Genomic DNA, 45,788 nt, shown 5'->3' on the forward strand with positions numbered 1-45,788 from the left:
CGCGGTGGCCGCGGTGGTCGCCGCCCTCGTCGTCGTCCCCGCGCTGCGCGGCGCCGTGCGGGGCGAGCCGCGCCGCAGCGGCGGCGCAGCGGCGGCGCTGCTGACGTCCCTGCCGGAGTTCCTGCTGGCCACGGCCCTGCTCGTGGTGGTGGCCGTGCACCTGCGCTGGCTGCCGCCCTACGGCTGGGAGGGGCCGCAGCACGCGGTGCTGCCGGCGCTGGCCCTCGGCCTGCCCGCCGGCGGGCTGCTGGGCCGCCTGCTGTCCGACGCCGTGAGCTCGGCCGCGGCCGAGCCGTGGGCGGCGACGTGGGCGACCGCCGGCACCACGCGGGGGCGCCTGGTCGGCGGCCTGCTGCTGCGCGCCGTGCCCGGTGTGGCGCCGCAGGTGGGCATGGTGCTCGTCGGCCTGGCCGGCGGGGCCGTGGCCGTCGAGCGCGTCTTCGCCGTGCCCGGCATCGGGCGGACGTCGCTGGGGGCGGCCGCCGCCCAGGACGCTCCGCTGCTGCAGGGGTGCGTGCTGGCGCTGCTCGTGGTCGGCACCGCCTGCGGGGCCGGCGCCGCCCTCCTGCGGGGCGCCGTGCTGGGGCGCGCGCTGCGGGTGGCGGGGCTGTCCGTGGCCGAGCCGGGCGCCGCTCGCGGCCGGGGCGCCCGGGCGGTGCCCGTGGTCTGCGCGGTGCTGCTGGTCGGCACCACGGCCGCCGGTCTGCTGCGCGACCCGTACGCGCCCGAGCACGCCCGGCTGGCCGCGCCGACCCTCGCGCTGCCGCTGGGCGCGGACGCCTCCGGGCGCGACCTGCTGGCCCGCGTCGGGCACGGCGCCGCCTCCACCGTCGGCACCGCGGTGCTCGTCTGCGCGCTCGCCGCGGTCATCGGTGTCGCAGCCGGGCTGCTGCCGCGGCTGTCCACGGGCCCCGTCGAGGTCACCAACGCGGCCCCACCGGTGCTCGCGGGGCTCGTCACCGCGGCGGTGCTCGGGCCCAGCAGGGGGCTGACGGGGAGCGCGGCGGTCGCCGTGCTCGTCGTCTCCTGGGCGCCGCTGGCGGCGCACACCGCAGCGCTGGTCACAGAGGCGCGCGCCCAGCCGCACGTGCGGGTGCTGCCGCTGCTCGGCGTCGGCCGGGCCCGCCTGCTCCTCCTGCACGTGCTGCCCGACGTGCTTCCCCCCGTGCTGCGCCACGCGGCGCTGCGCCTGCCGGGGGTCGCGCTGGCGCTGGCGTCGCTGGGCTTCCTGGGGCTGGGGCCGCAGCCGCCCGCGCCCGACTGGGGCCTGGTGCTGGCGGAGGGGATGCCCTACGTGGAGCGCGCGCCTTGGGCGGTGCTCGCTCCGGCTGCCTCCCTCGTGGCGCTGTCCGTGCTGGCCGTGACCCTGTCGTCGCTGGGGGGCTCGTCGACGGGGGTGCCCAGGTGGCGCCGGACCCCCGCCACGAGCCCTGCGCTGAGCAGCGGGAACACCGCCAGCACCAGCCAGGGCAGTGCCCTGGCCGGGCCGGCCGCGTCCGAGGCGTCCACCACGGAGCCCACCAGCCAGCTGCCCAGCAGCACGGCCACGCCGCCGCAGGTGGACACCAGGCCGTAGCGCGCGCCCAGGTCGCGCGCGGGGGAGAGCGCCGCGACCACGTCGCGCCCGACCGGCATGAGGAGCACCTGTCCCGCCGTGACCAGGACCACGAGGGCGGCGGCGCCGGCCAGTGCCGCGACGGGACCGCCCACCTGCCGGGAGGCGGCGCCCGCCAGCACCGCGGCCACCAGCAGGCCGTGGCCGGCCAGCAGCGCAGTGGGCGCCGACCAGCGGTGAGAGGTCCAGCGGAGCACGGGCATCTGCCCCACCACCACGAGCGCCGCCGAGGCCGCGAAGAGCACCCCGACGGCCGCGTCGGCGGTGTCCCGCGGCACGCCCGCGCGGTCCAGCTCCAGCGGCAGGGTCAGGTAGAGCTGGTTGTAGACCACGAGGTAGCCGGCCTGCGCCAGCGCGACGGCCAGGAACACCGGCTCCCGCAGCGCCGCCGCCGCGCCCGCCACCAACGGCGGACGCTGCTCGTCGTCGGCCCGGTCGACCCTGCCGTCGGCATCCCCTGCGCGGCGGGGGAGCAGCCGCCAGTGGCCGAGAAGGACGACGACGAACACCGCAGCCGCCACGAGGCAGGTGGCCCGGAAGCCGACGAGCAGCAGTGCCGAGCCGAGCACCGGGCCGGCCAGCGCGCCGACCTGGCCGGCCACCGAGAACAGGCCGAACGCCTCGCGCCGGTCCAGACCCGCCCCGGGCGCCCCGGCGGCGCGCGCCAGCTCGGACTCGACGGCGGGGGAGAACATCGCCGCGGCCACGCCCGTGAGCAGGGCGCCGGCGATGACGCCGGCGGCGCTCGTCGTCGTCGCGAGGAGCACGAAACCGGCGACGCGCACGGCGCAGCCGGTGAGCACGAGCGGGCGGGGACCGAAGCGGTCGGCCAGGACCCCACCGACCACGAAGAGGCCCTGCTGGCTGGCGGTGCGCAGCCCCAGCACGAGGGCGACGGTGCCGGCGGCGAGCGCGAGGTCGCTCGCGAGGTGCACCGCGAGGAAGGGGAGCACCAGGTAGAAGCCGGTGTTGAAGGCGAGCTGGCTGAGCACCAGCAGGCGCACCAGCGGGCTGGCGCGGCGCAGCAGGCGGACGCTCGACATGAGAACCATCCTCACCCACCGCGTCCCTGTGCACCGCAGCCGGGCGCCCGGCTGCGAGGACGGGGGGCGGGTCAGGAGGGGCCGAAGCGCTCCACGCGGACCGACTCCGCCGGCACGCCGACCTCCAGCAGCAGCTGCTCGGCCGCCGTCGTGAAGGGCGTGGACCCGCAGAGGAACACGTCGGCCTCGCCGGCGAGGGCGCCGAGGCGGTCGGCGTGGGGGAGCAGGTCCTCGGCGCGCAGGCGGCCGGCGGGGCGGCCGCTGCGCCCGGGACCGTCGTCGTCCTCGCGGGACAGCACGACGGTGGTGCAGCCGGCGAAGGCGCCGGTGAGCTCGTCGGCGTAGAACAGCTCCTCGTGGGTGCGCGCCGCCGCGACGAGGTGCACCGGCGCGCTCTCGCGCCCGACGGCGAGCCGAGCCGCCCGCGACCTCAACACGCAGACCAGCGGCACCAGGCCCGACCCCCCGCCGACCAGCAGCGCCGGCCTGTCGCCGCGCCACACGAACCAGCCCCCGAACGGGCCGCGGACCTCGAGGGCGTCGCCGACGGCGACGTGCTCGTGCAGGTACCCCGACACCTCTCCGTCCGGAAGCCTGTCGACGGTCAGCTCGACCACCCCCGGGTCCTCCGGGGGGCTCGCGACGCTGTAGGAGCGCTGCGCGCGGTAGCCGTCGGGCGCGGTGAGGCGCACGAGGTAGTTCTGCCCCGGCAGGTGGGGCTGCCACTCGGCGAGCTGCACGCGGAACGTCGACGCGTGAGGGGTCTCCCGCCGCACCTCGGTGACCGTGCCGGTCTGCCACGAGCGCTTGGCGCCGGTCGGGGGGACGCGGCGGCGCGGGGAGTCGAGCTGCGGGAGCTCGGGGAGCTGCGGCAGCCCGTCAGTCACCGGCGTACCGCTGCTCGGCCCACGGCTCGCCGCGGTCGTGGTACCCGTTGCGCTCCCAGAAGCCCGGCTCGTCGTGGTCGAGCAGGCGCAGGCCCGCGACCCACTTGGTGGACTTCCAGAAGTACAGGTGCGGCACGAGCATGCGCACCGGCCCGCCGTGCTCGGCGGTCAGCGGCTTCCCCTCGTGCTCCCACACCAGCCACGCCTTCCCGCCGGTGACGTCGGCCAGGGGCAGGTTGGTGGTGTAGCCGCTGCTGCTCCACGCCAGCACGTGCGTGGCGCTGGGGAGCACCTCGACCTGGTCGAGCAGGGCGTCGAGGCTGACCCCGGTGAAGCTCGTGCCGAGCTTGCTCCAGGTGGTGACGCAGTGGATGTCGCCCTCGTAGGACGAGCCCGGCAGCGCGTGCACGTCCTCCCACGACCACGTCCGGGGCGCGGCCACCTCGCCGTCCACCCGGAAGCTCCACGTGTCGGTGCTGACGTTGGGCGTCGCCTCCGCGGTCAGCACCGGCCAGGAGCTGCCGACGTCGTACTGGCCCGGGGGCAGGCGGGGGTCGCGCCCGCGCCGCCCGGTGAAGCCCGCGCTGAAGGTGCTCACGCGCCCATCCCAGCAGCACCGGGCGCGCTCGTCGAGCCGTCGCGCGGCCCGTCCGCGGAGCGCCGCAGGCGGTACACGACGTGGTCGCGGGCGTCGAGGGGGTTGTCCGGCGCCATCTCGCCCTCCGCGGCCCTCTCGAACCCGGCCTTCTCCAGCGCCCGCCAGGAGGCGCGGTTGCCCAGCGCCACCGACACGAGCACCTCACCGGCCTCCGGGTGGCGCGCGAAGCCCTCCGCTACGGCGGCACCGATGACCGCGGCGCCGAGGCCGCGGCCCTGCAGGTCGGGCTCGCCGATGAGGTAGTCGATCCCCAGCGCCCCGGCCGGCACCGGCAGCAGGGCCTCCAGCGCCGCGCGGCTGTCGGGCTCGTCGTCGTAGGAGTAGGTCTGCACGAAGGCGAAGGCACGGCCCCCGGCCGTCAGCGCCAGCGCCAGCGAGATCGGGTCGGTCCCGTCGATGCCGGGGCCGTAGTCGCGCTCGAGGTCCTCGGGGGCGTGCGGGTCCGGCCACCAGCGGGCCACGCGCGGCTCGTCGAGCCAGCGGGCGAGCAGGGGGAAGTCCTCGCGGACCAGCGGCCGCAGCGCCACCGCGCCGAGCAGCTCCGCCTGCTCCTCGCGGGAGCGGCGCACCTCGTCGGCCTCCTCGCGGGAGATGCCGAGCAGGTGCAGCACGCTGTCGAGGTAGGGGTTGTTGACCGACGTGTCGGCCTGCTCGCGCACGAGCGGCTTGGCGTTGAAGGCCACGCCCAGGCCCGCGGCGGCGATCATGTCGAGGTCGTTGGCGCCGTCGCCGACGGCCACCGTGCGGTCCAGGTCGAGGCCCTCCGCGCGGGCGAACTCGCGCAGCGCGGTGGCCTTCCCGGCCCTGTCGACGACGTCGCCCAGCACCCGGCCGGTGAGCCTCCCGTCCACCACCTCCAGGCGGTTGGCGCGCACCCGCGCGATGCCCAGGCTCGCGGCCAGCGGCTCCACGACCTCGGCGAACCCGCCCGAGACCAGCGCCATGACGAACCCGAGCCGCTGCAGCACCGAGCACAGCACCTCCGCACCGGGCGTGAGCCGCACCGACGCCCGCACGTCGGCCAGCACCCGCGCGTCCAGACCGGCCAGCGCCTTCACGCGCTCGTGGAGGGACTCGGCGAAGTCCAGCTCGCCGCGCATCGCCCGCTCGGTCACCTCCGCCACCGCGCGCTGGGCGTCCGGGCCGGCGTGCGCGGCGATGAGCTCGATGACCTCGTCCTGGATGAGCGTCGAGTCCACGTCGAGCACCACCAGCCGCCGCCCGTGCCGCACGAGCCCCGCCGGGGAGACCGCCACGTCCACCCCGGCGCTCGCGGCGACGGCGGCCAGGTCGCGCCGCAGCGCAGCCGGCTCGGCGCCGCGCACGTCGAGCTCCAGGCAGGTCACCGGGTGGTCGGGGGTGGCGGTGGCCAGGCTGCGGACGGCGTCGATGGACGCGCCCGCCTGCGCCACGGTGCCCGCGACCAGCGCCAGCTGCTCGGGCCGCAGCGGCGCGGCCAGCACCGTGACGTGCGAGCGCGGGTGGCTGGCGACGACGACGCCCGCGGCCTCGTCCTCCCCGCTTCCGCCGGGCGCGGTGGTCACGGCCAGGTCGAAGGGGGCGGCGGCGGCGCGCAGCGCCCTGCCGAGCTCTCCGGCCACCTCGGCGGCGCGCTCGCCGTCGTCCTCGTCACCGGTGGAAGGGCCGCAGGTGGTGAGCAGCGCGAGCGTCAGGTGGCCGCGGACCACGTGCTGCTCGACGTCGAGCACCTCCAGGCCGCGGCCGGCCAGCGCCCCCAGCACTGCCGCGGTGACGCCGGGCCTGTCCGTGCCGGTGAGGGTCGCGAGCAGGGTGCGGTGGTGCTGCGGGTCGGGCTGGGACACGCCCGAACGCTACCCACCCGCCGTGATCATGGACGGTCGGCCACCTCGCTGGTCGGTGGCCGGCTGCCCATGATCACGGACGCTGGTGGTCAGGCGTTCTTCTCGTCGCGCCAGGCGAGCCAGTCGCGCAGGCGGCCGAAGTCGTAGTCGGGTCCGCCGGCGCCGATGGTGAACAGCGTGGCGCCGCGGCGCAGCAGCTCTTCGCCCTGCTCCGCCGGGTCGGCGGTGCCCTCCACGCCGATGCTGCGCTCGACGTCCACCGGCTGGCGGCCGGCCTCGCGGGCCCACCGGTCGAGGACGCCGCTCTTGCGGGTGAAGGTCTCGGCGTCGCCGAAGGAGTGCCAGGCGTCGGCGTGCTTGCCGACCATGCGCAGCGTCTTCTTCTCACCGCCACCGCCGATGAGCACGGGGATGTGGCGGGTGGGCGCCGGGTTGAGCTTGCTCAGACGGCTCTCGATGCGGGGGAGGGCCTCGCCGAGGGCGTCCAGGCGGCCGCCGGCGGTGCCGAACTCGTAGCCGTACTCGTCGTAGTCCTTCTCGAACCAGCCGGAGCCGATGCCGAGGATGAGCCGGCCCTCGCCGCTCTTCGCGGAGATGTGGTCGACGGTGCGGGCCATGTCGGCCAGCAGCTCGGGGTTGCGGTAGCTGTTGCAGGTGACCAGGGCGCCGATCTCGACGCGCTCGGTGGCCTCCGCCCAGGCCGCGAGCAGGCTCCAGCACTCGAAGTGCAGGCCCTCGGGCTCGCCGTACAGCGGGTAGAAGTGGTCCCAGTTGAAGGCGACGTCCACGCCGGCCTCCTCCACGGCGGCCACGGTGCGGCGGATGCCGGCGTAGTCGGAGTGCTGCGGCTGGACCTGGACGCCGATGCGGACGGGGTAGCGCTCGCGCAGGGCGCTGACGACCTCGGTGTCGATCGGGGTGGGCTCGGGAGTCTGCTCGCTCACACCCGTGACCCTAGGCACGCTCCCGGTGGCCGCACCAGGGCACGAACCCCACCCACCTCACGCACTCGCGCACCCGAGTGCGGCTTCCAGTGGGTCTGGAGCCGCACTCGGGTGCGCGAGTGCGAGGAGAGGGGGTGGGTCAGCTGGCGTCGAGCGGCAGCAGCACGCCCTTCACGGACGGGTCGTTGGCGAGGAACTCCTGGACCTTCGGGTCCTGGAAGGTCTCGACGAGGGCCTTGATGTTGTCCGAGTCCTTCCACGTGGAGCCGATGGTCAGCTGCCCGGCGAACTCGTCCGGCGGGGTCGGCGCGAAGATCTGCTGCTCGAGCGGGATCTTCGCCGCGAGGTAGTACTCGGTGTAGCCGACGGCGGCGTCGAGGTCGGGCAGGGCCCGGCTCTGCGCGCCGAAGTCGAGCAGCGTGAACTCCAGGTCCTTGGGGTTGGACGCGATGTCGTCGACCGTGGCCGAGCCGACGTCCACGCCGTCCTTGAGGGTGATGAGCCCGGCCTGCTGCAGCACGTACAGGCCCTGCGCCTCGTTGGCGGGGTCGGAGTACAGCGAGACCGTGCCGCCCTGGGGGATCTCCTGCGGCGTCTTCCACTTGGCCGACCACAGCCCGAAGCCCCAGCGGAAGACCGGCGTCGCGGCCTCCTCCGTGAAGTCGGGGTTGGCCTCGAGGACCTGCCCCAGCCACAGCTTGTGCTGGTAGATGGTGCCCGCCACCTCGCCGTCGCTCACGGCGCGGTTGATGGTGTTGGAGTCCGCCAGGGCCTTGAAGGCGACCTTGATGCCGTGGTCGGGTGCGACGTCCTCGGCGATGTACTCGATGAGCGCCTGCTCGCGGGCGTTGCCCTCGGCCGTGGCCACGTAGAGCGTGGCGCCCGGCGTGGTGTTGGCGGTCTCGGTGCCGCCGAGGCGGGGGACGACGACGGCGCTGGCCACCGCGAGCACCGCGACGGTGCCGCCGGCGATCCACGGCCACCGCTTGCGCTTGCGGACCTCGAAGCCGTGGCCGTCGGGGCTGCCGGTGCCGCCTGTGCTGGGGCGGGTCTCAGTGGTGGACATCGGAGAGCTCCTTCGAGGACGCGCTGGTGCTGGTCTGGGTGGCGGAGGACGACGACGGCGAGGGCGCCGCGCCGGTGGAGCTGCTGCGCTGGCGCGGGAGGCGGCGGCGCGAGTGCGGGGTGGTGGCGCGCACGGCGGCGTCGCCGAGGGCCTGGACGGCGGCGACCAGGGCGACCAGCACGACGATCGTGGTGATCATCACGTTGTGGTCGAACCGCTGGTAGCCGTAGGTGACGGCCACGTAGCCGATGCCGCCGGCGCCGATGGTGCCCGCGATGGCCGAGTACTCGATCATCGCGATGGTGTTGATGGTCAGGCCGCCGAGGATCGAGGGGACGGCCTCGGAGAGCTTCACGCTGGTGAGCACCTGCAGCGGCGAGGCGCCGGACGCGCGGGCCACCCGGACCAGCGACGGCGGCACCGACCGCAGCGAGTTCTCCACGATGCGGCTGAAGAACGCCGTGCCGGCCAGAGCCATCGGCACCACCGCGGCGGGGATGCCGATGTTGGTGCCGGTGACGAACCGCGTGAACGGCACGAGCGCGGCCATGAGGATGAGGAACGGCAGCGACCGGCCCACGCTCACCACGGCCGACAGCACCTTGTGGAGCACCGGGCGCGGGGTGAGGCCGCCGGGTCCGAGCGCGTCGAGCGCGACCCCCAGGGGCACCCCGAGGACGACGACGATCGCCATCGTCACGCCCACCATGACCAGCGTGTCGCCCAGGGCCGGCAGCACGAGGGCGGGGATCTCCGCCCAGGTCAGGTCGGTGCTGGTCGCCGTCAAGACCGCGCTCATGCGACGACCTCCAGGGTCTGTCCGAGCGTCTGGGCGGCGGCGCGCTGCTCGGCGGCGTCGGAGGCCTCGCGCTGGGCGTGCAGCCCGAGGCCGATGAGGGCGGCCTCGACGTCGTCGTCGTCCAGGTGCGCCGGGGCGCCGACGACGGCGTGGCCCACGGCCACCCCGGCCACGGTGCTCAGCGACGCGCCGAGCAGCTCCAGGTCGGTGCCCAGGGCGCGGGAGGCGCGGACCAGCCAGTCCGCCGGGACGCGGTTGCCGGCGTGGCTGACCACCCACGTCGATCGCAGCGCGCGCGATCCGTCGTCGAGCGAGCCGGCGTGCGCGCGGCGCGGCAGCAGCGCCCGGCCGAGCGGGGACGCCGGGGTGTGGAGGAGGTCCACCAGGGCGCCGTGCTCGACGATGCGGCCGTGGTCGAGCCGGGCGACCGTGTCGGCCACCGCGACGACGGTGTCCATCTCGTGGGTGATGAACAGGACGGCCAGCTGCAGGTCGTCGCGCAGCTCCTTGAGCAGCGCGACGATGCTCGCCGTGGCCTGCGGGTCCAGGCCGGAGGTGGCCTCGTCGGAGAGCAGCACGCTCGGCCGCAGCGCGAGGGCGCGGGCGATGCCCACGCGCTGGCGCTGGCCGCCGGACAGCTCGTGCGGGTAGCGGTGGGCCTTGTCGGCCAGGCCGACGCGCTCCAGCAGCTCAGCGACGCGCGCCCTGCGCTGCGCAGGCACCACGCCGAGGTGCTTCAGCGGCAGCTCGACGTTCTGCGCGGCGGTGCGGCGGGTCAGCAGGCCGTCGGCCTGGAACACGGTGCCGATGCCGCGGCGGGCCTCGCGCAGGTCCTTCTCGGACAGGGAGGTGAGGTCGCGGCCGCCGACGAGCACCGCACCGGACGTGGGGCGCTCGAGGAGCGTGACGCAGGCGGCGAGCGTCGACTTGCCGGCGCCGGACGGGCCGACGACGGCGGTGATCTCGCCGGGGGCGACCGTCAGGTCGAGGGAGTCCAGCACGGTGGTGGCGTGCTGGCCCTCGCCGTAGGTCTTGGTGAGCGACCTGAGCTCGATCACGGCTCGATCACCGTGGCCTCCAGGGGTGTGGGTGGGGTGTTCCGGGCAGGGGGCATCGCCGCTCGACGGTCACGCAGAGTGACTGCGAGCGGTGGCGAGTGGGACGCTGGGGGGAGCAGCGCGGAGAGTGCGACGCGCGGTGCAGCCACCGCTGCCGGCGTCCCGCAGGGGAGGGCGTCGAGCGGTGCGTTCGCCGGGGCCGGGGGTGCCGGCCGGTCAGCGGGCTGCGGTCAGGCGCGTCGCCAGCGACAGTCGTCGCTGGTCATGGCGTGCGTGTGCACGTCGGCTCCTCTGAGTCGTCCTTGCCCGTGCCGGTGGGAACGGACCTGGTCTTCACCCGGAGCACCCCATGACGAGCAGGGTTGCCGGCCAGCGAGCCGGGGCTTGGCGCTGGCGCTCATGACCTGGGCAGGACCGTAGCGGGTCGATCGCCCACGAGTCAACGCTGCGTCACGACGAGCGTGTCAGGATCTTGTGGCCGGTGTGGCAGGCCGGGACCTGCCGCCGCGGCGCCGGTGCCGCTAGCGTCCGCGCGTGCAGAACCACCGCGCCGCCGACCTCGTCGAGCGGGAGGCAGCAGCCCTCGCCGCGCTCCTGGCGCCGGGGGCGCTGCAGGCCCCGGTCCCCGCCTGCCCGGGGTGGAGCCTCGTCGACCTGGCGCGCCACACCGGTGGGGTGCACCGCTGGGCCGCTGCGGCCCTGGCCGCGCCGCCCGACGGCGACCCGGGCGACGAGCCCGGCGGTCCCGAGGACGACAGTGAGGTCCGAGGCTGGTTCACCGCCGGCGCCGCGGCGCTCGTGGCGGCGCTGCGCGCGACGCCGCCGACCCGGCCCTGCTGGACCTTCGCGGTGCCGGAGGCGCCGGCCACCGCGGCCTTCTGGGGCCGTCGGCAGGTGCTCGAGACGGCGCTGCACCGCTGGGACGCGGAGTCCGCGCTGGCAGCCGCGGGACTGGGGGCGGCGCCCGACCCGGCAGCGTGGCTGGAGGACGGCGTCGCCGCCGACGGCGTGGCCGAGGTCGCCGACGTCGTGCTCCCGCGGCAGGTGCGGCTGGGACGCACGCCGCCCCTGCCGGGCGCCCTGGCGCTGCAGAGCACGTCGGGCCGGTGCGTGCTGGGCCAGGGCTCCGAGCCGGCGGCGGAGCTGACCGGACCGGCACCGGCGCTGCTGCTCCTGCTGTGGCGGCGCACCGCGCTCGAGGCCGAGCTGGCCAGCGGCCGTCTGGCGCTGGCGGGCAGCCGCGAGGCCGCCGACCGGCTGCTCTCCGGGGCCCTCACCCCCTGAGGGCGCCCCTTCACCGCACTTCCCGCGGAAAGTGCGCCAAGGACCACCCTCCTTCCCGCACTTCCCGCGGAAAGTGCGGGAAGAGCGCGGACGGGGGGACGTCAGAGGAGGCGCAGGCCGACGTGGGCGGCCAGCACGGGCGCCAGGCCCACCAGCTGCACCGCGTCGACCGTGCAGCCGCGCAACCCGTCCGCACCGCGCAGCTCCTCCAGGGTCGCGCCGCGCAGGTCGACGTCCTCGCAGCGCGCGCCCGACAGGTCGGCGCCGGTCAGGTCCGACCCCGCGAACGACACCCGCCGCAGCGCCGCGCCCCGCAGGTCAGCGCCGCGCAGGTCGCACCCGTCGAGGACCACGTCGGTCAGCGCCGCGTCGCGCAGCAGCGCGCTGTCGAGCCGGCAGCGCCGCAGGACCACCCTGTCGAGCCGCGCACCGCCCAGCCCCAGCGCTGACAGCCGGGCGTCCGCCACCTCGGTGTCGGCCCACTGCGTGCGCGCGCCGTCCGCGGCCACGGCCGACACCCGCTCCCACCGGCTGCCGGTGCACCGCATCCCCGCCAGCAGCGCGCCGTCGAGCACGGCGTCCTCCACGAGGCTCTCCAGCACGAGCAGCCCCTCGAGTCGCGCCTGCGCCAGCTCGGCACCGTCGACCAGGGCGCAGTCCCACCGGCCGGACAGCAGCACCGAGCGGTCCGCCACGTCGAGGTCGGGCAGGACGACGTCGGGAGGACGCGGCGGGGTGGGGCCCGCGCTGCCGCGCCGAGGTGGCCTACTGCCCATGATCACGGGGGTGCGGGGGGAGGGGTGAAGCAGGACGGGGGCTGCTCGCCCTCCAGGAGGAGCCTGACCGCGGCCCGCGCCGCGACCGCACCGACGAGGTTGCCCGTCCCGCAGTAGCCGCCGACGGCGGCGACCCGGCCCCCGGGCCTCTCGTCGACGAGGCCGCACAGCGCCCGGCCCTGCGCCTCCGGCGCGGTGTAGCCGACCGAGGCGCCCCAGCGGTGCCCCACGTCACCGGCGCGCAGGGGCCGACCGAGCAGCCGCTCCGCGACGCGCTCGACGTGGGCCTGCACGGGCGGCGTCGGGTCGGTGGAGGTGGTCCACTCCGCCGCGCGGTCGACGTCGCGGCCGCCGCCCACGAGGAGCCGGAGGCCCGCCGGGCCGTCGTCGAGCTGCGCGTAGTCGTAGCCCCACCGCTCGTACACGCCGCAGGGCACCCGCTCGCGGACGCGCGCCGCGTCGTCGTCGTCGAGGGGGGTGGTCGCGAGCATCTGCAGCCGCGCGGTGCGGACGGTGGGCCGCTCCCCGCCGAGCTGGGGGAGGAGGACGTCGAGGCGCCCGTCCACGGCCACCAGCACCACGTCCGCCCCGACGGCGCCGCGGTCGGTCTCCACGCGACCGGGGCGGACCCGGAGCACGCGGGTCGCCTCGTGCAGGCGCACGCGGGGCCCGTGCTCGCGCTGCAGGTGCGCGAGCACGCCGAGGTGGCGGACCACGGGGTTGGCCTGCGCGTCGTCGGGCAGGAAGAGGCCCTCGCCGAAGGAGCCGGAGCGCTCCTCCACCGCGATCCCGTGCTCGCGCAGTGCAGCGGCCTGCGCGGCGCAGTCGGCGAGCTCGCGGGTCCGCTCGTCGTCGTCGACCCCCACCCCGCCGGCCAGGCGCAGCGAGCCGGCGCGGCGGACGACGCCGGCGGGCAGCACGTCGACGAGGTGGTCGAGCTCGGCGAGCGTGGCGCGGTACAGCCAGGCGGCGGGCCCGGCGCCCCAGTCGGCCACGGCGTCGTGGAAGGCCGGTTCGGCGCCTCCCAGCAGCAGACCGCCGTTGCGGCCGGCCGCTCCGGCGGCCACGCGGCCGGCGTCGACACCGACCACGGTCAGGCCCCGGGACGCCAGCTCCTCGACGGCCGCGAGGCCGGAGCCGCCCAGCCCGACGACGCAGGCGTCGGCGGTGCTGTCACCGCCGAGGGGCGGCAGCCCCGGCCAGGACGCGACGCGGGGGTCGGCGTCCCAGCCGGGGACCGTGAGCGCTGTGGTCAGCTGGCTCAGGGCTCCACCGTCTGGTGCTTGCCGACGATGGTGATGCCGGACTCCGTCACCGTGAAGCCGCGGGCGCGGTCGCGCTCGGGGTCGACGCCGACGGTGGCGCCCTCGGGGACCTCGACGTTCTTGTCGAGGATGGCCCGGCGCACCACCGCGTGGCGGCCGACCTTCACCCCGTCCATGAGGACCGACCTGTCGACCGACGCCCACGAGTGCACGTTGACACCGGCGGCGAGGACCGAGTCCTCGACGAGCGCACCCGACACCACGGACCCCGGGCCGACCACGGAGTTGATGGCGTGGCCGATGCGGCCCTGCCAGCCGTGGACGAACTTGGCCGGCGGCAGCGGCGGCTGCTGGCTGAAGATGGGCCACTCGTAGTTGTAGAGGTTGAACACCGGGTGCACCGAGATGAGGTCCATGTGGGCCTCGTAGTAGCTGTCGAGCGTCCCCACGTCGCGCCAGTAGTCCTTGTCGCGCGGGGTGGAGCCGGGGACGTCGTTGTCCTTGAAGTCGTAGACGCCGGCGCGGCCCTGCTCGACGAACCAGGGGACGATGTCGCCGCCCATGTCGTGGCGGGAGCCCTCGAGGGTGGCGTCCTTGGTGACGGCCTCGGTGAGCGCCTTGGCGTCGAAGACGTAGTTGCCCATCGAGGCGAGCACCTCGCCGGGGGAGTCCGGCAGCCCCTGCGGGTCCTTCGGCTTCTCCAGGAAGGCCCGGATCCTGCGCCGGTCCGAGGGGTCGACGTCGATGACGCCGAACTGGTCGGCGAGGGCGATCGGCTGGCGGATGGCCGCGACCGTCGCCGCCGCACCGGAGGCGATGTGGCTCTCGACCATGGCCGAGAAGTCCATCCGGTAGATGTTGTCGGCCCCGACGACGACGATGATGTCCGGCCGCTCGTCGTTGATGAGGTTGACGTTCTGGTAGATCGCGTCGGCGCTGCCGAGGTACCAGTGCGGGCCGCGGCGCTGCTGCGCGGGGACCGGCGTCACGTAGTTGCCGAGCATCGTCGACATGCGCCACGTCATGGTGATGTGGCGGTCGAGGCTGTGGCTCTTGTACTGGGTGAGCACCACCGACTTGAGGTAGCGCGAGTTCACGAGGTTGGACAGGGCGAAGTCCACCAGCCGGTACGTCCCTCCGAAGGGGACGGCCGGCTTCGCGCGGTCCGCGGTCAGCGGCATGAGCCGCTTCCCCTCGCCGCCGGCCAGGACGATGGCCATCACCTTCGGTGCCATGCGGCAGACCCTAGTGCGCTGGTCACGTGGTGCACACGTGGGTCACCCGAGCCGCGCGTCGGGCGTGCGGGAGGGGGCTGCCCCGGGCGCGCGGCGGGGGCGCCAGGGTCTAGGTTCCGGCCATGCGCGTCGACGTCCTGACCCGTGAGTACCCGCCGGACATCTACGGCGGGGCCGGGGTGCACGTGGCCGAGCTGGTGCGCGTCCTGCGCCAGCTGCACCCCGACGGGCCGGGCGGTCCCGCGCTCGACGTGCGCGTCCGGGCCTGGGCCCTGGCCGAGGGCGAGCGCGACGAGGCGGGGACGACGAGCCACCCCGAGCCGGCCGAGCTGGCCGGCGCCAACGCGGCGCTGCGGGTGCTGGGCGTGGACCTGTCCATGGCGGCCGCCGTCACCGGTGGTGACGGTGCCGCGGGCGGCAGCAGCACCGACCTGGTCCACTCCCACACCTGGTACGCCAACCTCGCCGGGCACGTCTCCGGCCTGCTGGCCGGCGTGCCGCACGTCGTCACCGCGCACTCGCTGGAGCCGCTGCGCCCGTGGAAGGCCGAGCAGCTGGGCGGCGGGTACGCCCTGAGCAGCTGGGCGGAGAAGACCGCCTACGAGGGCGCCGCCGCCGTCATCGCCGTCTCCGCGGGCATGCGCGCCGACATCCTGCGCTGCTACCCCTCCCTGGACCCCGCGCGCGTGCACGTGGTGCACAACGGCATCGACGCCGACGCGTGGAGCCGCGACGACTCGCCCGAGGCCCACGACGCCGTGCGCGCCCTCGGCGTGGACCCCGAGAAGCCGAGCGTCGTCTTCGTCGGGCGCACCACGCGCCAGAAGGGGCTGCCGCACCTGCTGCGCGCCGCCGCCCAGCTGCCGCCCGAGGTGCAGCTGGTGCTGGCCGCCGGTGCGCCGGACACCCCGGAGATCGCCGCCGAGGTCGCCGGCCTCGTCGCAGACCTCAAGGCGACCCGCTCCGGCGTCGTCCTCATCGACAGGATGCTGCCGCGCACGGACGTCATCCGGCTGCTCTCGGCCGCCACGGTCTTCGTGTGCCCGTCGGTGTACGAGCCGCTCGGCATCGTCAACCTCGAGGCGATGGCGTGCGGCGCGGCCGTGGTCGCCAGCGCCACCGGAGGCATCCCCGAGGTCGTCGCCGACGGCGAGACCGGGTGGCTGGTGCCCATCGAGCAGGTGCAGGACGGCACCGGCAGGCCCATCGACCCCGCGACGTTCGAGGCGGACCTCGCCGCGGCGCTCACCGCTGCCACCTCCGACCCCGCCGAGGCCCGCCGCCGCGGCGAGGCGGGGCGCCGGCGGGCGGTCGCCGAGTTCGGCTGGGACGCCATCGGCGAGCGCACGCTCGCCGTCTACCGCGCCGCGCTCGCGGGCTGACCCGCGGCCGGCCTCCGATGCCGCACTCGCGCACGCGAGTGCGGCGTCGGAGGCCCCTGGAGCAGCACTGGGGTGCGCGAGTGCGGAGGGGTGGGCGGGTGGTCAGGGCCGGGGGGCGGTCCCGGACAGCTCGGCCGCGGCGGCGTTGACGGCGACGGCGAGGGCGCGGCGGGCGACCCCGTCCACCTCGCGCAGCGACCGCGACCGCGCGAGCGCCTCGCTGCTGGACACGGCGGCGCCGTCGTCCTCCGTCGCCAGCTCCACGATCGCGCGCACGCGGGCGGCCGACGCCACCACGCGCACGGCGCGGTCGGGGCACCCGGGCGGCAGCTCGCTGGTGGCGAGCGCACCCTCGCGGACGGCGGTGATCCTGTCGGCCGCGTCGTCGCGCCAGCGGGCCACGTCGAGGCCGGCGAGCACGCGCGTGGCCTCCGCGAGCCCGAGGCGCAGGGACCTGTCGGCGTCGGCGAGGGTGGTGCCGTCGGGCGCCTTCGGCGACCACGTGGGGAAGACCCGCCAGGTGACCTCGGCGCCGGGCTCCCACGCGGAGCCGAACCAGGCGACCTCGGGCACCAGGCCGACGCGCCCCACCCCGTCGGTGAGCAGCAGCTCCTCGTCGACGAGCACCGCCTCACCGGCCTCGACGGCCTCGGCGCTGAAGGCCGCGGGGCCGGGCAGCCCGGCCGGGTCGCCGGGGGCGGGCAGCGCCACGCGGAGGCTGCGCGCGCCGGCGGTCGAGAGCCCCGCGAGCAGCTGGCCCAGGGCTGCGGCGGGGTCGCCGGGGACGCCGGCGGCGCCGACCGGGTCGACGCCCTGCCACCCCGGCAGCGGCTCCCCGCCGCTGACGCCGTGGGGCTCGTCGGAGCCGGTGACGGCCCTGGCGGCGGTGCCCGCGTCGGACCTGCCGGACAGGACGGCGGTGCCCCAGGCAGCCAGGCGCGCCGAGCGGGGGAGGTGCAGCACCGGCACACCGTAGGCGCCGACTAGGGTCGACGACGTGGTCGAGGTCCTCGCGATGGAGCAGGTGACGGTGGTCCGGGGTGGCTCGGAGCTCGTCTCGGGGGTCGACTGGCGCATCGGCGAGGGCGAGCGGTGGGTGGTGCTGGGCCCCAACGGCGCCGGCAAGACCACGCTGCTGCAGATCGCCGCGACGCGCATGCACCCCACCCGCGGCACCGTCCGGGTGCTGGGCGAGCAGCTGGGCCGCGTGGACGTCTTCGAGCTGCGCCCGCGCATCGGCCTGGCCTCCGGCAACCTCTCCGAGCAGGTCTCGCGCCAGGAGCAGGTGCGCGACGTGGTCGTCACCGCCGCCTACGGGATGGTGGGGCGCTGGCGCGAGCAGTACGACGCCGCCGACCACGCCCGCGCCTCGGCGCTGCTGTCCGTGATGGGCGTGCACGCCCTGCGCGACCGCAGGTTCGGCACGCTGTCCAGCGGTGAGCGCGGCCGCGTGCTCATCGCCCGCGCGCTCATGACCGACCCCGAGCTGCTGCTCCTGGACGAGCCCGCCGCCGGCCTCGACCTCGGCGCCCGCGAGGACCTCCTGCGCCGCCTGGCCCGGTTCGCCGCGGACCCGGCCGCGCCCACGAGCGTGCTCGTCACCCACCACGTGGAGGAGGTGCCCGTGGGCACCACCCACGCGCTGCTGCTGCGCGGCGGGAAGGTCGTGGCGGCGGGTCCGGTGCACGAGGTGCTGCGCGACGGTCCGCTGTCGACCGCGTTCGGGCTCCCGCTCGCCGTGGAGCGCGTCGGGCAGCGTTTCACGGCCCGCGCGATCGGGTGACCGCCCGGCCCCTCCGGGTGCTCCTCGGGTGCCTCACGGGTGACGCCCCCTCGCAGTGCGTGACCTCCGCCGCCTAGGGTCGGTGCATGGCCGCGCTGTGGTGGGTGATCGGGGCCTTCGTCCTGGCCGGCCTCGAGGTCTTCGCCCTGAACCTCGTCTTCGGCACGCTCGTCGTGGGGGCCCTGGCCGGTGCCCTGGCGGCCCTGCTCGGCGGTGACTTCACCGTGCAGGCCATCACCGCGAGCGTCGTGTCGCTCATCGGGCTGGCCGTGGTGCGGCCCGTGCTGGTCAAGCGCTTCAAGGTGGAGGGCCGCTTCACGGCCACCGGGACCGCGGCCAACGTCGGCCGTCCCGCCCGCGTCCTCGCCGAGGTCACCGAGGTGGGCGGGCGCGTGAAGCTGGCCGGCGAGGAGTGGTCGGCGCGCACCGCCGAACCCGCTGCCCGCTTCCCCGTGGGCGCCACCGTCCACGTGGTCGCCATCGACGGCGCCACCGCCGTCGTCGCGGCACCCGCGGGCTCCCCGGCGGCGCAGGCCCCGCCCGCAGACCCGCCCGCAGACCCGGCCGCCGGCACCCCGCCGTCGGCACCGCGCCAACCGGAGGGCTGACCCGTGGACCCCACAGGCTTCCTGCTGACCGTCGTCCTGGTCCTGCTGCTGATCTTCGTGGTGATCACGGTGGTGCGGGCGGTGAGGATCGTGCCGCAGGCGTCCTCGCTCATCGTCGAGCGCCTCGGCCGCTACTCGCGCACGCTGGAGGCCGGCCTGCACGTGCTGGTGCCCTTCTTCGACAGGGTCCGCGCCCGCGTGGACCTGCGCGAGCAGGTGGTGACGTTCCCGCCGCAGCCGGTGATCACCAGTGACAACCTCGTGGTGAACATCGACACCGTCATCTACTTCCAGCCCACGGACCCGCGCGCGGCGGTCTACGAGATCGCCAACTACATCCAGGGCATCGAGCAGCTCACCGTCACCACCCTGCGCAACGTCATCGGCTCCCTCGACCTGGAGCAGACCCTCACCAGCCGCGACCAGATCAACGGCCAGCTGCGCGGGGTGCTCGACGAGGCCACCGGCCGCTGGGGCATCCGCGTCAACCGCGTCGAGCTCAAGGCGATCGACCCGCCGGCGTCCGTGCAGGACTCCATGGAGCAGCAGATGCGCGCCGAGCGGAACCGCCGCGCGGCCATCCTCACCGCCGAGGGCTCCAAGCAGAGCCAGATCCTCACCGCCGAGGGCGAGAAGCAGTCGGCCGTGCTGCGCGCCGAGGGCGCCGCCCAGGCCGCGATCCTCAAGGCCCAGGGAGACGCCAGGGCCATCACCCAGGTCTTCGACGCCATCCACCGCGGCGACCCGGACCCGAGCCTGCTGGCCTACATGTACCTGCAGACGCTGCCCAAGCTGGCCGAGGGTCAGGGCAACACCACGTGGGTCATCCCCGCCGAGCTCACCGAGGCGCTGCGGGGCATCGGCTCCGCCCTCGGCGGTCGTGACGGCGCCCCGGACGCCGGCTGGGCCGCGCAGGCCCGCCCCCGCCGCGAGCGCCCGGTGGGCGAGCCCGGCGTCGACGTCTTCGGCGACACGCAGCTGGAGGACCCGTCCGTCGCGCTGCGCGCGGCCCGCGAGGAGGCCGAGGGCGCCACGCGCGAGGCCGAGCGCAGCACGCCGGAGACCCGCGGCAGCGCGGCGCCGCAGGGAGCCCGCCAGGCCCCGCCCGCCCCGCAGCCGCAGCAGCCGCCGTCGGCCCCCGAGCCCCCGACCACCGGCCCCGGGGCGGCGTCGTGAACCCGCTCGTCTCGCTCGTGCTGCTCGTGGCCGGCCTCCGCGCCGGTCGGGCCGCCGCCGCGCAGGCCGGCCCCGTGCCGCCCGTCGCGTCGGCCGCGCTCGCCGCGGGCCTGGTGGGGGCGACCGCGTTCGTGGGCCTCCTGGGCGTCGTCGTGGCCTGCTGGGCGTTCGGGCTGGCGGTGCTGCTCTTCCTCTGATCGGCTGTGCCGGTGGCGGATGATCGCGCTCCCGGGACCGTCCGCTGGCTCTTCGCGGACCAGCTCGGACCCCACTTCCTCGACGACCCCCGGCAGCGGGCCGTGCTCGTGGAGTCCACGCGGGTCTTCGCGCGCCGCACCGTGCACCGCCGCAAGGCGCACCTGGTGCTCTCCGCGATGCGCCACCGGGCCGCCGAGCTGGGTGACCGGGGCGTGCACGTGCGCGCCGCCACCTACCGCGAGGGCCTCGCGCTGGCCGCGGAGCAGCTGACCGACGACGAGCGCGCCGCCGGCCTGTCGGTGAGCGACCCCACCTCCTACGCCGCCCGCCGCTTCGTGCGGTCGCTGTCGGGCCGGCACGACGACGACGTCGAGCGCGGCGGGAGCTCGGACCTGCTGCCGCTGCGGGTGCTCCCCGCGCGAGGCTGGGCGGTCACGCAGGACGAGTTCGCCCACTGGGCCGGGCGGCGCGGCGAGCCCGGGCAGAAGCGCCTGCTCATGGAGGACTTCTACCGGGAGGTCCGCCGGCACCACCACCTGCTGCTCGAGGGCGACGGCGAGCCGCTGGGCGGGACCTGGAACTACGACCACGAGAACCGCGAGCCGGCCCCTCGCGACGGCACGCTGCGCGAGGTGGCGGGCGTCCCGGAGCCGTGGTGGCCGAGCGAGGACGACGTCGACGCGCAGGTCCGCGAGGACCTGGACCGGATGGCGCGCGACGAGGGCGTCCAGTTCGTCGGCGAGGACGGGCCGCGCCGCTTCGCCGTGACGCGCCGGGAGGCGCTGCACGTGCTGCGCGACTTCCTCGAGCACCGGCTCGAGGCCTTCGGCACCTACGAGGACGCGATGCTCGCCGACGACCGGTGGATGGCGCACTCCTTCATGTCGGTGCCGCTGAACCTGGGCCTCGTGCACCCGGTGGAGGTGGTCCAGCGCGCCGAGGCGCGCCACCGCGAGCACGGCACGCGCCTGGCCAGCACGGAGGGCTTCGTGCGGCAGGTGGTGGGGTGGCGCGAGTACGTGTGGCACCTGTACTGGCACCTCGGGGAGGACTACGGGCAGCGCAACGAGCTCGGGGCCACCGAGCCGGTGCCGGACTGGTTCAACGACCTCGACGCCGAGGGGGAGGTCCGCGCCGCGTGCCTGTCCGACGTGCTCGGCACGCTGCGCGAGGAGGGCTGGGTCCACCACATCCCTCGCCTCATGGTGCTGGGCGGGTACGCCCTGGCGCGCGGGTGGAGCCCGCAGGAGATGACCAGCTGGTTCCACACCCGGTTCGTGGACGGGTACGCGTGGGTCATGGCGGCCAACGTCGTCGGGATGAGCCAGCACGCCGACGGCGGGATCATGGCCACCAAGCCGTACTGGTCGGGCGGGGCGTACATCGACAAGATGTCCGACTACTGCGGGCGCTGCCCGTACGACCCCAAGAAGCGCCTCGGCGAGGACGCCTGCCCCTTCACGGGCGGGTACTGGGCCTTCACCGCGCGGCACGAGTCCCTGCTCGCGGCGAACCCCCGCACGTCACGGGCGGTCAGCGGCCTGCACCGCCTCAAGGACGCCGACGCCGTGGTGGCGCAGGAGGCAGACCGCGGCTCCAGCGCTCCCTGAGCAGCGGCGTCAGGAGACGAGGCGCTCGCCGTCGTCGTCCACGGCGGTGCTGGCCGGCTGCTGGCACAGCTGCGTCCACAGCGCGTCCAGGGACAGCCCCAGGACGCCCGCGACCGCGGCCACGGTGGGGAAGGCGGGCGTGGCGATCCGGCCGGACTCGATCTTGCGGAGCGTCTCGGGGGAGATGCCGGCGTCGAGGGCGGTGGTGAGGACCGTGCGGTCTCCGCGGGCCTCCCGCAGCAGCGCGCCCAGGCGCTGTCCGCGCTCGAGCTCGTCGGGGGTGAGGGGGACCCGGACCACGCCCGAATCTTATACCGGTATTAGTATCCCAGGGTGATGAACCGGTGATCGAGGTCATGGACGCCGCCCAGGTGCCGCACGCGCGGGCCGCTGGCGCGCTGGTGGGGCGGATCCTCGCCGAGCTGCGCAGCCGCACGCGCGCCGGCACCAACCTGCTGGAGCTGGACGCCTGGACGCGTCAGATGCAGGCCGAGGCCGGCGCGACGAGCTGCTACGTCGACTACGCCCCGTCGTTCGGGCGCGGCCCGTTCGGCCACCACCTGTGCACCTCCGTCAACGACGCCGTGCTGCACGGGCTCCCGCACGACCGCGCGCTCGCCGACGGCGACCTCCTCTCCCTCGACCTCGCCCTCTCGGTGCAGGGGGTGGTGGCCGACGCCGCCATCAGCTTCGTGGTGGGGGAGCGGCCCACCCCCGAGGACGCCGCCCTCATCGGCGCCACCCAGCGGGCGCTCGCGGCGGCCGTCGAGGCGGCGAGGCCCGGCGCGCGGGTCGGCGACGTCTCGCACGCGATCGGCACCGTGCTCACCGAGGCCGGGTACCCGGTGAACCTGGAGTTCGGCGGCCACGGGGTCGGCTCGACCATGCACCAGGACCCGCACGTCGCCAACCACGGGAAGCCGGGGCGGGGCTACAAGCTCCGGCCGGGACTCCTGCTGGCGCTGGAGCCGTGGGTCATGGCCGACACCGCCGAGCTGGTCACCGACGACGACGGCTGGACCCTGCGCAGCGCCACCGGCTGCCGCACCGCGCACAGCGAGCACACCGTGCTCATCACGCCCGGTGGCACCGAGGTGCTGACGCTGCCGCCCGCCTGAGCCTCAGGCGGGGCGCAGCCGCACGGCGAGCAGGGCGACGTCGTCTTCGGGGTGGGCCGGCAGCAGCCGGCGCACCACCGCGTCGCACAGCTGCTGCAGCGGCAGGTCCCGGAAGTCCTCGAGCGCGGCGCGCAGCTGCTCCAGCCCGGTGTCCAGCGGGGTCCCGCGGCGCTCGACGAGCCCGTCGGTGCACAGCAGCACCGTGGCCCCGGGAGCCAGCTCGGCCACCTGGTCGGTGCGCACGGACCCGCCGGTCAGCTGCTCCATGCCCAGCAGCAGCCCGGAGCGGCCGGGCAGGACCCGGGCCGCACCGCCCGGCTCCACCGCCACCGGCGGCAGGTGGCCGGCGCTGCACCAGCGCAGCAGCGCACCGCCCAGGGCCACGTGGTCGCCCTGGCGCTCGACGCGCGCCACGAGCGCCGTGGCCGTGGTCTCCACCCCCAGGCGGGCCATCGCCGAGTCGACCGCGGCCAGCAGCTCCGACGGGGGCGTGTCGCCGGTGACGCCGAGGCCCCGCAGGATGCCCCGCACCTGCCCCATGGCGGCGGCGGCGCGGCTGTCGTGGCCGACCACGTCGCCGATGACCAGCACGGCCGGCCCGGCCGGCTGGCCGAACGCGTCGTACCAGTCACCTCCGACGTGCGCGGTGTGAGCCGCCGGCACGTACCGGACCGCCACCTCGCAGCCCGGCAGCACCGGCGGCGCCGTGAGCAGGGAGCGCTGCAGCGCCTCACCGAGGCGCTGCTGCTCGTCCCGCAGCCGCGCCGACTCCACCGCCAGGCCACCGCGGCGGGCGAGGTCGGTGATGAGCGCGACGTCCTCGGCGTCAGGAGCGGGCCGGCCCTGGTCGGTGTAGCAGGACAGCAGCCCCACGAGCCCGTACCGGCCGCGCAGCGGCACGACCACCACCGAGGCGGGGTCGAGCTGCGCCAGGGCCGCGCGCGCCCCGGGGTCCGAGACGGCGGCCGCCATGACCTCGGCGGCTCCGCGCGTGAGCACCACGGGTCGGCCCTGCAGGAGCGGGCCGAACACCTCGCGCGCCTGCGTCCGCCGCGCCTCGTCCTCCGGTCCCGGCGGTGGGCCGCCGGACGCCTGCGAGGTCTCGAGCGCCAGGCGTGCCACCAGGGGGAGGCGGCCGCTGTCGCGGTGCCACCACCCGGCGGTGCGGGCGGCGCCGCGGGACAGCTGCTCGTCGCCCTCCACCTCGCTGACCAGGCACCAGTCGGCCAGTGCCGGCACCACGAGGTGGGCCAGCCTCTCGCTCGCCTCACGAACACCGACGGCGCCGCCCAGCTCCGCGCCGGAGCGGGTCAGCAGGCCGTTGCGCTGCGCGCTGCGCTCGGCGGCCTCCCGGTCTAGGTGGCGCGCGGTGACGTCGGTGGTGCTCGTGGCCAGGCCGTCGCCGTCGGGCCAGGCGCGCACCTCCAGCCACACGGGCGGGTCGACCGAGGCGTGCACCTCCACCACGGTCTCGCGCTGCTCGGCGACCGCCGTGCGCCACGCGTCCTCGACACCGGCTCCGCGCACGCCGGGCAGCGCCTCCCACACGACGGACCCGATCATGGCCTCGCGCGTAGACCCCGCCAGGCGGGCGGAGGCCGCGTTCACCCAGGTGAAGCGCCAGTCGGCGTCGAGCAGGGCGAAGCCGTTCGGCAGCGCTTCGAGCAGCGCCGTCGCGCGCTCCGGCGACAGCGCGGCCTCGGGAGCGGCGGCGACGCGGGCAGCCTCGTCGACCGCCTCGTCGACGGCCGTGTCGACCGCGTCCCCCACCACGGGCACAGTGTGGGCCCGGGCACCGACGGCCCACCACCGCGGGCGGCACGTCCGGTGCCCGTAGTGTCGCCGCACGTGACGTGGCTCGAGGTGTCGTTGGTCCTGCTCGCGGGCCTGTGGGCGGGGACCATCAACGCCGTCGTCGGCTCGGGCACCCTCGTGACCTTCCCGGTGCTCGTCGCGCTGGGGTACTCCCCGCTGGTCGCCACGGTCAGCAACGGCATCGGCCTGGTGGCCGGAGGCGTCTCCGGGGCGTGGGGCTACCGCCGCGAGCTGCGAGGCCAGGGACGGCGCCTGGCCCTGCTGCTGCCGGCGTCCGTGGTCGGCGGTGCGGTGGGCGCGGTGCTGCTGCTGCGGCTGCCGGAGTCGTCCTTCGAGACCGTGGTGCCGGTGCTCATCGTGCTGGCGCTCGTGCTGGTGGTGCTGCAGCCGCGGCTGCAGGCGCGCCTGCGGCGCCGGGCGGAGGCCCGGGCGGCCCAGCTGGCCGTCGACGGGGGGCCGGTGCGCGCCTCCCGGTGGCTGGTCGGGGCGACGGTGCTGGCCACCCTGCTCATCGGCGTGTACGGCGGGTACTTCACCGCCGCCCAGGGCGTGATGCTGGTCGCGGTGCTCGGCAGCCTCCTCGACGAGACGCTGCAGCGCGTCAACGGCCTCAAGAACGTGCTGACGCTCGTGGTGAACGTCGTCTCCGCCGTCTTCTACGTGCTCTTCGGGTACGAGACCATCGACTGGCTCGTCGTGGCGCTCATCGCCGCGTCGTCGCTGGTGGGGGGCGCCATCGGGGCCCGGTACGGGCGCCGTCTGCCGCCCACGGCGCTGCGCGCGGCCATCGTCGTCCTGGGCGTGGTGGCGCTGCTGCGCCTCCTCGGGCAGCAGGTCGGCTGGTGGTGACGACGACGAGGCGGGGTGCCCTGGGCCCGCCGAGTGGGCAGTGGTCACCCGACGGAGGTCCAGGACCAGCACCTGCACTGAGGTGTCACCTGAGGTCTGGCGTCTGGCTGTCCGCAGCGTGAGGGCGATCACCGGATCGACCTCGCCTGCTGCCGCACCGCACAGCGCCGTCCGGCCTCCGCGAGAGCTTCCGGTGGTGGTGGCGCTCGGCGGGTCGAGGGGGCGTCGGCTCCTTGCGCGCTGACGGTCGTCGTCCGGTCAGCGTCCCGCTCACGAGGACCCGCTGCGCCGGGTCGCCCCACGGGTGCGCTGGTCCGCCCCGCCGACGACGGTGATCGACGCGTGGGCGCGCTGGGCCCGCTGGGCTCGTGACGAAGAGGTCACCGGCGGCACCGCGGTGCCGCCGGTGACCTGCCCTTCAGAGACCGAGCTTGCCCTTGAGGCCTCCGAGCCCGCCGGCGGCCCCACCGCCGCCACCTCCGCCGGAGACCATCCCGGCCAGGTCAGCGGGGTCGACGCCGAACTTGCTCAGCAGCCCGGCGTCCTTCTCGGTGTCGACCTGGTCGGGCAGCTCCCGGCCGGCCTGGTCGGCCTGCTGGCCGCCGATCTTGGACATGATGAACTGGATGACGAGGTCCTTGGGGATCTGCACGGTCACTCCTGGGTCGTCGGGCCGGTTGCCCTCGTCCTGTACCCGGCAGTCGGCCGCTGACGCCACCACTGCCCCGAGAGTCTTGGTGTGGTCGCCGCTGACTGCACTCGGCGGACGCATCCTGAGCCAGCCGGCGACCAGAGCTCTCGCCCCGTCGCGAGCCGGGCCGGCTCGCGACGCAGCCGACCGGTCACGCGGCGACGCTGATGCTCCAGGTGACCTCGAACCGGTCAGTCAGCATCCCGAACCCCGCGCTCCACGCCGAGGCCGCCAGCGGCTCGACCACCACCGCGTCCACGGCCAGGGTCTCCCAGTACCCCTGCAGCTCCACCAGGCTGTCCGCGCTGAGGGAGACGAACAGCGCCTGGTCGGTGATCGTGGTGCCGTTCTCGCGGCGGGTGCTGCCACCGCCGGCGATGGACCCGCCCTGCTCTCCGGGGATGTCGTAGCCCATGACCCGGAAGCCGTTGTCCGCCGCCACCAGGCCGAAGACGACCTGGTCCGAGCCGGGCACCTCCGCCGGCATCCCGAAGTCGGCGTAGGTGTTGACGATCAGGTGTCCGCCGAAGACGGAGGCGTAGAAGCCCAGCGCCTCACGGGCGTCGCCGCAGAAGTTCAGGTGGGTGGTCGTCTGGATGCTCATCGCTTCTCCCTCACGAGGTCCGGGTCCGTCTGACCCGCTGCAACGACTCTGCTGCCTGAGTAGGTCGGTTCTTGTCCTAGAACTCGCCTAGCGTTGCGGTCATGACGACGACCACCCGGCTGCTGGAGCTGCTGTCCCTGCTGCAGACCCGACGGGACTGGCCAGGTCCTCTGCTGGCCTCCCGGCTCGGCACGACGGACCGCACGGTGCGCAGGGACGTGGAGCGGCTGCGGGAGATGGGCTACCGCATCACCGCGACGATGGGCCCCGACGGCGGGTACCGCCTGGACGCGGGCAGTGAGCTGCCGCCGCTGCTGTTCGACGAGGACCAGACGGTCGCGGTGGCCGTCGCGCTGCAGACCGCCCCGGCGCTCGGGCCCGGGATGGCGGAGGCCGCGGTGCGGGCCCTGGGGACGATCCGGCAGGTCATGCCCCCTCGGCTGCGCCAGCGCCTGGACGGTCTGCGGGTGAGTGCGGTGGGGCGCCCCGGCGAGGCCGCGTCGGTGCACGTCTCAGGCGAGGTGCTCGTCACCCTCGCGGACGCGATCCGCGCGCGGGAGGTGCTGCGCTTCGACTACCTCACCCGTGACGGCGTCCACCAGTCCGACGACCGTGCCCTGCCACTGCCCCGGCGCGCCGAGCCGGTGCACCTGGTGGCCTCCCAGGCGCGGTGGTACCTGCTGGGCTGGGACCTGGACCGCGAGGACTGGCGCCTGTACAGCGTTGACCGCGTGCGACCGCGAACGCCGAACGGGCCGCGCTTCACGCCGCGGTCGGTGCCGAGCGGCGACGTCGAGGGGTTCGTCGCGGCGCGGGTCAAGGGCTCGGACGTCGACGAGTGGCCTTGCCGCGGCGCGGTGGTCCTGGACCTGCCAGCGCGGGAGGTCCTGCCCTTCGCCGGTGACGGGACGGTCACCGCTGTCGGGGAGGGCAGGTGCGTCCTGGAGGTCGGTTCGTGGTCGTGGGGAGCGCTGGCCGAGTCGTTCGGGAGGTTCGAGGTGCCGATGGAGGTCCTCGGCCCGCCCGAGCTGCTCGCCGCCTTCGCGGTCGTCGCTGATCGCTACCGAGAGGCGAGCCGAGGCGCTGCCACGGGCCGTCCCGGTGAGAGCGCTCCACCGTGAGCGCTCGGTGGACCACCGTGCACCGGACGCCGTGAGGCCTTCGGGTCGCTCCACCTGCCGACGGCGCTGTCCGTCGCAGTTCGACCGGCCTGCCGGGCACCACCGGCAGATCGCGCCGTGCAGACGGACCGACGTGTGAGGCTGGGTGTCGTGCTCGACCTGCGCTCCTCCAGAGCACGCCGCGCCGCACCACTGGCCCTCGCGGTGTACCTGGTGGTCCTCGCAGGAGTCGCTTTCCTCCCCCCGCCAGGCGCACCTCGCCCCGGGACCGTGGGCGTCGTGCCGATCGACCTGGCGCTGGGGCGCCCGGACCTGCTCGGCGGGTGGGAGGCGCAGCGCAACGTGCTGATGACCGTGCCGCTCGGTGTGCTGCTGCCTCTGGTGGTGCGGTGGCGCTACGAGTGGATGCTGCTGGCGTGCGTGGCCACCACGCTGGCCGTCGAGACCGGCCAGCTGCTGGGGTCCTTGGCGGTGGGGTGGGCCTGGCGGGCCTTCGACGTGAACGACCTGTTGAACAACACCGTCGGGGCGCTGCTCGGCCTGGGGCTGACCGCAGCGGCGCTCGCCTGGCGAGACCGCGCCCGCGCTGATGAGGCTCTGGAGCAGGAGCGCGGCACCGGACGCAGCGGGGCGGGACTGGCCCCGCTGCCCGCGCGGCGACTGGTGGCCGGAGGGCTGGCCGCTGCGCTGGTGGTCGTTGCTGTGATCTCCACCCTCACCGCCGAGAGGCCGATCCCGGTGGTCGACCCGTGTGCCCGACCGCCCGCTGGTGCTGCGACGGAGCTGCCGGAGGGGCTCCGTGCCTACGCCGGCGTGGACGGGTCGTTGTGCGTGACGGGTCCGGACGGCTCCACCAGTTCTGTTGCTGCCGATGCGCCCTCGGGCGTCGTCAGCGAGCTGCAGCGGGAGGACGGCAGTGGGTGGCAGGTCGGCGTCACAGCACCTGGTGGAGGCTCGCAGACCGCCCCCGAAGACGAGGCGCCTGGAGCACCGCGGCAGGTGCAGGGGTCGCACCTGCAGGTGTGGTGGCGACCACTGCCCTAGCCGCGCAGCCGGGGTCGAGTCCGATCGGTGACCGTGCTCTGCTCAGCGTCTCGCTGACGACCCTCGACCGGACGGAGCCGAGGCTCCCCGGCCCGTCGCCGTCACACCGAGCACCCGCTCCTCCGTCGACCTGTTCGTCGGTCCGCCTCACTCGGCCTCGCGCTGCGACGATCGTCACCGCTCTTCCGGCGGCTCACGCCGCGATCTGCGGTGCGGCAGCACCTCGTCCGAACCGATCGGTCGCACGGGATGGCTGGCGAGTGTGGCGACGGCTGGTCGCCATCGCTCAGGTCACCCCCGCTGGAGCCGGTGCGGCAGGTCCTGCTCGCCCTGCGGCCACCGGAGGGCGCCGGGGGGCTCAGCGGGCCCGAGCTCCTGGAGCGGACCCGGCGCTGCCGAGCTGTGCAGGTCGGGCAGTGGTGGCGTCCTCCCCGACGGCCCAGAAGGCGACGGCACTGGCCGCGGCGACGTTGAGGGAGTCGACGCCGCCGTGCATGGGGATCCGCACGACGGTGTCGGCGGCGGCGACGCTGGCCGGGGTCAGGCCCGCGCCTTCGGTGCCGAGCAGGAGCGCGAGCTTCTCCGGACGGGTGGCGGCGAAGTCCTGCAGGGGGACCGAGTCGTCGGTCAGGGCGAGGGCCGCGACGTGGAAACCGGCCTGCTGGAGCTGGGTGATGCCTGCCGGCCAGGGCTCGATGCGCGTCCAGGGCACCTGGAAGACGGTGCCCATGCTGACCCTGACGCTGCGGCGGTAGAGGGGGTCGGCGCACCGTGGCGTCACGAGCACCGCGTCCACACCGAGACCGGCCGCTGACCTGAACACGGCACCGGTGTTGGTGTGGTCGACCACGTCCTCCAGGACCACGACGGTGCGCGCGCCGCGCAGCAGGTCCGCCACGGGCACCATCGCCGGCCGGTGCATGGAGGCGATGGCGCCGCGGTGCACGTGGAAGCCGGTGATGGCCTCCAGGACGGGCTCCTCGGCCACGAACACCTCAGCGCCGGCGTCCTCGCAGGCGGAGAGGACGTCGGTGAGGTCGGGCAGCCAGCGCGGCGCCGTGAGCAGGGAGCGCGGGCGGTGCCCGGCGCGCAGGGCGCGACGGATGACCTGGCTCGACTCGGCGATGAAGAGGCCCTCGGCGGGTTCGCGCACGCGGCGCAGGGCGACGTCGGTCAGGCCCGTGTAGTCGGTCAGGCGCGGGTCGTCGGGGCTGTCGAGGTGGATCACGGCTGCTCCGCTGGTGTCGTCCTGGTGCCCGGTCGCCCGAGCCCGCCCGCGGCGCGGGGGGCCTGGAGACGCTACCCAGGACCCGCGCCGCCCGCCGCTCCCGTCCCGAGGGCGCGACCACCTCGGGCCGCTCGCGGGCGCTCCGGGCGGTGGGGCGCACCGCCCTCTGGCGGTGCTCAGCCGAGCCCGAGCGCGGTGGTCGGTGGGCACCCGAGCCCGGTGAGCCCGATGTACCCGTCCACCGTCGCCGGGTCCGTCGCCCGGGCCGTGGCGATCACGGTGTCGTCGGGGGCCGGCAGCGAGGCGGGGTCGGCGGTGGCGTCCTCCCCGCCGAAGGACGCCGTCCCCGCCGGCCGGCCGTCCACGAACACGGCCGTCGGGGCGCTCGGCACCAGCAGGGCCACGAGCGCGCCGTAGGACGTGCTGGCGCTCGCCACCTCCCGCCCGCCCTGGCGCAGGCTGATGACCGCCGGCGAGCCGGTGGGGTGCTCGGCCGTCGGCCCGGCGCACACCACCAGCCGGTCCACGACCGCGCCCGGCCCGCCGCAGCCCGCCAGGCCCGTCGTGGCAGCGAGGGCCACGAGCACGACGACGGCGGGGACGGGTGCGAGACGGGCTGCTGCGCGGGACACGGCTGATCACAGCACGCCGGTGACCTCCGGGGCGAGAGGCGCTCCAGGCGACGCCGACGCCCCGGGGCGTGCTCGGGGCGTCCGTGATCACGAGGAGGGGAGAGGATGGCCGGGTGAGCGGACGCGTCGACGGGTTGTTCGTGTACCCGGTCAAGGGGCTCAGCCCGCAGCCGCTGAGCAGCGTGCAGCTGGAGCCGCGGCGCGCGTTCCCCGCCGACAGGCTGTACGCGCTCGCCCGCCCCGACGGCGCCTACGAGCCCGGCCTGGGGCGCGGCATCTCCAAGCGCAACTACTACGTGCTCGTCGACGAGGCCCGGCTCGCGGGCCTGGAGACCCACCTGGACGCCGAGGCGGGAGTGCTCACGGCGGCGGTGCGGGGCCACCGCGTGCTCAGCGCGGACCTCACCACCGACACCGGGCGAGCGGAGGCGGGCGCGTTCTTCGCGCGCGTGCTGGACCTGCCCGACGGCACCGCGCCCGTGGTGGCCCGCGAGGAGGGCCGGCGCTTCACCGACATGGCGCCCGCCTCCGACCGCGCCATGGAGTTCGTCTCCCTCATCAACCTCGCCTCCGTGGCCGACCTCGCCCGCCGCGCCGGCGCCGAGGTCGACCCGCTGCGCTTCCGCGGCAACGTCCACCTCTCCGGGCTGTCGCCGTGGGAGGAGCTGTCGCTCGTGGGCCGCGAGTTCACGCTGGGCGGTGTGCGGCTGCGCGGCACCTGCGTGACCGACAGGTGCGCCGCCACCGAGGTGCGGCCCGGCACGGGCGCGCGCGACCTGCCCGTGCCGCGGCTGCTCGCCACCCACTACGGCCACACCTTCATGGGCGTGTACGCCGAGGTGCTCGACGGCGGGCTCCTGCAGGTCGGCGACGAGCTCGAGGTCGGTGAGATCGCTGCCTGACCAGCGCGTCCCCCTGCGCCTGCGGGTGGCGGCCCGGGAGGAGCTGACGCCCGTCGTCGTCCTGCTCACCCTGGTGGCGCCGGACGGCGCGGCCCTGCCGGGCTACGAGGCCGGCGCGCACGTCACGGTCACCGCGCCGAACGGGCGCCGGCGCAGCTACAGCGTCGCCGAGGCCGGCGGCCCGGCGCCGGCGCGGTACCAGGTCGGCGTGCTGCGCGAGCCCGGTGGCCGTGGCGGGTCGGTGAGCCTGCACGACGACGTGCGCGTCGGCGACGTGCTCGACGTGCTCCCGCCGCGGAACGCCTTCCCGCTGCTTCCCGCGCGGCGCTACGTGCTCATCGCCGGCGGGATCGGCATCACGCCGGTCCGGGCGATGGCGGCCGAGCTGCGCGCCCGGGGGGACGCCGACGTCGAGGTGCTCCACCTGACGCGCACCGCCGAGCTGGCGCCCTGGCGCGAGGAGCTGCTCGCCCAGGGGGCCGTGGTCCACCACAGCGCCGAGCGCGGCCGGCTGGACCTGTGGCCGTGGCTGGCCGAACCGGACGACGACGCGCGCGTCTACTGCTGCGGACCGGCCTCGCTGCTGGAGGAGGTCCGGGCGCTGACGGCGCACTGGCGGCCGAGCCGCGTCCACACCGAGGACTTCGCGGGCGTCTCCGCCGACGAGGTCGGCGCCTCGCCCTTCACCGCCGTGTGGGAGCCGACCGGCGCCCGCGTGGACGTGCCCGCCGGGGTGTCGCTGCTGACGGCGCTGCGGCGGGCCGGGCTGCCCGTCGACGGCGACTGCGAGGCCGGCACGTGCGGCACGTGCCGGCTGCGGCTCGTGGCCGGACAGGCGCACCACCGCGACGTGGTGCTCGACGACGACGAGCGGGCGGTCGCGGTGATGCCCTGCGTCTCGCGCGCGCTCAGCGAGGAGCTGGTGCTCGCCCCGCCGCCGCGCTGAGGGCGGCCGCCTCGGCGCCGCTGAGGTGCTCGTGGTGGCGGATGACCTCCTCGATGACGAGGGTGAGGAACTTCTCGGCGAAGTCGGCGTCCAGCCCCGACTCGGTGGCGAGCGCCCGCAGCCTGGCGATCTGCCGCTTCTCCCGCTCGGGGTCGGCGGCCGGCAGGTCGAGGCGGGCCTTGAGCTCACCGACCGCCTGGGTGCAGCGGAACCTCTCGGCGAGGGTGTGCACGAGCGCCGCGTCCAGGTTGTCGATGCTGCGGCGCAGCGTCGCGAGCTCGGGCGGGACGGGGGAGCTGGTCATCGGGCTGCCTCGCGCGGGGGAGTCGGTGCGGGGGTGCAGCTGCGCATCCTGCCGCACGCCCCGGTGCCCGCGTCGCCGCGACCGGGCGCCCCGGGCCCCTTCCCGTCGGTTCCGTGCGGGTCTCGTGCAGGCGCCGGCGACCTGCCGGTGACGGGGGTCGATCATCCGTAGCGTCGTCCGGGTGAGCGACGAGGACGCCCCCGCCAGCGCCGCACGCCGCGCGGTGCGCAGCCGCCGGGCGCTGCTGGTGGCGCTCGGGGTCGACAACCTCGGCTCGGGCCTCGTGCTGCCGCTGGTGGTCCTCTACGTCACCACGGTCGTCGGGGTGCCGCTCGGCACGGCCGGCCTGCTCCTCACGACGGGCACGGTGGCGGGACTGCTCGCGCCGCCGCTGGCCGGAGGCCTGGTCGACCGCGTCGGGCCGAAGGCCGTCGTCGTCGTGAGCCAGGCGCTGCAGGCCGCGGGCGTGGTGGTGTACCTGCTCGCCGACGGCGCGGCGTCCGTGCTGGTGGCCGCCGCGCTCGTGGCAGCGGGGACGCAGACCTTCTACTCCTCCGTCTTCGCGCTCATCGCCGACGTCGCCCCCGCCGGGCCCAAGGACCGCACCTTCGCGGCGGTCGAGGTGGTGCGGTCGACGGCGTTCGGCGCCGGAGCGCTGGTCGCGGCGGTGCTGGTCTCGGTGGTGGACCCGGCGGTGCTGAGGGCCGCCCTGGCCGTGGACGCCGCGTCGTTCGCCGTCTGCGCGGTGCTGCTGGTGGTGCTCGTGCACCCGGCCCGCCGCACCGCCCCCTCGCCCGTCGCCGCAGACCCGGGGCGGGGGTCCCGCGCCGTGCTCCGCGACCGGCCCTACCTGGCGCTCATCGCCGTCACCGCGCTGCTCGCGCTGCCGTCGGACTTCCTGCTCGTGGGCGTGGCCGTGTACCTGCGCGAGCTGGCGCCCGGCTCGGAGTGGGCCGCCGGGGCGGGCATCACCGCGCTCACCGCCACGTCGCTGCTGACGCTGACCGTGGTCCGGCTGACCTCGCACTGGCGGCGCACCACCTCCATGGCGCTCGGCGGGTGCTGCCTCGCGGCCTGGGCCGCGGCGTCGGCCGTGGCGATCTGGCTGCCGACCAGCTGGGTGGGCCCCTGGGTGCTCGCCTCGCTCGTGCTGCTGGCCGGCGGCAGCCTGCTGTTCGGCTCGCGCGTCAACGCGCTCGCGGAGGCCGCCGCGCCCGCCGCCTCCCGCGGACGGCACCTCGCAGCGTTCCAGTGCGCCTTCACCGCGGCGGCCCTCGCGGCGCCGCTGCTGGTCTCGGCGATGGCCGTCGGCCTGTGGCTGCCGTGGCTGCTGGTGGGCGCCGCCGCACTGGCCGGAGCGGCGGCGGTGCCGCTGGTGGGCCGCCGGTTGCCCCAGCACGCGGTAGGCCCGGGAGGATCCGTGCCGCCCGCGGCGCAGGAGTAGACCGCTGCTGGTGACCGGGTCCTCCTGCGTGGCACGCGCGGCGCCCCTGCACGACCTGCCGGCCGTGGGCGTTGGCGTCGTGCTCGTGCGGTCCACCGTGGCCGGTGGTGGCCGTCGGGCGTTGACGTGAGGCGCCCTCTCCGCAGAGGCTGGAACGTGCTGCCACCCGAGCGCTTCGCCGTCCACAGCGCGTACAGCGACCCCGGTGCCTTCGCGCACCGGTTGCGGGAGCTCCCCGACGGCGTCGCCGCCGTGTGCGCGGCGGCGCGCGGCACCATCGCGCACTACCGCGCCGAGCTCGCGGACCTGCCTGTCGAGCGGCGGCACGAGGTCGACCTGCGCTGGCTGGCGCGCATCCTCGCGCTCGACGCCGAGCGCCACTCCCAGCCGCTGACCCACGCCCGCCCGCTGGAGCAGCGCGTCGCGGGCTGCTGCCGCGACCACACCCTCTTCGTCGTCGGCGCTCTGCGCGAGAGGGGCGTGCCCGCGCGCTCGCGCGTCGGGTTCGCCGGGTACTTCTCGCCCGGGTACCACCACGACCACGTGGTGGTGGAGCACCACGACGGCGAGCGGTGGGTCCGCACGGACCCCGAGCTGGACGGCGGCCACTGGCCCTTCGACCCACGGGACGTGCCGACCGGTGCCGGGGCGCCCTTCGCCAGCGCGGCGGAGGTCTGGCGGGGGCACCGCGCCGGCGAGCTCGACGCGTCGGCGTACGGCGTCTTCCCCGGGTCCCCGTTCGGCGGGCCGGAGTTCGTCCGCGGCTACGTGGTGTTCGAGGTGGCGCACCGGTTCGGTGACGAGCTGCTGCTGTGGGACGCCTGGGGCGCGACCGAGGACGACGCGGACCCCGCCGAGGCCGACGCGCTGGCCGACGAGGTGGCCGACCTCCTCGTCCGCAGCGACGACGGCGACGGCGGCGCGGAGTCCGAGCTGCTGGCGCGCTACACCGAGGACGACCGGCTCCACCCCGGGGCGTCGGTGGTCCAGCACTCCCCGTTCGGGGCTGACGACGTCGTGGTGGACCTCACCCCGCCGGGGCGCGCTCCCGCGGGGTGACGGGCCCGTCGCGCTGGTGCGGGGGCGAGCTCGCCCCCGTGCCGCCGGGGCGAGGCCGGCGGGCCTCAGCTGTCGCGACCGCCGCGCGGCCCGGAGGGGTCAGCGGCCAGACCGTGGCGGGCTGCGGGCGCGGCCTCGCCGGCCGTCGTGGGGTCGACCGGCGAGCCGGCGTCCGCGGGCGGCGCTGCCTCCGGTGCGGGGGCCGCCGGGTCGCCGCCGGTCGGCGCGGCTCCCGCGGCCAGCTGCTGCGCGCGGGACCGCAGCACCTGCAGCACCGCGGTCCGCTTGCCGTGGGCCTGCTCGAAGCGCAGCAGCTGGTCGAGCTGCTCGGCGTCGAGCGTGCGGACGCGGCCCTGCAGGGAGCCGACGGGCAGGTGGTCGAAGTCGGGGATCGCCAGGTCCTCGCGGGACGGGGACCCGCCGGCGGTGGGCGTGCTCATGTGCGGGCCCTACCCGGTGCCGAGATCGGTAGACGGACGGCCGGGCAGACGGCCGGGCAGACGGGTGGGCGGGCGGCCGCGGCGCGCGCGGCTCCCGCGACCGTCGCGGTCAGGGGCGGGCGACGAGGCGGCGCAGGGCCAGGGCGGCCAGCGGCGCGTAGGCCACCACCACGGGCGCCCACCCCTCCAGGACGAGCGTCGTGGTGGAGCCGCCGTCGACGCGGCCGCTCAGCGAGACGCCGTGCTCCAGGCGGAGCCGGCCGAGCCGCCGCAGCGCGCCCGGCAGCGGCAGGCCCAGCGCGTGCGTCGGCTGGACGCGCCAGGTCCATCGGCGGGCGCGGTCGTCGACGTCCTCAGCGGTGAAGGAGAGCCTGAGCCCGCCGTGGCCGCGCACGACGCCCGCCGTCCCCGTCCGCAGCCGCGGGGTGCTCGGGGAGACGGATGCGATCTGGGGCGACCACGTCGGCCACAGCGACGGGTCGGCGTACCGCTCCCACACCAGCGGCGGGGGAGCGGCACCCGTGACCGCGAGCTCGCGCCTCACAGCACCCTCAGGACGACGAGGGCGGCAGCGGCACGCCGAGGCCCTCGACCACCTCGACGCCGGGCAGCCGGCCCAGCAGCGCCCCGGGCAGGGCGAGCTTGGAGCGGCGCACGCCGGAGCCGATGACGGCCACGTCCACCTCGAGCACCGCGGCGTCCACCAGCACCTGCCACGCGGGCGGCAGCCCCACCGGCGTGATGCCGCCGAACTCCATGCCGGACCCGGCGACGGCGCGGTCGTGGTCGAGGAAGGACGCCTTGCGCGCGTCGAGGCGCCTGCGGACCAGGCCGTTGACGTCGGCGCGGGTGGTGGCGAGCACCACGCACGCGGCGACCCGCTCGACCTCGCCGCGCCGGCCGGCCACCACGACGCAGTTGGCCATGATCGAGGCCGGGGCGCCGGTGGCCTCCACGAGGGCGGCGGTGTCGGCGAGGTCGGGGTCGATCTCGGCGACCAGCACCTGCTGCGCCGCCTCGCCCCACGCCTGCAGCGCCGCCGCCACGGGCGGTGCGAGCAGGTCGGTGCGGCCCGGGGCGGACTCCCACGGGAGCCCGCCCGGCCCGGTCACCGGCTGCCCCGGCGGCACAGCGCTCAGCCCTGCACCTGGTAGGTCGGCGTCAGCGTGGCGCGCGCGATGGTGTGGAACAGCGCGGTGAACGCGACCACGGTGGGCGTGGCGGAGGCGTCCAGGCCGAGGTCGTCGGTGTCGAGGGCGTGCACCGCGAAGACGTACCGGTGGGGCCGGTCGCCGGGCGGGGGAGCGGCGCCCGTGAAGGCCGCGCCGCCCACGTCGTTCTTCACGGCCGTGCCGCCGCCCAGCTGCACCGAGCCCTCGTCACCGGCGCCGGTCGGCAGCTCGGTCACGGACGCGGGGACGCCGAACACGGTCCAGTGCCAGAAGCCCGCCGGGGTGGGGGCGTCGGGGTCGAAGCAGCTCACCACGAAGGACTTCGTCTCGGCCGGGAAACCGCTCCAGCGCAGCTGCGGGGAGGTGCTGCCGCCCTCGGCGGAGTGGCGGTCGGCCATGGGCTCGCCGTCGGTGACGTCGGTGCTGGTGAGGGTGAAGGCGGGCACCTGCGGCAGCTGGCCGTAGGGCTCCGGTGCGAGCGGGCGGTCGAGGTCCATCGTTCTCCTCCGGGCTGTTCCAGGGTGGGGGTCGGTGGGCGCCAGGGGCGGTCAGCGCTGACGCGTCAGCGCGGGTGGTCCTGGGACGGAGAGCCGATCTGCGGCTCCTGCAGAGGGCCGTGGTGGCCCTCGGCGCCGTCCACGAGGTCGTCCGCGGCGTGCCCGGGCAGTGCCGCCGAGGCGTCCACCGAGGGGTCCTCCTCGGAGGCGTCGAGCTGGCTGGCCACGCCCAGGGGGTCCTCGGCGGCGCGCTGGTCGGGGTCGCTGGTCACGGGCGCCACTGTGCCGCGCGGGTGCGGGAGTCGCACTCCAGCGCGTCGGTGGCTCCTTCCTCACCTAGCGTGTACCCGGTGATCCCCCTGCTCGCCTCCGCATCGGCTGACAGCACCTCCGCTGCCAACGGGCTGACCGGGCTGTCGGGGTGGGTGGCCGACGTCATGGACGCCCTCGGCTGGCCCGGCGTGTTCCTGCTGACGCTGCTGGAGACGGTGTTCCCGCCCATCCCCAGCGAGGTGGTGCTGCCGCTGGGCGGCTTCCTCGCCTACGACGGGCGGATGAACCTCGCGGCGGTGTTCGTCGCGGCCACCGCCGGCGGCGTGCTCGGAGCCTTCCTGCTGTACGAGCTCGCCCGGCGGATCGGGCAGCGCCGCGCCATCGCGCTGCTGGCGAAGATGCCCCTGGTGGACGAGGACGACGCGGACGCCGCCAACCGCTGGTTCCGCCGCCACGGCCGCTCGGCCGTCTTCTTCGGCCGACTCATCCCCGGGGTCCGCAGCCTCATCTCGCTCCCCGCCGGGGCCGCGGAGATGCCGCTGGGGCAGTTCCTCCTCTACACCACCGCCGGCACGGCCCTGTGGAACGCGCTGCTCATCGGCGGCGGGTACGCGCTGGGCTCCCAGTGGGACAGCGTCTCGGGCTACGCGGACGTGTTCGACAAGGTGGTCATCGGTGCCGTCGTGCTGGCGGTGGCGCTGCTCGTGGTGCGCCAGGTCCGCAAGCGCCGCGCGCAGCGGCGCGCCGAGCGGGAGGCGGAGCTGGCCGCCCGCGCCAGCAGGGGGACGGGCACCGGCGCAGGCACCCGGTGAGGTGAACCGCGGCGACGGCCGGCACCCCAGGGGTGGAGGAGCTCCGCGGGCCTGCCGATGGGCGGGAGTGACCTGCCACCGCGACGGCGCCCGCCACTGCGCCTGCACCCCTGAGCTCGTCGACCACGCACCGCGCCTGGAGCTGCACAGCCCCGACGCCCGCGCGCACGCCGCGCTGCGCCTGCTCGCCGCGCCCCTCGCCGTCGACGTGGCCCGCACCGCCCCGCACGCCTCGGTGGTCCGGGGTGACGTGGCTGCGCTGCTGCGCGCCGCCGCCGGTGCCCTGCCCGCCGCGTCCCTGGAGGAGCCCGCCGCACCGGCCGGGGTGGCCGAGGGCTCGACGACGACGGCGCCCGCGAGCACCGAGGAGCGCCCGGAGCCGACCGCGTCCCTGCCGCACCGGGCCGAGCTGCTCGGCTCGCTCGAGCGCGCGCTGGAGCACCAGCGCCCCGGGACGACCACCGCGCTGCTGTTCTGCAGCGTGGGCGACGGTGACCTCGGCGGCGCGGTGCTGGGCGTGGTGGCCTCGCGCGTGCGCGGCCACCTGCGCCGCAGCGACGTGCTCGCCCACTGCGGAGGGGGCCGCTTCGTGGCCGTGCTCCCCGACCTGCCGCTGCCGTCCGGCGAGGACGCCGTCACGCGCGTGGTCGCCTCGGTCCGCGACGCCCTGCGCGAGCCTGCAGCCACCGCCGACGGGCTGTTCCCGCTGCGCGCCGTGGTGGGCGCGCTGGTGCACCCCGGTGGCGACGAGCCCGACGACGCCGAGGCCGGCGGGCCGCTGACGGCCGCCGAGATGCTCGGCGTGGTGGAGCGGGCCATGGAGCGCGGCACGCTGTCCACCCCCTGAGCGCGGCCCCCCGGACGGCGAGGGGAGGGCGCCCGTCACGCGCGGGTGTCGATCTGCGAGACGATGGGGCCCGTGAGCTCCGCCCCTGACCAGTCCGCCACTCCCGAGCCGTCGCCCTCGTCGTCGTCCTCCTCCACCTCGACGAGGTTCGCCGACCTCGGGCTCGGCCCGGAGCTGCTCGCGGCGCTCAACGACCTCGGCTACGAGGAGCCGACGCCGGTGCAGGCCGAGGCGGTGCCGCACCTGCTGGCCGGGCGAGACCTGCTCGGCCAGGCGGCCACGGGCACGGGCAAGACGGCGGCCTTCGCGCTGCCGCTGCTGCAGCGCCTGGCTGACGCCAGCCGCTCCGGCGAGCCGACCGGCAGGGGCCCGTCGGCGCTGGTGCTGGCCCCGACGCGCGAGCTGGCGCTGCAGGTGGCCAGCGCCACCGAGTCCTACGGCGCGGGCCTGGGCGTGCGCGTGCTGGCCGTCTACGGCGGCGCGCCCATCGGCGGGCAGCTGCGCGAGCTCCAGCGCGGGGTCGACGTGGTGGTCGGCACCCCCGGCCGCGTGCTCGACCACCTCTCCCGCGGCAGCCTGGACCTGTCCGGCGTGCGCACCGTGGTGCTCGACGAGGCCGACGAGATGCTCGACGCCGGCTTCCAGGAGGAGATCGAGGGCATCCTCGAGCAGGCACCGCGCGAGCGGCAGACGGTGCTGTTCAGCGCCACCATGGCCGGGCGCATCGAGCGCATCGCCCGCACCCACCAGACCGACCCGGTGCGCGTGGTGCTGCAGCGCGAGGTGCCCGAGGGCGGTGCGCCGCTGGTGGAGCAGCGCGCCCACGTGGTGCAGCGGGCGTGGAAGCTGCCGGCGCTGCGCCGCGTGCTCGACGTGGAGGCGCCGGCCGCCGCGATCATCTTCTGCCGCAGCCGCGGCGAGGTCGACGAGCTGACCGAGGCCCTCAACGGGCGCGGCATGCGCGCCGAGGCGCTGCACGGCGGCATGAGCCAGGACCAGCGCGACCGCGTCATGGGCCGGCTGCGCGCCGGGGTGGCGCAGCTGCTCGTGGCCACCGACGTCGCCGCGCGCGGCCTCGACGTGGAGCAGCTGACCCACGTCATCAACTACGACGTGCCGGCCTCCTCCGAGGCGTACGTGCACCGCATCGGCCGCGTGGGCCGCGGCGGGCGCTCCGGGGTGGCCATCACCATCGCCGAGCCGCGCGAGGCCCGGTACATCGCCGGGCTGGAGCGCGCCTCGCGCGGGTCCATCGCCGTGCTCCCGGTGCCGACGGCGCAGACGCTGCGGGAGCGCCGCGCGGAGCGGACCGCCGCCGCCCTGGAGGCCGCCGACGTCGACGGCGCCGCGCGCGAGCTGGCGGCGAAGCTGACGCAGGAGCGCGAGCCGGCCGAGGTGCTGGCCGCCGCCCTGGTGCTGCTGGCGCAGGCCCGCGGCGAGCGCGGCGACGAGCCGGACGTGCCCGACGCCTCCTCCGGCCGCCCGCTGCGCTCCGGTCCGCGGGCCGGGGCCGAGCGGGGCGCGCGCCCGGTCGGCGGTGCCCGCGGCGAGGGTCGTCGCGCGCCGCACGGCCGTCCCGCCGGACCGGTCGGCGGCGGCCGCAAGCCCCGCCTGGGCGGGGAGGTCTCCCGCGTGTGGGTGGGCCTGGGTCGCCAGGCCGGGGTGCGCCCGCAGGACCTGGTCGGCGCGGTGACCGGTGAGACCCGCCTGGACGGCGGCGAGGTCGGGGCCATCGAGGTGCACGAGCGCTACAGCCTCGTCGAGGTGCCCTCCGGCGCCGTCGACGACGTGGTGACCGGCCTGCAGAGCGGTCTCATCCGCGGTCGCAAGGTGCGCGTGCGCCCCGAGCGCTTCTGACCCGGGCGCCGACGACCCGTCATATATCGCCGCGGCAACACGGGCGAAACCCGCGCCCGGCGGCGAGCCGTCACCCTGCGGTGATGACCACGGCCGCGCCCGCGACCCGGCGCCCCCACGACCCGCGCGACCCGAACTCCATGCCGCCGGCCTCGGTGGCGCTGCCGCTGGCCGCGCAGCACGTGCTGGCCATGTTCGCCTCCAACCTGACCCCGGCGATCCTCATCGCCGGGGTCATCGGGGCCACCACGGGCCAGTCCGCGGCCCTGGTGCAGGCGGCGCTGCTGTGCGCCGGGCTGGCGACGCTGCTGCAGACCCTCGGGATCGGCCCGGTCGGCAGCCGGCTCCCGCTGATGATGGGGACGGGCTTCGCGTTCATCGCCGTCGCCGTGCCCCTCGCCGAGACGCAGGGCGCCGCCGCGGTCTTCGGCGGGGTGCTGGTGACGGCCCTCGTGCAGGTGGCGATCGGCCTGGGCATCCACAAGGTGGCGTTCCTGTTCCCGCCCGTCGTCACCGGGACGATCATCCTGGTGGTCGGGCTGGGGCTGCTCCCGTCGGGCATCAACCTCGCCGCGGGCGGGGTCGGCCGGGACGGCTTCGGCTCGTGGACCAACTTCGGGGTGGCCGCCGTCGTCCTGCTGCTGACGGTGGTGCTCAACCAGTACGGCCGCGGGCTGCTCAAGACCGCGTCGGTGCTGTTCGCCATCGTGGCGGGCTACGCGCTGGCAGCGGCGCTGGGCATGGTCAGCCTCACGGGCGTGGGGGACCGGCCCGTGGTGGCCGCGCCGACGCCGTTCCCGTTCGGCATCGAGTTCACGGCCGTCGCGGCGCTGTCCATGGCGGTGCTCGGCGTGGTCAACATGGTCGACTCCGTCGGCACCGTCAACGCCGTCACCGAGGGCGGTGCCGGGCGCACGGCCACCCGCCGCGAGCTGCGCGGCGGCATCCTCGCCGAGGGCGGCAGCGCAGCGCTGGGCGGTGTCTTCGGGGCGCTGCCGACGACGATGTTCAGCCAGAACATCGGGCTCGTGGCCCTGACGCAGCAGATGAGCCGCTGGGTCGTGGCGATCGCCGGTGGCGCGCTCGTCGTGCTGGCGATGCTGCCGCAGGTCGCCGGTGTGCTCGCGTCGGTGCCGCCGCCCGTGCTCGGCGGCGGGGTCCTCGTGCTGTTCGGGATGGTCTGCGCCATCGGCATCCAGATGCTCACCAAGGACGGCCTCGACGCCCGGTCGCTGCTGATCGTCGCGCTGTCGGTGGGCCTGGGGCGGGGCATCGCGGCGGCGCCGGACGCCGTCGCCGGCATCACCGGCCAGTGGAGCGCGCTGTTCGACAGCGGCATCGTGGTCGCCGCGTTCCTCGCGGTGGTGCTCAACCTCGTGCTGCCGGGGCGGGCCGGGGCGCTGGGCGCGCCCGGCTCGCCGGCGGAGGTCGACGTGCGCGACCTGCCCTCCCACGCCGGCCCCGCCGTCGACGAGGCCCAGGCCGAGCGGTGGCGCCGCGAGATCGAGCAAGTGGACCTCACGGTGCTCGAGGCGGAGGTCGAGCGCCGCCGCAGCTCGGCTACGGGCTGACGTTGGCGCTGGTGAGCACCGGCTGGATCACCGGCGCCACGTAGCCCTGCAGCGGCGAGAAGACGACGACGAGCACGACGGCGGCGATGCCGAACATCGTGGCCAGCACGTGCTCCGGCTTCGCGCCGGTCTTGAACAGGCTGGCGGACAGGCGCGCGGAGTGCCCGCCCACCCACGTCAGCGGCACGGGCACGCCGCCCACGGTGAGCCAGTCGCCGAGGATGTGGACGACCACGCCGCCGGCCACCGCGTACGGGAGCCACTCCAGCGCGTGGCTGGCCGTGCCGGTGACCCACCAGGCACCGACCACGGAGATGACCAGGTTGCCGATCACGGTCTGCTCGACCCTGCCGGGGATCACCACGTGCAGCGCCTGCAGCGCCAGCCCGATGCCGAGGGCGATCACGGCCATCGACGCCCAGGGGTTCTGAGCGGCCAGCACCGTCAGCAGCCCGAAGATGGCGGGGGCCAGCAGCAGGTCGTGCGTGCCTTGGCGGTGACCGCCGGCGATCTTGCCGACCACGCTGGCGAGCGTGGTGGTGATCGGGCCCCACATGCGGGCCACGGTGGAGCCGGTGGCGCTGGGCATGACGCCGCGCCAGTGGATGCCGCCCTGGTCGAGGTCGGGCAGCATCGCGAAGCCGCCCCACGCCGCCACCCAGGCGACCTGCTCGACGGGACCGGTGACGCCGGCCTGGCCGGCCCACGGGAGCGTCGCCGCACCAGCGGCCAGCCCTGACATCGCGTGCGAGTGACCCAGCACCCGTCTCGCCTCCCCGCTCCGCGCACCGGGTGACCGGACGGCACCCGGCGTTACACGCTAGTCACGGACGGTGGTGGCAGGGAGGTCGGCGCGCCGCGCGGCCGGCGCCGGGACGCCCCGCCCTGCCGGAACCCTGCCGCCAGGTGTCGGAACCCGGGCCCGGTTCCGACACCTCGCGGCAGGGTTCCGACGCCTGGGGGCAGCCGCGGGTACGCGGGGCGGCGTACGGGCGGCTGCGCGCCCAGGACGACGACGGCGGGCGCCGGCGCTGGCTAGCGTCGAGCGGTGACCCCCGCGACCCCGCCGCCAGACCGGGTGGAGGACCGCGACGCGCAGCGCCGCGCCCGTCTGCGGCTGGTGGCGCCGGCGTTCGCGACGGCGGTCGTGCAGGTGGTCGGCAGCCGGGCGATGTCCGTCGCGCTCCAGGTGGACGTCAGCCCCTTCCCGCCCCACCTGCCGCTGCTGCTCGCCGGCCCCGCCGCGCTGCTCGTGCGCCGCCGGCACCCGCACGTCGCCCAGGTGGTCGCGGGCCTGGCCCTGCTGGTGTGGGCGGCGCTGCTCGGCGTCACCGGGCCGGTCTGGCTGGCCGTGGCGGTGGCGGCGGTGAGCGCCGTCGCGGGGTCGCCTTCTGGGCGCGGGGGTCTGCGCCGGCGGGTCACCGCCTACGCGGTCTTCGCGGCCACCTGGGCGCTGGCCTGGCTCGTCGCGCCCGCGGCCTGGTCGGTGGTCGCCGGGTCGCTGGCGTGGCTGCTCGTCGTCGTCGCGGTGGGCGAGGGCGTGCGCGCCCGGCGCGCAGCGGCCGCCGACCGCCGCCGCCAGGCCGAGCAGGAGGCGCTGGCCCGGGAGCAGGAGCGGCGCCGCCGCGCCAGCGACGAGCGGCTCGCGGTCGCGCGGGAGCTGCACGACGTCATCGGCCACAGCCTGTCCATGATCACCGTGCAGTCCGGCGTGGCCCTGGAGCTCATGGACGCCCGCCCCGAGGTCGCCCGCGAGGCGCTGACCGCCATCCGCGCGGCCAGCCGCGACGCGCTCGTGGAGGTGCACGGCGTGCTCGCCTCGCTGCGCGGCGAGGACGACGACCAGCGCCAGCCCCGCGCCCCGGCGCCCACCGTCGCCGACCTCGACGCCCTGCTCGCCCGCCCCCGCGCCGCGGGACTGCAGGTCAGCGCGTCGGTCGAGGGCGACCTCGGCGACCTTCCCGTCGCGGTGGACCTGGCCGCTGCGCGCATCGTGCAGGAGGCGCTGACCAACGTCGCCCGGCACGCCGGGGGCTCCCCGGCGCGGGTGCTGCTGCGCCGCGCCGAGGGCCGGCTGGTGGTCGTCGTGGACGACGACGGTCCAGCGGTCGCGCACCCGTCCCCGACCGGGGGCAGCGGTCTGCCCGGGATGCGCGAGCGCGCCCGCGCGCTGGGCGGCGGCCTCGACGCCGGGCCGCGCCCCGGGGGAGGGTGGCGCGTGGAGGGGGTGCTGCGGCTGTGACCGAACCGGTCAGGGTGCTCGTCGCCGACGACCAGCAGCTGGTCCGCGCCGGCTTCGCCGCGCTGCTGGAGGCCCAGGACGGCATCGAGGTGGTGGGCCAGGCCGACGACGGCGAGCAGGCGCTCGCGCTGGCCCGGCAGCTGCGCCCCGACGTCGTCCTCATGGACGTCCGCATGCCGCACCTGGACGGCATCGAGGCCACCCGGCGCATCACGGCGGACGCGGAGCTGCACGGGGTGCGCGTCGTCGTCCTGACCACCTTCGAGCTGGACGAGTACGTCTTCGACGCGCTGCGGGCCGGCGCCACGGGGTTCCTCGTCAAGCACACCGAGCCGGCGGAGCTGGTCCGGGCCGTGCGGGTGGCCGCCGCCGGCGACGCGCTGCTCAGCCCGGGGGCCACGCGGCGGCTGGTGGCGGAGTTCGCCGCCCGCTCGGCGGCACCGCCCGCCGGTGCCGGACCGCGCGCCGCGGTGCTCGACGTGCTCACCGCCCGGGAGCGGGAGGTGATGGCGCTGGTGGCGGAGGGGCTGTCGAACGACGAGGTCGCCGAGCGGCTCGTGCTGAGCCCGGCCACCGCCCGCACCCACGTCGGGAGGGTGCTGGCCAAGCTCGACGCCCGCGACCGGACGCAGCTGGTGGTGCTCGCCTACGAGACCGGGCTGGTCAGGCCCGGCTGGCAGGGCTGAGGCGTACGCACGCCGGCGCACCCGAGGTGACGCACGCGGGCTGACGCGGCCGGTGGGGTCGCCGGCGCACCGTGGACGGCATGGACGCACTCCTCAGCCACCCGTTCACCACCTCGATCACCACCTCGCTCACGACAGGAGCGCCCGGCGCCGGCTACGGCCCGTGGCACGGCGGCGGCCCCGGTCCGTGGCTCCTCGTGCCGCTGCTGTTCTGGGTGCTGGTCATCGGCGCCGTCGTCTTCACCGTCCGTCGCCACCGCTCGCGCAGCGCCGAGCACGTGCTGCGCGAGGCCTTCGCCCGCGGCGAGGTCGACGAGGAGGGCTACCGCGCCCGCCTCGCCGTGCTGAGGAGCACCCGGAAGTAGCCGCGGCGACCGTGGACGCTGGGTCCCGGTGTGGACCTCCCACACCGGGACCCAGCGTC

General features: G+C 76.1%; 45 protein-coding genes, 3 pseudogenes and 1 riboswitch. Of the genes and pseudogenes, 23 read left to right on the forward strand and 25 right to left on the reverse strand.

The annotated features are described in order from the left end of the window. On the forward strand, window positions 1–1,576 hold a 1,576-nt coding region (locus tag FHN55_RS07780; RefSeq protein WP_139711755.1), incomplete at its 5' end, for an ABC transporter permease subunit. Window positions 1,577–1,689: 113 nt separating this feature from the next. Here the strand turns inward: FHN55_RS07780 and FHN55_RS23655 are convergent. From FHN55_RS23655 to FHN55_RS07820, 8 genes and pseudogenes are all read right to left on the reverse strand, one after another. Then, window positions 1,690–2,667 (reverse strand): annotated as a pseudogene (locus FHN55_RS23655) (MFS transporter); the annotation flags it as partial. Window positions 2,668–2,729: 62 nt separating this feature from the next. Next, on the reverse strand, window positions 2,730–3,545 hold the full coding sequence (locus tag FHN55_RS07790) for an FAD-binding oxidoreductase (protein ID WP_257570790.1): 816 nt from the start codon (window positions 3,543–3,545) through the stop codon (window positions 2,730–2,732). Next, entirely contained in the window at window positions 3,538–4,143 is a 606-nt protein-coding gene (locus tag FHN55_RS07795; RefSeq protein ID WP_139711757.1) for a sulfite oxidase-like oxidoreductase, read from the reverse strand. The genes FHN55_RS07790 and FHN55_RS07795 overlap by 8 nt, the downstream gene beginning before the upstream one ends. Continuing rightward, entirely contained in the window at window positions 4,140–6,026 is a 1,887-nt protein-coding gene (gene serB / locus FHN55_RS07800) for a phosphoserine phosphatase SerB (protein WP_139711758.1), read from the reverse strand. The genes FHN55_RS07795 and serB overlap by 4 nt, the downstream gene beginning before the upstream one ends. An 89-nt stretch (window positions 6,027–6,115) precedes the next feature. Further along, window positions 6,116–6,970 carry an LLM class F420-dependent oxidoreductase gene (locus FHN55_RS07805; protein ID WP_218974446.1) on the reverse strand — a complete coding sequence of 285 codons (855 nt, stop codon included), beginning with the start codon at window positions 6,968–6,970 and terminating at the stop codon, window positions 6,116–6,118. Window positions 6,971–7,109: 139 nt separating this feature from the next. Beyond that, window positions 7,110–8,036: a MetQ/NlpA family ABC transporter substrate-binding protein gene (locus tag FHN55_RS07810; RefSeq protein ID WP_139711759.1), complete on the reverse strand. Its 927-nt coding sequence runs from the start codon at window positions 8,034–8,036 to the stop codon at window positions 7,110–7,112. Then, entirely contained in the window at window positions 8,023–8,835 is an 813-nt protein-coding gene (locus FHN55_RS07815) for a methionine ABC transporter permease (RefSeq protein WP_139711760.1), read from the reverse strand. The genes FHN55_RS07810 and FHN55_RS07815 overlap by 14 nt, the downstream gene beginning before the upstream one ends. Next, the gene (locus FHN55_RS07820) at window positions 8,832–9,893 is read right to left on the reverse strand and encodes a methionine ABC transporter ATP-binding protein (protein WP_139711761.1); all 1,062 of its coding nucleotides are present in this window, start codon (window positions 9,891–9,893) and stop codon (window positions 8,832–8,834) included. The genes FHN55_RS07815 and FHN55_RS07820 overlap by 4 nt, the downstream gene beginning before the upstream one ends. Before the next feature lie 293 nt (window positions 9,894–10,186). Beyond that, window positions 10,187–10,298: riboswitch (SAM riboswitch) on the reverse strand. A gap of 129 nt (window positions 10,299–10,427) precedes the next feature. Between FHN55_RS07820 and FHN55_RS07825 the strand changes: the two genes are divergently transcribed. Beyond that, window positions 10,428–11,177 (forward strand): maleylpyruvate isomerase N-terminal domain-containing protein, encoded by a 750-nt coding sequence (locus FHN55_RS07825; RefSeq protein WP_139711762.1) that lies wholly within the window; start codon window positions 10,428–10,430, stop codon window positions 11,175–11,177. Between the two features lie 101 nt (window positions 11,178–11,278). Here FHN55_RS07825 and FHN55_RS07830 read toward each other — a convergent pair whose 3' ends face one another. The 3 genes and pseudogenes from FHN55_RS07830 to glgC all read right to left on the reverse strand — a co-directional run. Beyond that, window positions 11,279–11,953 (reverse strand): pentapeptide repeat-containing protein, encoded by a 675-nt coding sequence (locus FHN55_RS07830; protein WP_139711763.1) that lies wholly within the window; start codon window positions 11,951–11,953, stop codon window positions 11,279–11,281. A gap of 2 nt (window positions 11,954–11,955) precedes the next feature. Continuing rightward, window positions 11,956–13,218 carry an FAD-binding oxidoreductase gene (locus tag FHN55_RS07835; RefSeq protein WP_139711795.1) on the reverse strand — a complete coding sequence of 421 codons (1,263 nt, stop codon included), beginning with the start codon at window positions 13,216–13,218 and terminating at the stop codon, window positions 11,956–11,958. Next, a pseudogene (gene glgC / locus FHN55_RS07840) lies at window positions 13,215–14,459 on the reverse strand (glucose-1-phosphate adenylyltransferase); the annotation flags it as partial. The pseudogene glgC and the gene FHN55_RS07835, both read right to left, overlap by 4 nt. Before the next feature lie 116 nt (window positions 14,460–14,575). Here glgC and glgA point away from each other — a divergent pair. After that, window positions 14,576–15,835, forward strand: a complete 1,260-nt coding sequence (gene glgA, locus FHN55_RS07845; RefSeq protein WP_139711765.1) for a glycogen synthase — start codon at window positions 14,576–14,578, stop codon at window positions 15,833–15,835. A gap of 102 nt (window positions 15,836–15,937) precedes the next feature. Here glgA and FHN55_RS22590 read toward each other — a convergent pair whose 3' ends face one another. Then, the gene (locus tag FHN55_RS22590) at window positions 15,938–16,798 is read right to left on the reverse strand and encodes a hypothetical protein (RefSeq protein ID WP_180357701.1); all 861 of its coding nucleotides are present in this window, start codon (window positions 16,796–16,798) and stop codon (window positions 15,938–15,940) included. Window positions 16,799–16,832: 34 nt separating this feature from the next. Between FHN55_RS22590 and FHN55_RS07855 the strand changes: the two genes are divergently transcribed. The 5 genes and pseudogenes from FHN55_RS07855 to FHN55_RS07875 all read left to right on the forward strand — a co-directional run bounded on the left by FHN55_RS07855 (window position 16,833) and on the right by FHN55_RS07875 (window position 21,210). Next, window positions 16,833–17,618 (forward strand): ABC transporter ATP-binding protein, encoded by a 786-nt coding sequence (locus tag FHN55_RS07855; protein WP_218974448.1) that lies wholly within the window; start codon window positions 16,833–16,835, stop codon window positions 17,616–17,618. An 86-nt stretch (window positions 17,619–17,704) separates the two neighbouring features. Further along, the gene (locus FHN55_RS07860) at window positions 17,705–18,226 is read left to right on the forward strand and encodes an NfeD family protein (RefSeq protein WP_139711766.1); all 522 of its coding nucleotides are present in this window, start codon (window positions 17,705–17,707) and stop codon (window positions 18,224–18,226) included. A 3-nt stretch (window positions 18,227–18,229) separates the two neighbouring features. After that, window positions 18,230–19,165: pseudogene (locus FHN55_RS07865) on the forward strand (SPFH domain-containing protein); the annotation flags it as partial. A 233-nt stretch (window positions 19,166–19,398) separates the two neighbouring features. Further along, on the forward strand, window positions 19,399–19,599 hold the full coding sequence (locus tag FHN55_RS07870; RefSeq protein WP_139711768.1) for a hypothetical protein: 201 nt from the start codon (window positions 19,399–19,401) through the stop codon (window positions 19,597–19,599). A 12-nt stretch (window positions 19,600–19,611) separates the two neighbouring features. Further along, a complete protein-coding gene (locus tag FHN55_RS07875; RefSeq protein ID WP_139711769.1) occupies window positions 19,612–21,210 on the forward strand; it encodes a cryptochrome/photolyase family protein in 1,599 nt (532 codons plus the stop codon). A gap of 9 nt (window positions 21,211–21,219) precedes the next feature. Here the strand turns inward: FHN55_RS07875 and FHN55_RS07880 are convergent, their stop codons facing one another. Further along, entirely contained in the window at window positions 21,220–21,510 is a 291-nt protein-coding gene (locus FHN55_RS07880; protein WP_139711770.1) for a helix-turn-helix domain-containing protein, read from the reverse strand. Window positions 21,511–21,566: 56 nt separating this feature from the next. Here FHN55_RS07880 and map point away from each other — a divergent pair, with 56 nt between their 5' ends. Continuing rightward, the gene (gene map, locus FHN55_RS07885; protein WP_373995709.1) at window positions 21,567–22,328 is read left to right on the forward strand and encodes a type I methionyl aminopeptidase; all 762 of its coding nucleotides are present in this window, start codon (window positions 21,567–21,569) and stop codon (window positions 22,326–22,328) included. 3 nt (window positions 22,329–22,331) lie between these two features. Here map and FHN55_RS07890 read toward each other — a convergent pair whose 3' ends face one another. Then, entirely contained in the window at window positions 22,332–24,101 is a 1,770-nt protein-coding gene (locus FHN55_RS07890) for a SpoIIE family protein phosphatase (RefSeq protein WP_180357702.1), read from the reverse strand. 75 nt (window positions 24,102–24,176) lie between these two features. Here FHN55_RS07890 and FHN55_RS07895 point away from each other — a divergent pair, with 75 nt between their 5' ends. Further along, complete coding sequence (locus tag FHN55_RS07895) at window positions 24,177–24,992, forward strand: sulfite exporter TauE/SafE family protein (protein ID WP_139711773.1); 816 nt, start codon at window positions 24,177–24,179, stop codon at window positions 24,990–24,992. A gap of 418 nt (window positions 24,993–25,410) precedes the next feature. Here the strand turns inward: FHN55_RS07895 and FHN55_RS07900 are convergent, their stop codons facing one another. Beyond that, a complete protein-coding gene (locus FHN55_RS07900) occupies window positions 25,411–25,644 on the reverse strand; it encodes a hypothetical protein (protein WP_218974450.1) in 234 nt (77 codons plus the stop codon). Between the two features lie 190 nt (window positions 25,645–25,834). Continuing rightward, a complete protein-coding gene (locus FHN55_RS07905) occupies window positions 25,835–26,287 on the reverse strand; it encodes a VOC family protein (protein WP_139711774.1) in 453 nt (150 codons plus the stop codon). A 101-nt stretch (window positions 26,288–26,388) separates the two neighbouring features. Here FHN55_RS07905 and FHN55_RS07910 point away from each other — a divergent pair, with 101 nt between their 5' ends. After that, a complete protein-coding gene (locus FHN55_RS07910; protein WP_139711775.1) occupies window positions 26,389–27,408 on the forward strand; it encodes a YafY family protein in 1,020 nt (339 codons plus the stop codon). A 279-nt stretch (window positions 27,409–27,687) separates the two neighbouring features. Next, window positions 27,688–28,452: a VanZ family protein gene (locus FHN55_RS07915; RefSeq protein ID WP_139711776.1), complete on the forward strand. Its 765-nt coding sequence runs from the start codon at window positions 27,688–27,690 to the stop codon at window positions 28,450–28,452. A gap of 358 nt (window positions 28,453–28,810) precedes the next feature. On the opposite strand, the gene FHN55_RS07920 is transcribed toward FHN55_RS07915, so the two are convergent. Continuing rightward, a complete protein-coding gene (locus FHN55_RS07920) occupies window positions 28,811–29,680 on the reverse strand; it encodes an RNA methyltransferase (RefSeq protein ID WP_139711777.1) in 870 nt (289 codons plus the stop codon). A gap of 176 nt (window positions 29,681–29,856) precedes the next feature. Beyond that, window positions 29,857–30,312 (reverse strand): hypothetical protein, encoded by a 456-nt coding sequence (locus tag FHN55_RS07925; protein WP_139711778.1) that lies wholly within the window; start codon window positions 30,310–30,312, stop codon window positions 29,857–29,859. Between the two features lie 113 nt (window positions 30,313–30,425). Here FHN55_RS07925 and FHN55_RS07930 point away from each other — a divergent pair, with 113 nt between their 5' ends. Then, a complete protein-coding gene (locus FHN55_RS07930; RefSeq protein ID WP_180357703.1) occupies window positions 30,426–31,214 on the forward strand; it encodes an MOSC domain-containing protein in 789 nt (262 codons plus the stop codon). Beyond that, entirely contained in the window at window positions 31,198–32,160 is a 963-nt protein-coding gene (locus FHN55_RS07935; protein ID WP_139711780.1) for a PDR/VanB family oxidoreductase, read from the forward strand. Before FHN55_RS07930 ends, FHN55_RS07935 begins: the two co-directional genes overlap by 17 nt. Here FHN55_RS07935 and FHN55_RS07940 read toward each other — a convergent pair. Further along, window positions 32,123–32,464, reverse strand: coding sequence for a chorismate mutase (locus tag FHN55_RS07940; protein ID WP_139711781.1), 342 nt, complete (start codon window positions 32,462–32,464; stop codon window positions 32,123–32,125). The two genes, FHN55_RS07935 and FHN55_RS07940, sit on opposite strands and share 38 nt — an antisense overlap. Before the next feature lie 181 nt (window positions 32,465–32,645). Between FHN55_RS07940 and FHN55_RS07945 the strand changes: the two genes are divergently transcribed. Both FHN55_RS07945 and FHN55_RS07950 read left to right on the forward strand, forming a co-directional pair. Continuing rightward, window positions 32,646–33,908 carry an MFS transporter gene (locus FHN55_RS07945; RefSeq protein ID WP_218974451.1) on the forward strand — a complete coding sequence of 421 codons (1,263 nt, stop codon included), beginning with the start codon at window positions 32,646–32,648 and terminating at the stop codon, window positions 33,906–33,908. A gap of 156 nt (window positions 33,909–34,064) precedes the next feature. Next, window positions 34,065–34,967 (forward strand): transglutaminase domain-containing protein, encoded by a 903-nt coding sequence (locus FHN55_RS07950; protein ID WP_139711782.1) that lies wholly within the window; start codon window positions 34,065–34,067, stop codon window positions 34,965–34,967. Window positions 34,968–35,032: 65 nt separating this feature from the next. Here the strand turns inward: FHN55_RS07950 and FHN55_RS07955 are convergent, their stop codons facing one another. The 5 genes from FHN55_RS07955 to FHN55_RS07975 form a co-directional block, all read right to left on the reverse strand. Next, window positions 35,033–35,407: a hypothetical protein gene (locus tag FHN55_RS07955; RefSeq protein WP_180357704.1), complete on the reverse strand. Its 375-nt coding sequence runs from the start codon at window positions 35,405–35,407 to the stop codon at window positions 35,033–35,035. A gap of 109 nt (window positions 35,408–35,516) precedes the next feature. After that, on the reverse strand, window positions 35,517–35,951 hold the full coding sequence (locus FHN55_RS07960) for an SRPBCC family protein (protein ID WP_139711783.1): 435 nt from the start codon (window positions 35,949–35,951) through the stop codon (window positions 35,517–35,519). Between the two features lie 7 nt (window positions 35,952–35,958). Next, window positions 35,959–36,519 (reverse strand): YbaK/EbsC family protein, encoded by a 561-nt coding sequence (locus tag FHN55_RS07965; protein WP_139711784.1) that lies wholly within the window; start codon window positions 36,517–36,519, stop codon window positions 35,959–35,961. 23 nt (window positions 36,520–36,542) lie between these two features. Continuing rightward, window positions 36,543–37,076 (reverse strand): YbhB/YbcL family Raf kinase inhibitor-like protein, encoded by a 534-nt coding sequence (locus tag FHN55_RS07970; RefSeq protein WP_139711785.1) that lies wholly within the window; start codon window positions 37,074–37,076, stop codon window positions 36,543–36,545. Window positions 37,077–37,141: 65 nt separating this feature from the next. Then, entirely contained in the window at window positions 37,142–37,348 is a 207-nt protein-coding gene (locus FHN55_RS07975) for a hypothetical protein (RefSeq protein ID WP_139711786.1), read from the reverse strand. A gap of 78 nt (window positions 37,349–37,426) precedes the next feature. Here FHN55_RS07975 and FHN55_RS07980 point away from each other — a divergent pair, with 78 nt between their 5' ends. The 4 genes from FHN55_RS07980 to FHN55_RS07995 all read left to right on the forward strand — a co-directional run bounded on the left by FHN55_RS07980 (window position 37,427) and on the right by FHN55_RS07995 (window position 42,436). Then, complete coding sequence (locus FHN55_RS07980) at window positions 37,427–38,161, forward strand: DedA family protein (protein WP_257570794.1); 735 nt, start codon at window positions 37,427–37,429, stop codon at window positions 38,159–38,161. Window positions 38,162–38,228: 67 nt separating this feature from the next. After that, window positions 38,229–39,008 carry a diguanylate cyclase domain-containing protein gene (locus FHN55_RS07985; protein WP_180357705.1) on the forward strand — a complete coding sequence of 260 codons (780 nt, stop codon included), beginning with the start codon at window positions 38,229–38,231 and terminating at the stop codon, window positions 39,006–39,008. Window positions 39,009–39,080: 72 nt separating this feature from the next. Next, entirely contained in the window at window positions 39,081–40,865 is a 1,785-nt protein-coding gene (locus FHN55_RS07990) for a DEAD/DEAH box helicase (protein ID WP_257570795.1), read from the forward strand. A gap of 83 nt (window positions 40,866–40,948) precedes the next feature. Continuing rightward, complete coding sequence (locus FHN55_RS07995) at window positions 40,949–42,436, forward strand: uracil-xanthine permease family protein (protein ID WP_139711789.1); 1,488 nt, start codon at window positions 40,949–40,951, stop codon at window positions 42,434–42,436. Here FHN55_RS07995 and FHN55_RS08000 read toward each other — a convergent pair. Further along, window positions 42,426–43,199 (reverse strand): metal-dependent hydrolase, encoded by a 774-nt coding sequence (locus tag FHN55_RS08000; protein ID WP_139711790.1) that lies wholly within the window; start codon window positions 43,197–43,199, stop codon window positions 42,426–42,428. The two genes, FHN55_RS07995 and FHN55_RS08000, sit on opposite strands and share 11 nt — an antisense overlap. A 285-nt stretch (window positions 43,200–43,484) precedes the next feature. Here FHN55_RS08000 and FHN55_RS08005 point away from each other — a divergent pair, with 285 nt between their 5' ends. The 3 genes from FHN55_RS08005 (at window position 43,485) to FHN55_RS08015 (ending at window position 45,729) form a co-directional block, all read left to right on the forward strand. Then, the gene (locus tag FHN55_RS08005) at window positions 43,485–44,678 is read left to right on the forward strand and encodes a sensor histidine kinase (RefSeq protein ID WP_139711791.1); all 1,194 of its coding nucleotides are present in this window, start codon (window positions 43,485–43,487) and stop codon (window positions 44,676–44,678) included. Continuing rightward, window positions 44,675–45,364 carry a response regulator transcription factor gene (locus tag FHN55_RS08010; protein WP_139711792.1) on the forward strand — a complete coding sequence of 230 codons (690 nt, stop codon included), beginning with the start codon at window positions 44,675–44,677 and terminating at the stop codon, window positions 45,362–45,364. The genes FHN55_RS08005 and FHN55_RS08010 overlap by 4 nt, the downstream gene beginning before the upstream one ends. A gap of 80 nt (window positions 45,365–45,444) precedes the next feature. Continuing rightward, entirely contained in the window at window positions 45,445–45,729 is a 285-nt protein-coding gene (locus tag FHN55_RS08015) for an SHOCT domain-containing protein (protein ID WP_218974452.1), read from the forward strand. The last annotated feature ends 59 nt before the right edge of the window (window positions 45,730–45,788 follow it).

Source organism: Streptomyces sp. NP160 (genome assembly GCF_006335115.1).
Classification (GTDB): domain Bacteria; phylum Actinomycetota; class Actinomycetes; order Actinomycetales; family Quadrisphaeraceae; genus Quadrisphaera.

Excerpts from the sequence above, each read along its gene's own strand:
- FHN55_RS07810 (WP_139711759.1), bottom strand. The coding sequence starts at position 8,036 with ATGTCCACCACTGAGACCCGCCCCAGCACAGGCGGCACCGGCAGCCCC.
- FHN55_RS07815 (WP_139711760.1), bottom strand. The coding sequence starts at position 8,835 with ATGAGCGCGGTCTTGACGGCGACCAGCACCGACCTGACCTGGGCGGAG.
- FHN55_RS07830 (WP_139711763.1), bottom strand. The coding sequence starts at position 11,953 with ATGGGCAGTAGGCCACCTCGGCGCGGCAGCGCGGGCCCCACCCCGCCG.
- glgA (WP_139711765.1), top strand. The coding sequence starts at position 14,576 with ATGCGCGTCGACGTCCTGACCCGTGAGTACCCGCCGGACATCTACGGC.
- FHN55_RS07860 (WP_139711766.1), top strand. The coding sequence starts at position 17,705 with ATGGCCGCGCTGTGGTGGGTGATCGGGGCCTTCGTCCTGGCCGGCCTC.
- map (WP_373995709.1), top strand. The coding sequence starts at position 21,567 with ATGGACGCCGCCCAGGTGCCGCACGCGCGGGCCGCTGGCGCGCTGGTG.
- FHN55_RS07905 (WP_139711774.1), bottom strand. The coding sequence starts at position 26,287 with ATGAGCATCCAGACGACCACCCACCTGAACTTCTGCGGCGACGCCCGT.
- FHN55_RS07910 (WP_139711775.1), top strand. The coding sequence starts at position 26,389 with ATGACGACGACCACCCGGCTGCTGGAGCTGCTGTCCCTGCTGCAGACC.
- FHN55_RS07940 (WP_139711781.1), bottom strand. The coding sequence starts at position 32,464 with ATGACCAGCTCCCCCGTCCCGCCCGAGCTCGCGACGCTGCGCCGCAGC.
- FHN55_RS07955 (WP_180357704.1), bottom strand. The coding sequence starts at position 35,407 with ATGAGCACGCCCACCGCCGGCGGGTCCCCGTCCCGCGAGGACCTGGCG.
- FHN55_RS07970 (WP_139711785.1), bottom strand. The coding sequence starts at position 37,076 with ATGGACCTCGACCGCCCGCTCGCACCGGAGCCCTACGGCCAGCTGCCG.
- FHN55_RS07995 (WP_139711789.1), top strand. The coding sequence starts at position 40,949 with ATGACCACGGCCGCGCCCGCGACCCGGCGCCCCCACGACCCGCGCGAC.
- FHN55_RS08015 (WP_218974452.1), top strand. The coding sequence starts at position 45,445 with ATGGACGCACTCCTCAGCCACCCGTTCACCACCTCGATCACCACCTCG.